This window comes from Enorma timonensis (assembly GCF_000321165.1).
Taxonomy (GTDB): domain Bacteria; phylum Actinomycetota; class Coriobacteriia; order Coriobacteriales; family Coriobacteriaceae; genus Enorma.
Window position 1 is genome coordinate 1 of the sequence record NZ_CAPF01000097.1, and the last position, 56695, is coordinate 56695.

49 protein-coding genes and 4 tRNA genes (1 of these 53 cut by a window edge) are annotated in these 56695 nt (G+C 64.8%); 25 read left to right on the forward strand and 28 right to left on the reverse strand.

What is annotated here, in order from left to right; all coding sequences use genetic code 11:
- Positions 1 to 146: 146 nt before the first annotated feature.
- Positions 147 to 713 (reverse strand): hypoxanthine phosphoribosyltransferase, encoded by a 567-nt coding sequence (gene hpt, locus BN423_RS09880; RefSeq protein WP_019240087.1) that lies wholly within the window; start codon positions 711 to 713, stop codon positions 147 to 149.
- A gap of 34 nt (positions 714 to 747) precedes the next feature.
- On the reverse strand, positions 748 to 2313 hold the full coding sequence (gene tilS, locus BN423_RS09885) for a tRNA lysidine(34) synthetase TilS (protein WP_232385571.1): 1566 nt from the start codon (positions 2311 to 2313) through the stop codon (positions 748 to 750).
- Between the two features lie 148 nt (positions 2314 to 2461).
- On the opposite strand from tilS, the gene BN423_RS09890 reads away from it, so the two are divergent.
- On the forward strand, positions 2462 to 3280 hold the full coding sequence (locus BN423_RS09890; RefSeq protein ID WP_019240089.1) for an MBL fold metallo-hydrolase: 819 nt from the start codon (positions 2462 to 2464) through the stop codon (positions 3278 to 3280).
- A 134-nt stretch (positions 3281 to 3414) separates the two neighbouring features.
- On the opposite strand, the gene BN423_RS09895 is transcribed toward BN423_RS09890, so the two are convergent.
- Positions 3415 to 3843, reverse strand: coding sequence for an Hsp20/alpha crystallin family protein (locus tag BN423_RS09895; RefSeq protein WP_019240090.1), 429 nt, complete (start codon positions 3841 to 3843; stop codon positions 3415 to 3417).
- A gap of 448 nt (positions 3844 to 4291) precedes the next feature.
- Here BN423_RS09895 and BN423_RS09900 point away from each other — a divergent pair, with 448 nt between their 5' ends.
- Positions 4292 to 4597 (forward strand): hypothetical protein, encoded by a 306-nt coding sequence (locus BN423_RS09900; protein WP_232385572.1) that lies wholly within the window; start codon positions 4292 to 4294, stop codon positions 4595 to 4597.
- A gap of 159 nt (positions 4598 to 4756) precedes the next feature.
- Here the strand turns inward: BN423_RS09900 and BN423_RS09905 are convergent, their stop codons facing one another.
- Entirely contained in the window at positions 4757 to 6451 is a 1695-nt protein-coding gene (locus BN423_RS09905; RefSeq protein ID WP_019240092.1) for a phospho-sugar mutase, read from the reverse strand.
- Positions 6452 to 6659: 208 nt separating this feature from the next.
- On the opposite strand from BN423_RS09905, the gene BN423_RS09910 reads away from it, so the two are divergent.
- Positions 6660 to 6735: transfer RNA gene (locus BN423_RS09910), tRNA-Lys, on the forward strand.
- 109 nt (positions 6736 to 6844) lie between these two features.
- Here the strand turns inward: BN423_RS09910 and BN423_RS09915 are convergent.
- From BN423_RS09915 to BN423_RS09940, 6 genes are all read right to left on the reverse strand, one after another.
- On the reverse strand, positions 6845 to 7603 hold the full coding sequence (locus tag BN423_RS09915; RefSeq protein WP_026089082.1) for a transposase: 759 nt from the start codon (positions 7601 to 7603) through the stop codon (positions 6845 to 6847).
- Positions 7604 to 7654: 51 nt separating this feature from the next.
- The gene (locus BN423_RS09920) at positions 7655 to 8935 is read right to left on the reverse strand and encodes an aminopeptidase (protein WP_019240094.1); all 1281 of its coding nucleotides are present in this window, start codon (positions 8933 to 8935) and stop codon (positions 7655 to 7657) included.
- A 129-nt stretch (positions 8936 to 9064) separates the two neighbouring features.
- Positions 9065 to 9736, reverse strand: coding sequence for a hypothetical protein (locus BN423_RS10925; RefSeq protein WP_019240095.1), 672 nt, complete (start codon positions 9734 to 9736; stop codon positions 9065 to 9067).
- On the reverse strand, positions 9737 to 10615 hold the full coding sequence (locus BN423_RS09930) for a phosphoribosylaminoimidazolesuccinocarboxamide synthase (RefSeq protein WP_019240096.1): 879 nt from the start codon (positions 10613 to 10615) through the stop codon (positions 9737 to 9739). It lies immediately after the preceding gene.
- A gap of 105 nt (positions 10616 to 10720) precedes the next feature.
- Positions 10721 to 12259 carry a sensor histidine kinase gene (locus BN423_RS09935; protein WP_019240097.1) on the reverse strand — a complete coding sequence of 513 codons (1539 nt, stop codon included), beginning with the start codon at positions 12257 to 12259 and terminating at the stop codon, positions 10721 to 10723.
- Positions 12260 to 12268: 9 nt separating this feature from the next.
- Positions 12269 to 13000 (reverse strand): response regulator transcription factor, encoded by a 732-nt coding sequence (locus tag BN423_RS09940; RefSeq protein ID WP_019240098.1) that lies wholly within the window; start codon positions 12998 to 13000, stop codon positions 12269 to 12271.
- Between the two features lie 157 nt (positions 13001 to 13157).
- Here BN423_RS09940 and BN423_RS09945 point away from each other — a divergent pair, with 157 nt between their 5' ends.
- A complete protein-coding gene (locus tag BN423_RS09945) occupies positions 13158 to 13751 on the forward strand; it encodes a GNAT family N-acetyltransferase (protein WP_019240099.1) in 594 nt (197 codons plus the stop codon).
- A 3-nt stretch (positions 13752 to 13754) separates the two neighbouring features.
- Here BN423_RS09945 and BN423_RS09950 read toward each other — a convergent pair whose 3' ends face one another.
- The 5 genes from BN423_RS09950 to BN423_RS09970 all read right to left on the reverse strand — a co-directional run bounded on the left by BN423_RS09950 (position 13755) and on the right by BN423_RS09970 (position 18368).
- Positions 13755 to 14966 carry a hypothetical protein gene (locus BN423_RS09950; RefSeq protein WP_019240100.1) on the reverse strand — a complete coding sequence of 404 codons (1212 nt, stop codon included), beginning with the start codon at positions 14964 to 14966 and terminating at the stop codon, positions 13755 to 13757.
- Positions 14963 to 15235 (reverse strand): TIGR03905 family TSCPD domain-containing protein, encoded by a 273-nt coding sequence (locus tag BN423_RS09955; protein WP_019240101.1) that lies wholly within the window; start codon positions 15233 to 15235, stop codon positions 14963 to 14965. The genes BN423_RS09950 and BN423_RS09955 overlap by 4 nt, the downstream gene beginning before the upstream one ends.
- Before the next feature lie 102 nt (positions 15236 to 15337).
- Entirely contained in the window at positions 15338 to 16684 is a 1347-nt protein-coding gene (purB, locus tag BN423_RS09960; RefSeq protein ID WP_019240102.1) for an adenylosuccinate lyase, read from the reverse strand.
- Between the two features lie 179 nt (positions 16685 to 16863).
- Positions 16864 to 18156, reverse strand: coding sequence for a HipA domain-containing protein (locus BN423_RS09965; RefSeq protein WP_019240103.1), 1293 nt, complete (start codon positions 18154 to 18156; stop codon positions 16864 to 16866).
- Positions 18156 to 18368 carry a type II toxin-antitoxin system Y4mF family antitoxin gene (locus BN423_RS09970; RefSeq protein WP_019240104.1) on the reverse strand — a complete coding sequence of 71 codons (213 nt, stop codon included), beginning with the start codon at positions 18366 to 18368 and terminating at the stop codon, positions 18156 to 18158. Before BN423_RS09970 ends, BN423_RS09965 begins: the two co-directional genes overlap by 1 nt.
- 231 nt (positions 18369 to 18599) lie before the next feature.
- Here BN423_RS09970 and BN423_RS09975 point away from each other — a divergent pair.
- A tRNA-Gly gene (locus tag BN423_RS09975) sits at positions 18600 to 18674 on the forward strand.
- Between the two features lie 250 nt (positions 18675 to 18924).
- Here BN423_RS09975 and purE read toward each other — a convergent pair.
- Positions 18925 to 19395 carry a 5-(carboxyamino)imidazole ribonucleotide mutase gene (gene purE, locus BN423_RS09980; RefSeq protein ID WP_019240105.1) on the reverse strand — a complete coding sequence of 157 codons (471 nt, stop codon included), beginning with the start codon at positions 19393 to 19395 and terminating at the stop codon, positions 18925 to 18927.
- Between the two features lie 170 nt (positions 19396 to 19565).
- On the opposite strand from purE, the gene BN423_RS09985 reads away from it, so the two are divergent.
- Together BN423_RS09985 and BN423_RS09990 are read left to right on the forward strand one after the other, a co-directional pair.
- Positions 19566 to 20078, forward strand: coding sequence for a bifunctional nuclease family protein (locus tag BN423_RS09985; RefSeq protein WP_019240106.1), 513 nt, complete (start codon positions 19566 to 19568; stop codon positions 20076 to 20078).
- Positions 20079 to 20157: 79 nt separating this feature from the next.
- Entirely contained in the window at positions 20158 to 21189 is a 1032-nt protein-coding gene (locus tag BN423_RS09990; RefSeq protein WP_019240107.1) for a hypothetical protein, read from the forward strand.
- A 110-nt stretch (positions 21190 to 21299) separates the two neighbouring features.
- Here the strand turns inward: BN423_RS09990 and gyrA are convergent, their stop codons facing one another.
- From gyrA to BN423_RS10025, 7 genes are all read right to left on the reverse strand, one after another.
- Positions 21300 to 24047, reverse strand: a complete 2748-nt coding sequence (gene gyrA / locus BN423_RS09995) for a DNA gyrase subunit A (protein ID WP_019240108.1) — start codon at positions 24045 to 24047, stop codon at positions 21300 to 21302.
- A gap of 162 nt (positions 24048 to 24209) precedes the next feature.
- A complete protein-coding gene (gene gyrB, locus BN423_RS10000; protein WP_019240109.1) occupies positions 24210 to 26231 on the reverse strand; it encodes a DNA topoisomerase (ATP-hydrolyzing) subunit B in 2022 nt (673 codons plus the stop codon).
- A 126-nt stretch (positions 26232 to 26357) separates the two neighbouring features.
- Positions 26358 to 26927, reverse strand: coding sequence for a DciA family protein (locus BN423_RS10005; protein ID WP_019240110.1), 570 nt, complete (start codon positions 26925 to 26927; stop codon positions 26358 to 26360).
- Positions 26914 to 28047, reverse strand: coding sequence for a DNA replication/repair protein RecF (gene recF / locus BN423_RS10010; protein ID WP_019240111.1), 1134 nt, complete (start codon positions 28045 to 28047; stop codon positions 26914 to 26916). Before recF ends, BN423_RS10005 begins: the two co-directional genes overlap by 14 nt.
- A 3-nt stretch (positions 28048 to 28050) precedes the next feature.
- Positions 28051 to 29157: a DNA polymerase III subunit beta gene (gene dnaN / locus BN423_RS10015; protein ID WP_019240112.1), complete on the reverse strand. Its 1107-nt coding sequence runs from the start codon at positions 29155 to 29157 to the stop codon at positions 28051 to 28053.
- A 375-nt stretch (positions 29158 to 29532) separates the two neighbouring features.
- Complete coding sequence (locus BN423_RS10020; RefSeq protein ID WP_019240113.1) at positions 29533 to 31221, reverse strand: DnaA ATPase domain-containing protein; 1689 nt, start codon at positions 31219 to 31221, stop codon at positions 29533 to 29535.
- A gap of 42 nt (positions 31222 to 31263) precedes the next feature.
- Positions 31264 to 32622, reverse strand: a complete 1359-nt coding sequence (locus BN423_RS10025) for an ATP-binding protein (RefSeq protein ID WP_019240114.1) — start codon at positions 32620 to 32622, stop codon at positions 31264 to 31266.
- A 322-nt stretch (positions 32623 to 32944) separates the two neighbouring features.
- Between BN423_RS10025 and rpmH the strand changes: the two genes are divergently transcribed.
- From rpmH to BN423_RS10065, 9 genes are all read left to right on the forward strand, one after another.
- On the forward strand, positions 32945 to 33079 hold the full coding sequence (gene rpmH, locus BN423_RS10030) for a 50S ribosomal protein L34 (protein WP_019240115.1): 135 nt from the start codon (positions 32945 to 32947) through the stop codon (positions 33077 to 33079).
- 20 nt (positions 33080 to 33099) lie between these two features.
- Entirely contained in the window at positions 33100 to 33432 is a 333-nt protein-coding gene (gene rnpA / locus BN423_RS11290; protein WP_071784278.1) for a ribonuclease P protein component, read from the forward strand.
- Complete coding sequence (gene yidD / locus BN423_RS11295; protein ID WP_071784279.1) at positions 33425 to 33655, forward strand: membrane protein insertion efficiency factor YidD; 231 nt, start codon at positions 33425 to 33427, stop codon at positions 33653 to 33655. The genes rnpA and yidD overlap by 8 nt, the downstream gene beginning before the upstream one ends.
- A 26-nt stretch (positions 33656 to 33681) precedes the next feature.
- Positions 33682 to 34452: a YidC/Oxa1 family membrane protein insertase gene (locus tag BN423_RS10040; RefSeq protein ID WP_019240117.1), complete on the forward strand. Its 771-nt coding sequence runs from the start codon at positions 33682 to 33684 to the stop codon at positions 34450 to 34452.
- Positions 34453 to 34518: 66 nt separating this feature from the next.
- A complete protein-coding gene (locus tag BN423_RS10045) occupies positions 34519 to 35115 on the forward strand; it encodes a Jag family protein (RefSeq protein ID WP_019240118.1) in 597 nt (198 codons plus the stop codon).
- A gap of 102 nt (positions 35116 to 35217) precedes the next feature.
- The gene (gene rsmG / locus BN423_RS10050; RefSeq protein ID WP_019240119.1) at positions 35218 to 35952 is read left to right on the forward strand and encodes a 16S rRNA (guanine(527)-N(7))-methyltransferase RsmG; all 735 of its coding nucleotides are present in this window, start codon (positions 35218 to 35220) and stop codon (positions 35950 to 35952) included.
- A gap of 191 nt (positions 35953 to 36143) precedes the next feature.
- Positions 36144 to 36947 carry a ParA family protein gene (locus BN423_RS10055; RefSeq protein ID WP_019240120.1) on the forward strand — a complete coding sequence of 268 codons (804 nt, stop codon included), beginning with the start codon at positions 36144 to 36146 and terminating at the stop codon, positions 36945 to 36947.
- Between the two features lie 37 nt (positions 36948 to 36984).
- The gene (locus tag BN423_RS10060) at positions 36985 to 37800 is read left to right on the forward strand and encodes a ParB/RepB/Spo0J family partition protein (RefSeq protein ID WP_019240121.1); all 816 of its coding nucleotides are present in this window, start codon (positions 36985 to 36987) and stop codon (positions 37798 to 37800) included.
- Positions 37797 to 38060, forward strand: a complete 264-nt coding sequence (locus BN423_RS10065) for a hypothetical protein (RefSeq protein ID WP_019240122.1) — start codon at positions 37797 to 37799, stop codon at positions 38058 to 38060. Before BN423_RS10060 ends, BN423_RS10065 begins: the two co-directional genes overlap by 4 nt.
- Positions 38061 to 38222: 162 nt before the next feature.
- On the opposite strand, the gene rlmN is transcribed toward BN423_RS10065, so the two are convergent.
- A complete protein-coding gene (rlmN, locus tag BN423_RS10070; protein ID WP_019240123.1) occupies positions 38223 to 39275 on the reverse strand; it encodes a 23S rRNA (adenine(2503)-C(2))-methyltransferase RlmN in 1053 nt (350 codons plus the stop codon).
- A gap of 130 nt (positions 39276 to 39405) precedes the next feature.
- Between rlmN and BN423_RS10075 the strand changes: the two genes are divergently transcribed.
- Together BN423_RS10075 and BN423_RS10080 are read left to right on the forward strand one after the other, a co-directional pair.
- The gene (locus BN423_RS10075) at positions 39406 to 40359 is read left to right on the forward strand and encodes a D-alanine--D-alanine ligase family protein (protein ID WP_026089084.1); all 954 of its coding nucleotides are present in this window, start codon (positions 39406 to 39408) and stop codon (positions 40357 to 40359) included.
- Positions 40360 to 43269 (forward strand): helicase C-terminal domain-containing protein, encoded by a 2910-nt coding sequence (locus tag BN423_RS10080; RefSeq protein WP_019240125.1) that lies wholly within the window; start codon positions 40360 to 40362, stop codon positions 43267 to 43269. It abuts the gene before it with no gap.
- A gap of 39 nt (positions 43270 to 43308) precedes the next feature.
- Here BN423_RS10080 and BN423_RS10085 read toward each other — a convergent pair whose 3' ends face one another.
- Both BN423_RS10085 and BN423_RS10090 read right to left on the reverse strand, forming a co-directional pair.
- A complete protein-coding gene (locus BN423_RS10085; RefSeq protein ID WP_019240126.1) occupies positions 43309 to 44226 on the reverse strand; it encodes a helix-turn-helix transcriptional regulator in 918 nt (305 codons plus the stop codon).
- The gene (locus tag BN423_RS10090) at positions 44213 to 45235 is read right to left on the reverse strand and encodes a helix-turn-helix transcriptional regulator (protein WP_019240127.1); all 1023 of its coding nucleotides are present in this window, start codon (positions 45233 to 45235) and stop codon (positions 44213 to 44215) included. Before BN423_RS10090 ends, BN423_RS10085 begins: the two co-directional genes overlap by 14 nt.
- A 206-nt stretch (positions 45236 to 45441) precedes the next feature.
- Between BN423_RS10090 and BN423_RS10095 the strand changes: the two genes are divergently transcribed.
- Both BN423_RS10095 and BN423_RS11725 read left to right on the forward strand, forming a co-directional pair.
- A complete protein-coding gene (locus BN423_RS10095; protein WP_019240128.1) occupies positions 45442 to 48480 on the forward strand; it encodes a DUF4149 domain-containing protein in 3039 nt (1012 codons plus the stop codon).
- Between the two features lie 80 nt (positions 48481 to 48560).
- The gene (locus BN423_RS11725) at positions 48561 to 48713 is read left to right on the forward strand and encodes a hypothetical protein (protein ID WP_019240129.1); all 153 of its coding nucleotides are present in this window, start codon (positions 48561 to 48563) and stop codon (positions 48711 to 48713) included.
- Here the strand turns inward: BN423_RS11725 and BN423_RS10105 are convergent.
- Both BN423_RS10105 and BN423_RS10110 read right to left on the reverse strand, forming a co-directional pair.
- Positions 48690 to 49499, reverse strand: coding sequence for a class B sortase (locus tag BN423_RS10105; protein ID WP_019240130.1), 810 nt, complete (start codon positions 49497 to 49499; stop codon positions 48690 to 48692). The two genes, BN423_RS11725 and BN423_RS10105, sit on opposite strands and share 24 nt — an antisense overlap.
- The gene (locus BN423_RS10110) at positions 49499 to 53512 is read right to left on the reverse strand and encodes an MSCRAMM family protein (RefSeq protein ID WP_019240131.1); all 4014 of its coding nucleotides are present in this window, start codon (positions 53510 to 53512) and stop codon (positions 49499 to 49501) included. Before BN423_RS10110 ends, BN423_RS10105 begins: the two co-directional genes overlap by 1 nt.
- Positions 53513 to 54115: 603 nt before the next feature.
- Here BN423_RS10110 and BN423_RS10115 point away from each other — a divergent pair.
- From BN423_RS10115 to BN423_RS10135, 5 genes are all read left to right on the forward strand, one after another.
- Positions 54116 to 54192: transfer RNA gene (locus tag BN423_RS10115), tRNA-Ile, on the forward strand.
- Positions 54193 to 54254: 62 nt separating this feature from the next.
- Positions 54255 to 54330, forward strand: a tRNA-Ala gene (locus tag BN423_RS10120).
- A gap of 233 nt (positions 54331 to 54563) precedes the next feature.
- Positions 54564 to 55388: a GntR family transcriptional regulator gene (locus BN423_RS10125; RefSeq protein ID WP_019240132.1), complete on the forward strand. Its 825-nt coding sequence runs from the start codon at positions 54564 to 54566 to the stop codon at positions 55386 to 55388.
- Positions 55389 to 55540: 152 nt separating this feature from the next.
- Complete coding sequence (locus tag BN423_RS10130; RefSeq protein ID WP_019247011.1) at positions 55541 to 56245, forward strand: triose-phosphate isomerase; 705 nt, start codon at positions 55541 to 55543, stop codon at positions 56243 to 56245.
- Positions 56246 to 56248: 3 nt separating this feature from the next.
- Positions 56249 to 56695, forward strand: partial view of a YjbQ family protein gene (locus BN423_RS10135; RefSeq protein WP_019240134.1) — the 5' portion only. It continues 75 nt past the right edge of the window; 447 of the gene's 522 nt are visible here — the first part of the coding sequence; the start codon lies at positions 56249 to 56251; its stop codon lies beyond the right edge, outside the window.

Genomic DNA, 56695 nt, shown 5'->3' on the forward strand with positions numbered 1-56695 from the left:
CGCGGGTGCCGGCATCGGCGCCGCCGTCCTCGCGGGCGGCCGCGTCGCCGGCGTCCGGCGGAGCGGGCGCGCGGTTTTCGGCATGCTCGTCGCGACCGCCGGGGTTCACCTCGGGGGTCGTGCGCTCTTCGGTATGATCTGCCATGTTACGAGTAAACCTCCGGTTTAAGAATGCCCACATAGGGGAGGTTGCGGTAGCGCTCGGCGAAGTCGAGACCGTAGCCCACGACGAACTCGTCCGGGCAATGCGCGCCCACGTACTTCGGGTCGATGGCCGCCTGCTTGCCCTCGACGTCCTTCCACAGGAACGCCGCGACCTCGAGCGAGGCGGGCTTGCGGCTGCTCAGGTTCTTCATGAGGTACTTGAGCGTGAGGCCCGAGTCGAGGATGTCCTCGACGATGAGCACGTCGCGCCCCTTGATGTCCATATCGAGGTCCTTCACGATGCGGACGATGCCCGAGCTCTTCGCGTTGCTCCCGTAGCTCGAGACCGCCATGAAGTCGATGGCGAGCGGCAGGTCGATGGCGCGCATGAGGTCGCCCATGAAGACGACGGCGCCGCGCAGGACGGCGATGAGCACCAGGTCCTTGCCCTGGTAGTCCCGGGTGATCTCCGCACCCAGGCGCTGCACGATCTGCGCGATGTCCTCCTCGCTGAAAAGGATGGTCTCGACATCCGGATGCATCGTCGAAAGCTCGCTCTTCTCCTCCATGGCAACCCTCCTGCTCGCCGTCTCTGTACGCAGCTTACCCCACCGAGCGGACAACGACCGCGGAATCGAGGGGGCGAATAGTTAATTGTATCAACACGCGGCTGAGCGCCGTGCATTTGAAGCGGTCGTCGAGGCGAATTCCGCCAACCCACACAACGGAGCCGCCGGGGGCCGTGCGCAGCACCGGCACGAGCTGACGCTCCGCCACGGGAACCTGCTCCTCGCCCAGGATGTCCGAGAGCTTCTTCGACCGCCCGTGCATGCCGAGCGGACACATGAGGTCGCCGGGCGCGGGCGAATCGACCCAGAGCCGCGCCCCGCGCGCCAGGGTGGCCGAGCCGTCGCCCGCTTCCTTCAGCGCCACGAGGTCCCGCTCGGCGTACCCGAGCGCGGCAGCGTCCACAAACGCGACCGCCTCGTCCGCCGCGGCATCGCGCGCCGCGTCGCGGGCGAGCGCCACGGCATCCGTCCCCGCCGGGACGCGCAGGGCGGACGCCTCGAGGACGCGCGAGGCGGCAAGCACCATGCGGCCGGGAACGGTGAGCCAGCCGGCCGCGAGCTCCTCGCGCGCCGCCGCCGTGCGCAGGGCGCAGGCACCGAACTCCATGCGCACGTCGATGCCGTCGGGCAGCGTCGTCGAGCCCGCCCCCGCCGCGACGAGCGCGAGCACCGCCTCCACATGGCGCAGCTCCAGCCGGGCGCCCTCGTCGAGCTGGCGCACGGCGAGCCGCACCATACGCCGCGCTATCGCGACCTCCGCCGAGGCGAGTCGCGCACCGTCGAGCACGATGAGCCCGTCCTGCTGGCGGCGCGTGCAGGCGCGAAGTGCCTGCGCGGCGAGCTTCGAGAGGAGCGCGTCCTCGTCGCCCAGGATGTCGCAGGCCGCGCCGACGTTGCGCACGACGTTCGCGTTGCGCTCGCGCATGAGGGGAATCACGCGGTGGCGCACAAAGTTCCGCAGGTAGGAGGTATCTTGGTTGCTCTCATCCTCGCGCCAGGCGATCCCTTTGACCTCGAGGAAGCGGCAGAGCTCCCCGTGGGTGCTGTCGATGAGGGGGCGCACGATGATGTTGCGACGGCGCGGGATGCTCGAGAGCCCCGCCGCGCCCGCGCCCTTGATGGCGTTCATGATGAACGTCTCCGCCCGGTCGCTCGCCGTGTGCGCCGTCACGATGCGCGCCGACGCACGCGAGCAGCCCGCCTCCGCGCAGAGCTCCCGCACGTAGCGGCGGGCGGCGGCATAGCGCACCTCGCGGGCGGCGGCCTCGAGGTTCTGCCCGCCCAGATCGGTGAACGACGCGTGCTCCACGCAGAGCGGCACGCCGTAGCGCGCGCAGAGCTCCCGCACGAACGCCTCGTCCGCATCGGAGGCCGCGCCGCGCAGGTGGTGGTTCACATGGAGCACGTGCAGCCGCTCGCGGGCGATGCGCGCCGCGCCCCGGCCGTCATCCAGGTCGAGCTGCGACGTGCACGCCATCACGAGCAGCGCGGTGGAGTCCGCACCGCCGGAAACCATGAGCACCACGGGCCCCGCCTGCTGCCGGGAGCGGCTGCCCCCACCGGCGTGATGCCGCGCGAACCGCTGCGCAACTGTTGGCATGTTCCCTCCGAACCATCTTCGCCGCATGTCTCGTACAATATCGCTTGTCGTTCCCAAAGCGCACCGGGCTTGTACCCGTGCGGGCGCCGCGCGATGCGCGCGCCTCCGGGAGCGTCCCAGGATTTCATTCTCTCACGGAAGGTCGCCCATGACGAACGCCCTGCACCTGCACATTCTCGGCAGCGGTTCGAAGGGGAACTGCTCGCTCGTGGAGTCGCCCGAGGGGCTCATCATGATCGACAACGGGTTCTCGCGCCGCGAGACGCTCGCGCGCATGCATGCGCTCGGGCTCGACGAGTCCCGCGTGCGCGCGCTCGTGCTCACCCACGAGCATGGCGACCACACCCGCGGCATCGCCGTGTGGTGCAAGCGGTTCGCGGGCGAGCTCTACGCAAGCGCGGGCACCCCCGCCGCGCGGCGCGGCTTCGAGGAGCTGCCCTTCCACGAGGTCGAGCCCGGGGAGGACGTGCAGATCGGCGACGTGCTCGTGGAAACCTTCCCCACCTCGCACGACGTGGTGAACCCCATGGGGATGCGCTTCATCGCGGGCGGCGACGCCATCGCCTTCGCGACCGACACGGGCGTGCTCACCCCGCCCGCGCTGAGGCTCCTTGCCGACGCGCGCATCCTGGCACTCGAATGCAACCACGACGTGACGATGCTCCGTCACGGCGGCTACCCGCGCTTCCTGCAGGAGCGCATCCTCTCAGACGAGGGGCATCTCTCGAACGCCCAGGCGGCAGAGGCGGTGCGGACGCTCGTCACCACGCGCACCGAGCAGCTCATCGCCATGCACATCTCGCAGGAGAACAACCGCCCGAGCCTCGCCGTCCGGACGCTCGCCGAGGCGCTCGGCGCCACGCTCGACAACAAGATCGGCTCGGCAGCGACGCTCGAGCGCCCGGGCGGGGCGCAGCCCCTCCACATCCGCGCCGCCGGCCAGGACCGCCCCCTCACCATCCTCTAGTGATAAAAACCAGACAGGCTGGTTTTTATCATCCCCCCGATCCCCGGGTGATAAAATCCAGCCTGTCTGGTTTTTATCAAAAAGGAGGCCCCCGAAGGGGCCTCCCTGCCAAGGTTTATGCGCGCGGGCACGTGTTAGTCGATCGAGACCTTGGTGACGTTCTTCTTCTCGACGATCTTCGGGACGGTGACCGTCAGCACGCCATCGGCGAAGCGGGCGGAAAGCCCCTCGTTCGAGGCATCCTTGAGGTAGATGCCGCGCGTCGCGCTGAACGCCGCGAACTCCTTCTGCAGGTAGTTCTTGTTCTTGTCCTCGTCCTTCTCCTCGACCTTCACCGAGATGGAGAGACGGCCCTCGTTGAGCTCGACGTCGATGTCGTCCTTGCTCACGCCCGCGAGGTACGCCTTGACCTCGTAGCCCTCACCGGTGTCCTCGACATCCATGGGGAACGCAGCCGACGAAGCGCCGGACGCCATGTCCATCATGTCATCGAACGCATCGAAGAGCGAGGTGTTGAAGGGACGAATGCCGAACATCGAACGATACGGAACCAAGCTAGCCATAATCAACCACTCCTTCGTGGGTTGCCCGGACGCTGTGTCCGGGACTTCTTTTGACGTTGTTGTTATGCCCGCTGGGCGCGCTTCTAAACATGATTGATTAGATTTTTTAAGCGTCACATTATCATCAAATCTAAGTCTCTTACACTTAGATTTAACCATCCATCACATATGGCGACTCTTTCAAAATGTAACCCCAGGTACGATATGATGCCTTTATGCATGAAGCGTGAACGGTCGCCTCGGGCGGCGGCCCGCGCGGTGGGACGGGTGCCCAGGATTTATCATGTACCTAACGGCGATATGCAATCGAGGGCTTATGGATGACGTGACCTCCAAGCGAAACGAAACAACGTCGGCGCCGCATGCGAACGCTGGCGCGTCGAGGACCCCGTATCGCCGCACCGTACCGCACCTTTCGCAGGCGCCCATCACCGACGAGAGCCTCTCCATGCCTCCGCGGCAAAACGCTGCGGGCGCGGCGCGCACGCCGAGCGGGGGCGGGCGGCGGCATATGGGCACCGCCACATCCGATCCGCAGTACCTTCCCCAGAACGGTCCCGCGCATCCCCGGCGCAGCCAGCCCGGAGACCCGTCGCAACACCTGCACTACGATCGCTACCTGCAGACCCCGACGTCGAAGAAGACCATCTTCACCGCCCGGCAGGAGCGGTCGCGCCGCCGCACGCTGCTTGCCGTGGTGCTCATCCTCATCGTCGCCGTCGTGCTCTTCGTCTGGTTCGTGTTCCTGCAGTAGCGGAACGGCAGCGCACCTCCCGAACCTCGCCACCCGTATCTCCCAAACTATGCAAAGCAAGGAAATAAGCGCCCCGTTTGAGGCGCTTATCTCCCGACTTTGCATATTCTGGAACGAACCGGCCGCCGTGAATCGCACGGCGCCCGTGTACCCGCGCCCCTACGACAGCAGCTCGCGACCGTCGGCCTCGATCTTCTCGATGAGCGCGTCGGCGGAAGCGGCGTCGTCGCCCTTCGCGAAGATGTAGATCTTGATCTTGGGCTCGGTGCCGCTCGGGCGGACGATGGCTTTGTTACCGCCCTCAAGGTCGAACTCGAGGACGTTCGCCTTCGGCAGGCCGTTCACGCCCTCCGCGTAGTCGACGACCTGCTCGACGGCGAGACCGGCCATCTGCGCGGGCGGCTCGGCGCGCAGCCCCGCCATGATGCCCGCCATCTTGCTCGCACCCTCGGCGCCGGGGTAGCTGAGCGACACGGTCTTGTTGTGGTAGTAGCCGTACTTCTCGTACAGGTCGCGCATCGCCTCGACGAGGTTCTTGCCCTTGAGGCGGTAATCCTGCGCCATCTGGCAGATGAGCAGCGACGCGTTCACAGCGTCCTTGTCGCGCACGTGGTCGCCCGAGAGGTAGCCGTAGCTCTCCTCGAAACCGAAGATGAAGCGGTCGGCCTCGTCGGCATCGGCGAGCGAGGTGATGATGTCGCCGATGTACTTGAAGCCCGTGAGGCAGCGGCGCAGCTCGAAGCCGTAGTCCTCGGCGAGCGCGTCAGCCATCGCGGAGGACACGATGGTGGTGACGGCGACCTTGCGGGAGAGGTCCTCGCCGCGCTCGGCGCGCATGCGGCAGATGTAGTCGAGCAGGAGCACGCCCATCTCGTTACCCGTGATGAGCGTGTAATCGTCGCCGTCGGCACAGGCCACGCCCACGCGGTCGGCATCCGGGTCGGTCGCGAGCAGGAGGTCGGGCTGCACCTCGCGGCACAAGTCGATGCCCTTCTGCATGGCCTCGCGGATCTCGGGGTTCGGATACGGGCAGGTGGGGAAATCGCCGTTGGGGTCGCGCTGCTCGGGGACGACGGTGATGTCCGTGATGCCCGCGCGGTTCAGCACGGTCGTGACGGGGATGAGGCCGGTTCCGTTGAGCGGGGTGTACACGAGCTTGAGCGGGGCCTTGGCGGCCTCCTCCGGCGTGAGGTTGCAGACGGACTTCGAGAGCACGGCGTCGTAGTAGCGGTCGAGGCAGTCGTCGTCAATCCACTCGATCATGCCCGCGGCCATGGCCTCGTCGAAGTCCATGGTCTTGATGCCGCCCCACATGTCCACGCGCGCGATGGCGGCGGAGATGGCGTCGGCGACCTCGGATGCGATCTGGCAGCCGTCGGGGCCGTAGGCCTTGTAGCCGTTGTACTGCGCGGGGTTGTGCGACGCGGTGACGCACACGCCGCCGGAGCACTTGAGGTCGCGGACCGCCCACGACAGCGTGGGTACCGGCGAGATCTTCGGGTACACGAGCGCCTTCACGCCGTTCGCCGCGAAGATGGAGGCAGCGGTCTTCACGAACAGCTCGCCGTTGTTGCGGCTGTCGCGGGCGATGGCGACCGTGGGGTGCTCGTAGGTCGCGACCAGGTAATCCGAGAAGCCCTGCGTGGCGCGGCCGACGGTGTAGATGTTCATGCGGTTCGTGCCGGCGCCGAGCGTGCCGCGCAGTCCGGCCGTGCCGAACTCGAGGTCCTGGAAGAAGGCGTCCGTGATGGCGTCCTCGTCCCCCGATTCCTTCAGCGCGACGAGCTCGGCCTTGAGCTCGTCATCCTTGACGTTGGCAAGCCATTCGTCGAGGAGCGCGTATACGTCTGCCATATGAAGCCTTCCTTTCGAGCAAAGCCCTGTCCTTCCCCGTGCGATCGTGGCGGGGCGGCGCCGAAGCGCAGTCTTGGTAAGCATCATACGACAAGCACAAGATGCGGGACGCATCGAGGCGATAGGCGCGCGGATTCATCGGTGACGGGATGGTTCGCGCGGCGCACGGGGTCGAACGAGGCTGCAACCCGTGGTACAATGCTCGCGCGGGCCGTTAGCTCAGCTGGCAGAGCAGGGGACTTTTAATCCCAAGGTCTAGGGTTCGAACCCCTAACGGCCCACCATCGATGCGCGAGGTCGGGCGGTATGCCCGGCCTTTTTGCATATCCGGGCGAATATCACTGCGATGTACACAGACTCCTAGGTGATAAAAAGGTGTCTGACACCATTTTATCAGGCGGAGCGCAGGGCGCGGTAGATGCTCGGCGCACTGATGCCCGTCAGGCGCGCCATCTGCTTCACGGTGATCCCCACATCGCGAAGCGCCTTGAGCGCCTCGGCGCGGCGCGCCAGCGGGAGCGCTTTCACCTTAGCGACATCCGGAGCCCCCGCCTGTGCCAGCGCCGCGCGGGCGACGGTCAGCGCGAGGTCGTCGGGCACGGGTGTGCCCTCGATGCGCCCGTCGAAGCACGGCGTCTCCTCCGCGCAGAAGCGGTCGAGCCCCTCCCGTCCGTCGAACAGCTCGAGCACCCGCGCGACGTCCGTGCAACCCTCGCCGCGCAGCACGTCCTGGTAGCTGCTCCACGGATACTCCTGCCACGAGCCCAACCCGGCGGCCGACGGGTTCTTCAGCACGTAGCGCACCACCTGCATGAGGTAGGCGTCGTCCTCGATGGCGAAGCTCCCGAACCGCTGCTCGAAGAGGTTGCCCGCGCTGCCATGGCGCAGGTTGAAGGCGCGCGCGTACGTGCCGCTCGTGCGCTGCATGGCACGGCTGAGCTGCTGCCTGGGATCGTCGAGCACCAGGTGCACGTGGTTGCTCATGAGGCACCATGCCACGAGGCCGATGCCCGCCGCCTCGGCGGACTCGGCCATGATCGTGCGGAACCGTTCGCGGTCGGCGTCATCCTCGAAGATGAGCTGCTTCGCGTTGCCACGCAGCACGACGTGATAGAAGCCCGATTCCGAAACCATGCGCCGTTGCCTGGACATGCTCAGCTCCGTTACCTCGCGATTGATAAAAAGGTGACTGACACCATTTTATCATTCCCAGCTCCACTGGCCGTTCACGAACACCGGGAGCTCGATGCCGTCGGCCTGGATGCCGGTGATCGTGAGGTCGTCGGAGCCGATCATGAAGTCGACGTGCACCGCCGAGGCGTTCACGCCGCGGTCGCGGAGCTCGTCCATGTCCATCTCGTAGCCGCCGTCGTAGCACTCCGGGAATCCCGTGCCGAGCGCCAGGTGGCAGCTTGCGTTCTCGTCGTAGAGCGTGTCATAGAAGAGGATCTCGCTCTCGCGGATGGGCGTGTTCTTGGAGATGAGCGCCACCTCGCCGAGGCGGCGGGCGCCCTCGTCGGTGTCGAGGATGCTCTTGAGCGTCTCAGCGCCCGTGCGCGCGCCGAAATCCACCACGCGACCGGCCTCGAAGCGCAGCCAGAAATCCTCGACCTTGCTCCCATGGTGGATGAGCGGGAGCGCCGCGTGCACGATGCCGTCGGCACGCAGGCGGTCGGGCGAGGTGAACACCTCCTCGGTGGGGATGTTGGGGAAGAACGGGTGCCCCTCGGGCGTCTCGCTCCTGCCGCCGGCCCAGATATGACGGTCGGTGAGACCCACGGTGAAATCCGTGCCATTCTCGGAGGTGTAGTGCAGGGCGTCGAAGTGCCGGTCGTTCAGGAAGCGCAGGTTCTTCTCGAAGGTCGCGTCGTGGAGCTCCCACGCGCTCTCGGGGTCTTCCCCATCGGCGCGAGCCGCGGCGAGGATGGCGCACCACAGGCGGTACACCGCGACCTCGTCGGGGGCACCGGGGAACACCTTGCGCGCCCAGGCCGTCACGGGCGCGCCGGCAATGCACCACGGGTTGACGTTGAAATCGAGGCCGCGACGGAACGCGGTGCACTGACTGTTCTTGGCCTTCGCCGCGGTCGCGGGCTTGACGGGGTCGATGTCCTTGAGCGCCTCGGGGTCGGATCCCTCGATGAAGATGAAGCACGCGCCCGCTGCGGCGAACCCGTCGAGCTGCACGCGCTGCCATTCCGGCGTCTGCTCGAAATACGCCGTCTCGACGTATTCGTACGTGAGGCGCGACACCTCGTCGTCGTTCCAGATGACCGTCACGTGGCCCGCACCGGCCTCGTAGGCGCTCCGCACGAGCACGCGCGCGAACGCGGCGCATTCCACGGGAGCCATCACCACGACCTCCTGGCCGGGCTCGACGTTCACCCCTTTGCGCACGATGAGCTGCGCGTAGCGCTCGATCTTGGGCGCGATGGCCGTCATGCCCGCGCGGGCGTCCTCCACGGTGAGGGCGACTTTGATCATCTCGGCTCCTTACGGCGAACAGGGGCGCGACGGTCGCATGCATGCGGAAACGAACATGCCGCGCGCCGTCGCTCCACATAATAAGGGCGCACCGCCGAGACCGGCATGGTGCGCCCCCTCAAAACTCGATTAGCGGCGAGAACGATGGTTCTTCTTCGGTCCGCGCTTCTTCGCAGGCTGCTCCTGCTCGGGCTCCTCGGCCGCCTTGGCCTCCTTGGTGCCCTTGCCCTTCTTCTCCGCCTCGCGCTCGGCCTCTTCCTCGAGGACCTCGATCACCTTGCGATCGGTCATGCCGGCCACCTGCGCCTTATAGAAGTTGCGCAGGGGACGGATCTTCACGAGGTCGTAGATGAAGCCGCCGATGACGAAGGCGTACGCGATGCCCAGGCCCACGAGCTGGCCCACGGCGATGGTCTCCGCGGGGATGAACGAGTTGAACACGCCGGTGAGCATGAGCCACACGACGACGATGCCCACGATACCCACAGCCTCGAGCACCCAGAAGAAGCGGCGCTTCGAGCGGTACTCCTCGTCCTGCTTCATGAGGATGTTGGCCGCGGAGTACATGTGGTCTTCCTTGGCGCGGAGCTCCTGCTTGCGCGCCTTCTTCTCGGCCTTCGAAAGTCCCTCGAGCGACTCGCCCTGCTCGTACTCCTTGCGGCGGGTCTTCGCGCTCGCGGAGACGACGCGCACGGAACCCGCGGCGGCGCGGGCGGGCTTGGCGGATGCGGCGGACTTCCTCGTAGCACCCGTGAAATCGCGTTCCTGGGTGCGCTTGTTGGTTGCGCTCCGGATAGTCACTTACTCGTTTCCCTTCATGCTTACGAATTCGGTACCGGTGATGATCTGGTACGCCTCGCGATAGCGCTCGGACGTGCCCTCGATGACCTCGGTGGGCAGGTGCGGCGGCTCGCCGGTCATATCCCAGTTGGCACGGAGCCAATCGCGCACGTACTGCTTGTCGTAGCTCGGCTGGACGGCGCCCTCCTCATAGCTCGCCGCGGGCCAGAAGCGGCTCGAATCCGGCGTGAGGCACTCGTCGATGAGCGTGACCTTGCCGTCGATGATGCCGAACTCGAACTTGGTGTCGGCGATGATGATCCCGCGTGTGGCGGCGTACTCCGCGGCGGCGCTGTAGATCTTGAGCGAGTAGTCGCGAATCTGCTCGGCGATGTCCTCACCGACGATCTCCACGCAGCGGTCGAACGAGATGTTCTCGTCGTGGTCGCCGAGCGCGGCCTTCGTGGACGGGGTGAAGATGGGCTCGGGCAGCTTGGATGCCTCGGTGAGGCCGGCGGGCAGGGCGATGCCGCACACGGTGCCGTCCTCGTCGTAGGTCTTCTTGCCGCTGCCGGTGAGGTACCCGCGCACGATGCACTCGACCGGGATGGTCTCCGCGCGGCGCACGAGCATGGCGCGGCCGGCCAGGTAATCGCGGTACTCGGCGAACTCCGCCGGGAAATCGTTCACATCGATGGACACGAGGTGGTTGGGGACCAGGTCGGCGAACTTGTCGAACCAGAACGCCGAGATGCGGTTGAGCACCTCGCCCTTGAAGGGAATCTCATCCGGCAGGATGTAGTCGAAAGCCGAGATGCGGTCCGTCGCCACCATGAGCAGGTTCTCGCCCGCCTGGTAGATATCGCGCACCTTGCCATGGGAATCCGGACGACGCTCCATGTTTGCCACGTGGAATCAACTCCTCTTGCATGTACACCGGGCACGGCTGACACCGTGATAAAAACCAGCCTGTCTGCTTTTTATCACGGCGCCAGCCGCTATATCCTAGTGTTCCATTGTAGATGAAGCGGGCTCCGTCATGTGCTCGCGCGGCAGATGAATCGTAAATGTCGTGCCTTTTCCAAGTTCGGATTCGACCGAGATGTAGCCGTGGTGGCGCTCGACGATCTGCTTGGTCACGGAGAGCCCCACGCCCAGGCCGCCGGCCTCGCGGGCGCGGCTCGCATCGGCGCGCCAGAAGCGCCCGAAGATGCGCGACAGGTCCTCCTTGGCGATGCCGATGCCCGTGTCGGAGACGATGATCTGCACGGTGCGGCGGTCGGCGCGCACGGAGACGACGACCCAGCCGCCCTCGGGCGTGTAGCGCATCGCGTTGCTCATGAGGTTCACGACGGCCTGGGTGATCATGTCCGCGTCGACATCGATGACCGCGGCACGTCCCTGGGTGTCGTCCGAGAACCGGAGCCTGAGGTCGCGCTTGATGAACAGCTGCTGCTGGCCGTCCACGATGCGCCGCACGAACGGCACGATGTCCACCGGCTCCAGGTTGAGCGGCGTCGTGCGGTTCTCCATGCGCGAGAGGTCGAGCATCTGCTGCACGAGGCGCGCGAGGCGGCGCGTCTCGGAGGCGACCGTCTCGAGGTGCTCGTCGTCGCAGGGCAGGACCCCGTCCTGCATGGCCTCGACCGTCGCGAGCATCGCCATGAGGGGCGTGCGCAGCTCGTGCGCCACGTCCGAGGTGATGCGCCGCTCGTGCTTCAGGTCCTTCTCGAGCGAGGTCGCCATCTCGTCGAAGGTCTCGCCGAGCCGGTCGATCTCGTCGTCGCCGCGCAGGCCGGTGCGTGCGGAAAGGTCCCCGTCGCGGATCTGCTTCGCCGTGCCGGTGATGCGGCGCAAGGGGTTCGTGAGCATGCGCGACACGAAGATGCCGATGATGACCGCGATGGTGACCGCCGCGATCGAGGCGATGAACATGGCGTTGAAGGTGCGGTCGCGGAAGGCGGTGTCGGCCTTGCCCAGCAGGGCATCGGATCCGAAGACCCAGAGGCGCACCTTGCCCACCACGGTCCCGTTGGCGAGGACGATGTCGCGCGTCACCGACGCCGAGGCATCGGTCGGAGCGCTCGAGGTGAGGCCTTGGGTCTCATGTGCGTCGCTGCCCGCCGTGCCCACCGCGGGCGCCGCCGGCCACGAATCGTCGTACACGATGGTGCCGCTCGCATCGATGACCTGCAGGCCGATATCGTCCGAGACGATGCTCGAGTCCGCGATCTCGGAGAGCGTGGCGATGCTCCACTTGCCGCTCGTCTCGTACATCGAGGCGAGGCGCGAGGCCGTGGCCTCGGCGATGTCGGTCATGTTCGTGCGCGTGTAATCGGTGAAGGCGCCGCTCCACACCACGGCGACCACGCCCACGAGCACGAGCACCGTCATGATCGAGGCGAGCGCGAACGAGGCGGCCATGCGCGTGGCATAGCTCATACCCGGATGCGTGTCCGAGCGCGGCGTGTTCCACTGCGCCCGGGAGCTCGGCTCCTCGGTCTGCTTGTGCTTTGTCCCGGTCTCGATGCGTGCGGGCAACATGGCAGCGCGCTACTTCGCGTCCTGGGTGCCATCCTCCGCCGGCTTCGCGGGCGCCTCGAAGCGGTACCCCACGCCATGGACGGTGAAGAGCCACTTCGGGTGCTTGGGGTCGTCGCCGAGCTTGGCGCGGAGATTCTTCACGTGGCTGTCGATGGTGCGCTCGTAGCCCTCGAAGTCATAGCCGAGCACCTTCTCGACGAGCTCCATGCGGTTGTACACGCGGCCCGGGTGACGGGCGAGCGTGGTAAGGAGCTTGAACTCGGAAGCGGTGAGGTCGACTTCCTTGCCCTCGACGAGAATCTTGTGACCCGAGATGTCGATGACCAGGTCGCCGAAGTCGAGCACCTCGACCTGCGGCTCGTCAGTGAGATGCGTGCGGCGGAACAGCGCCCTCACGCGCGCGACGAGTTCGCGCGGGCTGAACGGCTTGATGAGGTAATCGTCCGCGCCGAGCTCGAGGCCGATGATGCGGTCCTCGACCTCGCCCTTCGCGGTGAGCATGATGATCGGCACGTCGGAGGTGTCGCGGATCGCGCGGCACACGCGCTCGCCCGAGAGCTTGGGAAGCATGAGGTCGAGCACGATGAGATCGAACTGATGCTTCTCGAACTCCTCGACCGCGGACTGACCGTCACCGACGCCGACGACCCAATAGCCTTCGCGCTCGAGATACGCTGCGACGGCATCGCGAATAGCCTTCTCATCTTCGACGAGCAGAATCCTTCTTGCGTCCGAAGCCATATCAGGCCTCCTTATCACTTTTCACCGAACCATCACATTGTAGCGTATACCGCGCTGCGAGGTGCAAGCGCGACGCTCGCTGGCGGTCTTTGGCCGTTCGCCGGCAGATTCTGCGCCTATTATTTCCATGTCGGCCGCATTCTTTCCGGAGGAAGCCATGCCATATTATATCCGCACCGCCACACCCGCCGATGCCGCGGGCGCGCTCGCGGTCTACGCCCCGTTCGTCACCGATACCACGGTGAGCTTCGAGCTCGAGCCTCCCACGGTCGCGGAGTACGCCGAACGCATCGCGCACAAGCTCGAGTGCGCGACGTTTCTCGTGGTAACGGATGGTGTCGACGGATCCATCGTCGGCTTCGCCTACAACGGGGAGTTTAGGGAGCGGCCAGCCTACGACTGGGCGTCCGAGATCTCGATCTACCTGGCTCCCGACCACCAGGGGCACGGGCTGGGTTCGGAGCTGCTGCGCGCGCTCGAGGAGCTCATGCGGGCGCAGGGCGTGGTCATGAGCGAGGCGTGCATCACGTCGAGCAACACCGCCTCGATAGCGTTTCACGCGAAACATGGCTATATGCTATGTGGCGAGCACCATGCCTGCGGGTTCAAGCTGGGTTCTTGGCTCGATGTGACGTGGATGGAGAAGATGCTCGAAAACCCGCGCACGCCGCCCGCGCCGCGCCGGCGCGTTCCCGAGGCGGAGGCGGCGCGCATCCTCGCCGCCGCGAACGAGCGGCTGCGTGCCCGGTAACCCCTACAGCTGGAACACGCGGGCGGTAACGCTCTCCGGGATGCCCGTGGTTCCGCGCACCGTGGCGAAGGTGAGGAACTGGCTCGACTGCCCCTCCGTGGCGGGGAAGTCGCCGTACTCGGTGGAGCGGTCGGGCGAGTAGAGCACGCCGTAGGTCTGCGCGTCCGTGTCGACGATGAGGTGCGACGACTGCGTCTTGATGAGGTACGTGCTGCCGTTGCCCGAGATCTGCGACAGCGGCTCGCGGCGCACGTAGAGGTAGGGACCGCCGGAGACGCCCAAGAACGAGCCCATGTTGCCGAGGCTGCCCGCGCCGTCGTACGACGCCTCGACCGAGAACGCGAAGCGATCCCCCAGGTACTCGGCATCGAGCGGCGAGACGGGGCTCGGCATGACGAGCTGGTCGACCTGGTCGTAGTTCTTGCTGGTCAGATCGAGTGCGGTGAGGCCGTAGTAGGTTCCCTCGTCCTCGCGCACGCGCGGGGCGATGGTGAGCACGTCGCCGGAAACGCGCGGGGTCGTCGCGAAGCGGCCATGAGAGGTCCAGATATCGATGCCCTCGTCCGCACCGACGCTCCAGATATAGCAATGCGAATCCTCGCCCGACGATGACCCCGTCGAGAGCGGCATCCGCTGCCAGATCACGCTATCGCCGTGCACCGTGATGCGCGGCGGCTCCCAGTTCTCGTCGCCCTCGTCGAGCTTCACCGGGTCGCCCGCGAGCGAGCCGTCGGAGAACTGCTGGCCGAAGAGCGCCCAGGAGCGATCCGTGTAGTTGATCTCGATCCACGCGAACACACTGTCCGAGCAGCGCACGTCGAAGTACGTGTAGGGCGAGCCCTGCGTCGCGTCCTCCTTGACGGTGACGAGGTTGCCGCTCGAGAGGCTGAGCGCGCCGAGCGTGTTGATGTGCGCGGCGGATTCCGGCGTGAGCATCGCCGCGGACCACGCCGCGTTGCCCGCATGGAAGAGCAGGGTCCCCAGGGGAAGCGTCCAGGTCGCGCTCGGCGTGAGCGTCGCGTCGGTGTACTCGTAGTCGCCGTCGAGCACGCTGATGATGAGCGAGCTATCGGTGACCACCTGCGGCTCGCCGGTCTGGGTGTGGTTCTCGCTGGACGAGCACGAGGTGAGCGCGATCGCCGCCATGCCCGCGCCCGCGGCGGCAGCGCTGCCGATCGCGAACGAGCGCCGGGAGAGGGACCGGTCAAATATCATGCCTGTGCCCTTGCCTGCTCTTGAGCCGCGTCGAGCGCGCAGCACAGCCGGTCGGCGCAGGACGTGGAGCGCGGGCCGCACGTGTTGCCGCGCAGGATCGCGGTGATCTCCGCGACGGGGTGGCCGGCGACGAGCTTGCTGATGGCCTTGAGGTTGCCGTTGCAGCCGCCGGTGAAGGCAACGCCCTCGATGACCTCGCCCGCGTCATCAAGCTCGACGTGGATGTTCTTGGAGCACACGCCGCGCGGCTTGAAATCGATTGCGACCATAGTGATTCCTTTCATCGGATGGGTTGGTTGGGGACGTGTTCCTTTCAACCCCTTTTTGGTTCAGCCCGCAGGGCGGATCGGGGACGCCCCCCCCTCCCCGGGTTAGTCGAAGCTCAGCTGCTGCAGACGGTCGAACACCACGTCGACGCGCGTGAGGAAGCTCCACGGGTCGAAGATGCGGTCGAGCTCCTCGGAGCTCACGGTGCAGCGCGGGTCCGCCTCGAGCTTCTCGCGGAACGTCGTGCCCGCCACGCACTGCTGCACCTCGCGCCACGTGGCCATAGCGTTCTCCTGCACGATCGCATACGCCTCCTCGCGCGTGATGCCCGTCTCCACGAGAGCGAGCAGCACCTTGGAGGAGAAGATGAGGCCGCGCGTCTTGTTGAGGTTCGCCTTCATCTGCTCCGGGTAGAGGATGAGGCCGTCCACCACGCGGATGAGGCACTGGAACATATGGTCGAGCGCGATGAAGCTATCGGCCTGCGCCACGCGCTCGGCGGAGCTGTGGGAGATGTCGCGCTCGTGCCACAGCGCCACGTTGTCGAAGGCGACCTGGGCGTTGGCCTTCACCACGCGGGAGAGGCCGCAGACCTTCTCCATGGTGATGGGGTTGCGCTTGTGCGGCATGGCCGAGCTGCCCTTCTGCCCCTTCTTGAACGGCTCCTCGGCCTCGAGGGTGTCGGTCTTCTGAAGGTTGCGAATCTCGGTGGCGATGCGCTCGCAGGTGGCCGCCGTGGTGGCGAGCACGCCGGCGAGGTAGGCGTGGTGGTCGCGCGAGATGACCTGCGTGGAGAGTGGGTCGTGCACGAGACCCAGGTGCTCGCAGACGTACTCCTCGACAAACGGGTCGATGGAGGAATACGTGCCCACCGCACCGGAGATAGCGCCGAAGGCGACGTTGGCGCGGGCGTCCTTGAGGCGGTCGTAATCGCGCTTGAGCTCCCATGCCCAGCTGCCGAACTTCATGCCGAAGGTCATGGGCTCGGCGTGGATGCCGTGCGTGCGGCCGACGCACAGGGTGTCGCGCTCCTCGAAGGCGCGGCGCAGGCAGATCTCGCCGAGCTTGCGGCAGTCCTCGATGAGGATGTCCGTGGCCTGGACGAGTTGGTAGCACAGGGCGGTGTCGCCGAGGTCGGAGGAGGTCATGCCGAAGTGCACCCAGCGGGACGGCTTGGGCTGGCCCTCGGGGACGTCGCGGTCGATGTACTCGCCCATATTGGTGAGGAAGGCGATCACGTCGTGGTTGGTGACGGCCTCGATGGCGTCCACCTCGTCCTTGTTGAAGGCGGCATGCTCGCGGATCCACGCGGCCTCCTCCTTCGTGATGCCGATCACACCCATCTCCGCGTGCGCCTCGCAGGCGAGCACCTCGATTTCCTGCCAGATGGAGTACTTGTTCTCGAGCGAGAAGATGTGGCCCATCTCGGGACGGGTGTAGCGATCGATCATACGAGCTCCTTCGTTCCCCGCGCGCGGGGCGCGGCCTATGCGCTTCCTACCCGATTCTACCGCATGCGCGCACGCCGCCCATGTCCTCCGCAAGAATGGGGTATTTCAGCTGCGGCGGGCGTTGGCGATACGTCGGTGCCCGTCACCTGGGTGATAAAATGGTGTCAGTCACCTTTTTATCACCGAGCGTCACCGCAGAACGCCGCGAGAACCTCGAGGCGCGGCTCTATGTCCTCGATCAGATCGGCCGCGATATACGAAGTTGATGCAAGCGTCGCTCCGAAAGCACCATTTCCCGCATCACGAATTGTCACCGCGGCGTTCTCGACGATCGCTTTCGCCAGGCGTTTGAGCGCTGCGGAGGAGATACCCAGGTCATCGGCGAGCGTGGCAAATGCCTCCGGTGTCACCCGATCAATATCGCGTACTCCCCCGACCTCCATCGCCATATCCCTGCTGAACCTAGGGAAATACGTGGTTGAAACCAAATCGTATGCGGGCATCAACATGAACGAAGCGGGCCGACCGGGGCGCGCCGGGCTTAGCCGAATCGAATAGTTCTTCAAATGAGCGTCACAGTTGCCGATGACATATGAGTACAGAATGGTAGCGGCAAACTGCCTGATGTCGTGCGCGGGACGTGTGCTCCGACGCCGGATGAGACGAGCGATAGACCGTACGGTACCCCCTGGTAGCTCGGCATACTTCGAGCCAGGAGTGCATCCAAGCGCCTGCGCAAGATCCTCTTGATGGAGCCGAACGACCCTCAACGAACCATCACGGACTTCCGCCAAGCGATCAAAGCGCGAGACGGCAAGCACCGGTTGCGCCAAATCAAGCAGCTGACAATCGGGAACCGTGATGCCGCACGCGCGGGCAGCCTGCATGCAGAGGTACTCGATTTCAGGCAAATCCCGAAGATGGCTGGTTTTGAGGATATGGGTGGTGGCTGCGAATCCTCGAGGACGTAGCCAACCATGCGCCCAGTTCCCCTGCGGGGGAAGAGCGAGGCCGATTTTGTTCTGCGTTCCCGCGAGCGATAGGCGTGATGCCGCGTTCTCGGCAGCCAACTCCGAACGGCTGCGGAACATAGAGCACAGTTCCTCATACGGAATGGGATCATATTCTGAATAGCGCGTGTTTGGTGCGTCGTCGACATGATAGGCCACCACATCCCCGATGCACTCCCGTCCGCAGCTCACCAAAATGCCGAGGTAGTCGTCCTCCGATATCTGAAGCTCTGCCGCAAGCTCTTGGCGCGCCATGCCCTCGGCGAGCAACCCCTCGAAATACGGCCTAAACAAGGGGGCGTCGAAAGCCTCATCGCGAAGAGGAATGGAGAGCGAAAGCGGTATGGCATCTTCTCTCTCCAGATACGCGGAGTCGTATGTAAAGCGTGACCCATCTTGGGAGATGCGCCCAACAGGCACCATCTGGTCAAGCGCGAGGCGGGCGATGCAGATGTCGTTCATCACGCCCTCCGTTCCGCGATGAGGTCGATGCCCAGTGTCAGGAGCACGTCGATGACTTTGCCCGCCTCGGCGCTTTGCTTGCCGTTCTCAAGTTGGGAGATGAACGTGACGCCGACGCCCGCGAGGCCGGCGAGCTCTGTCTGGGTCAGTCCTTGTTCGCGGCGCGCCGTCCTGATGAGTGACCCGAGCTCGGACATATCGGTGATGACCATAGGCGCCTCCCAGATATGCGTTCGCATATATCATTGCAAGTATAGCTCATTTTTATTCGTACGCATAAATTAGTTGATACATGCTTCTAATGTATGCGTTCGCATACAAGATGATAAAAAGGTGTCTGACACCTTTTTATCACCTCGCGCGGGCAACGGGCAACGCGACTTGTCCGCCGAAAACCGACGCGGTATACTGTCCCCTACGCCGGTTTGCCCGGCGCGACATACGCGGGCATCGCCAAGTGGTAAGGCATCAGCTTCCCAAGCTGACATCCGCGGGTTCGAGTCCCGTTGCCCGCTCCAGGTAATGAAAAGGCTCCCAGAGATGGGAGCCTTACTTGTATGAGCGCATTACATGGACTCGAACCGCAAGGTCGCGAGACTGCGGAAACGCCCGAGCGTTTCCCAGCGAGCGTGCAAGGGCGCGGAGCGCCCGCAGCTGCGGATTCGCGAAGCGAATACGCGAGTCCCGTTGCCCGCTCCAGTGAACGAAAAGGCTCCCATCCTTGGGAGCCTTTCTTCATTTCCATCGAGTTTTCCGGGCAACGCGCCCTTACGCCTCGGCCATCTCCTGCTTCATCTTCGCGATGGCCTCGCGGTACTCGGGCATCGTCGCACCGAGGATCTGCGTGGCGTAGATAGCCGCGTTCTTGGCGCCGTTGATGGCCACGCACGCCACGGGCACGCCGGAGGGCATCTGCACCATGGAAAGCAGCGAGTCGAGGCCGCCCAGGTCGCTCGTCTTCATGGGCACGCCGATGACGGGCAGCGGGGTGAACGCCGCGACGACGCCACCCAGGTGCGCCGCCTTGCCCGCAGCCGCGATGATGACGCGAAGCCCCCGGTCGGCAGCGGTCTCCGCCCACTCATGCACCTTGTCGGGCGTGCGGTGCGCGCTCGCGATGACGAGCTCGTACGGAACCCCGAGCGCCTCGAGCTCGGCCGTGCAGCCCTCCATGGTCGGCATGTCCGACTTCGAGCCCATGATGATGCCGACGAGCGGCGTCTCCTGCTTGTCTGCCATTGCGTTCCTCCCTCTCCGCGGTTCAAGATACCCGCATGGTACCCCTTCATGCGATTATGGCATCAAGACGGTTACGCGCGGGCCTTTTGGGTAGTAATACTAGCCGAAGTACGCTAGACTCCAACGTCTGGCCGGCAACCGATACCCATCGACCATCAGGAGGTGCCATCATGATTCGCGCGGACATCGAGACCATCATCATGGCTTCCGGTGGCGGCCCCTCCCTCATCGTGCTGCGCGAGCGCTCGGGCGCAAGCGCCCCGGAGGCGCCGCTCCGCACGCTCTCCATCCAGACGGGCGCCTTCGAGGCGGCGTCGATCAGCCAGGGCATCGACGGCACGGAGCTGCCGCGCCCCATCACGCACGAGCTCTTCCTCAACGTGCTCTCGAAGCTCGACGTCAAGATCGAGCGCGTCGAGATCAACCGCTACGACGCCCCGGTCTTCTTCTCGAACGTCGTGCTCGTGCGCGAGACGGACGGCGACCTGCGCGAGGTGTCCGTGGATGCGCGTCCGAGCGACGCGCTCGCCCTCGCCGTGCGCGCGAACGCCCCCATCTACATCGAGGACGACGTCATGAACCGCGTGGGCACCGTGCCCGCCCGCAAGCGCGCGGAGGCCGACGAGGACGAGCTCGAGCAGTTCGACAAGTTCGTCCAGACGCTCTCTCCCGACGATTTCTAAGCCCGCCGCAATCGCTATGATGATGAGGGTGTCGCGCATCCCGCGGCACCCTCGTTTCATCTCGGGAGCGGAGGAGACCGTGCACGACATCCAACCCATCATCGATCGCGCCCTGCAGGTGCTCGAGACGCATCGCCTCGACCGCACGGGCGCATACGCGCGCTGGATCTGGCAGGATGCGGCGGGCGGGCGCGAACTCGGCCTCAACGAATACGGCTGCGCGGATGCCGCGAACATCCTCTACATGGTGGGCGCGTTCCCGTGCGACCCGGTCGAGCGCCAGGCGTGGATCGACACGCTCCAGGGCTTCCAGAATCCCGCAACCGGCCTCTTCACCGAGGCGACGCACCACCCATACCACACCACGGCGCATTGCATCGCGGCACTCGAGCTCTTCGACGCGCGGCCGCGCCACCCCCTGACCGCGTTGCACCGGTACCTCGACCAGGACGAGCTCTACCGCTTCCTCGACGGTCTGCATTGGCAGGACGACCCGTGGATCGCCTCGCACCAGGGAGCCGGCATCTACGCCGCGCTCGTCCTTGCGGGCGAGGCCCCGCGCGCGTGGCAGGATTGGTACTTCGCATGGCTCTACGAGGAGGCCGACCCCGCGACCGGTTTCTGGCGCAAGGGGCACGTCGTCCCCACGTGCCAGGGAGATTCGTTCTCGGGCACGCTCGCCGAGCCGACGGTCTTCCCGCACCTCGCGGCGTCGTTCCATTACCTGTTCAACCATGAGTACGCCCATCGGCCGCTGCACTACCCCGCGCAGGCGGTCGAGACCTGCCTGGACATCTACGCGAACCGCCGCTGGCCCACCTTGGGGCACGCGGTCACCTTCGCCGAGGTCGATTGGGTCTACACACTGAACCGCGCGCAGCGCCAGGCGGGCACGCGCTTCACGGAGACGAAGGACGCCCTCCGTGCGTTCGCGGACGAGTACGTGGGTTTCCTGCTTGAGCTCGACCCCGAGACGCATGAGAACTTCAACGACCTGCACACGCTGTTCGGCTGCATCTGCGCGCTCGCCGAACTACAGGCGGCGCTGCCGGGCTACCTCGCGAGCGACAAGCCGCTCAAGCTCGTCCTCGACCGCCGGCCGTTCATCTAACGGCTCCCCGCGTGCGGTGATAAAAAGGTGACTGACACCATTTTATCACCGTGCAGCAAAGGGGTTCATACGCAACGAGGGGGCTCGAAAGCCCCCTCGCGTCGTGATGGTTACTCGTCCATCAGGTCCTCGAGCGCCTCATCGGATGCGCCGATGTCCACGCGCTCGTCCTCGTTGCTCGCGATGTCTCCGAGCGGAAGCGTGCCCTGGTGCTCGTCGGCCGGGGTCTTCGGCTTCTTCTTCGCGCTCGTCATGCGCGCCACGGCGGTCACGCGGTCGCCGTCAGCGACATTCATCATCTTCACGCCCTGGGTCGCGCGGCCGGTCTGCGAGATCTCGCTCGTCTTGACGCGGATGACCGTCGCGCCCTCCGTGATGATGAAGAGCTCGTGCTGCGGCCCCACCGTCTTCATAGCGGCGAGCTTGCCCTTGCGCGGCGTCATCTGAATGGTGTAGACGCCCTGGCCGCCGCGGTTCTGCAGCGGGTAGTCCGCCACCGGCGTGCGCTTGCCGTAGCCGCGCTCGGTGATGACGAAGAGGTCGCCCTTGCCGTTCGAGATCTCCATGCCCAGGACCTCGGCGTCGTCCTTGAGGGTGATGCCGCGCACGCCGCTCGTATCGCGGCCGGTCGCGCGCACCTGCTCCTCCTCGAACACGATGGCCTTGCCAGCCGTCGTGGCCATGATGATGCGGTCGCCCTCGCGCACGCGGCGCACGTCGAGCAGGGCGTCGCCGGACTTGAGGTTGATGGCGATGATGCCGTCGCGGCGGCTGCGGTCGTAGGCGCTCATCACGGTCTTCTTCACCATGCCGCTCTTCGTGGCGAACAGCAGGTACTCGTCGTCCGGGAACTCGCGACAGGAGATGACGCTCGCGATCTTCTCGCCCTCCTCGAAGGGCAGCAGGTTCACGATGGCCGTGCCGCGCGCCTGGCGCGTGCCGATGGGCAGCTCGTGCACCTTCAGGCGGTACACCTTGCCGCGGTTCGTGAAGAAGAGCACGTACTCATGGGTGCTCGCGATGAACATCTCGGAGATGACGTCGTCCTCCTTCAGGCTCACGCCCGAGACGCCCTTGCCGCCGCGCTTCTGCGAGCGGTACGCGGCCACGGGGATGCGCTTGACGTAGCCGGTGTGGGTGATGGTGACGACCATGTCCTCGTCGGCGATGAGGTCCTCGACGTCGAGGTCGCGCTCGGCGGCGGCGATCTCGGTGCGGCGCTTGTCGGCGTACTTCTTCGAGATCTCGCGCATCTCGTCCTTGATGACGCCGAGGATCTTCTCCTCGTGCGCGAGCAGGTCCTCGTAGTAGGCGATGGCGCGGCGCAGGCCCGCGAGCTCCTCCTCGATCTTGTCGCGCTCGAGGCCGGTGAGGCGGCGGAGCTTCATCTCGAGGATGGCGTTCGTCTGCTCGGGCGTGAAGCCGAAGCGCTCGATCAGGCGCTGGCTGGCCTCGGCGTCGGTCTGCGAGGAGCGGATGATGTGGATGACCTCGTCGATGTGGTCGAGGGCGAGCAGGTAGCCCTCGAGGATGTGGGCGCGCGCCTGCGCCTTCTTGAGGTCGAAGCGCGTGCGTCGGGTCACGACGTCGACCTGGTGGTCGATGTAGTGGCGGAGCATCTCGGTGAGCGAGAGGCACTTGGGCACGCCGCCCACGAGCGCGAGGTTGTTCACGCCGAAGGTGGTCTGCAGCGAGGTGAACTTGTAGAGGTTGTTGAGGACGACCTGCGGGATGACGCCCTTCTTGAGCTCGATGACGAGGCGGATGCCTTTCTGCGTGGACTCATCGCGCATGTCGGCGATGCCCTCGATGCGCTTCTCGTTCACGAGCTGGGCGATCTTCTCCTGGAGCGTGCCCTTGTTCACCTGGTAGGGGATCTCGGTGAAGACGAGGCGGTTGCGGCCGGTCTTGGTGGACTCCACGTGCGCCTTGGCGCGCACGGTGATGGAGCCGCGGCCGGTCTCATAGGCCTGGCGGATGCCGTCGGAGCCCATGATGACCGCGCCCGTGGGGAAGTCCGGCCCGGGCATGATCTGCATGAGCTCGTCGACCGTCGCGTCGGGGTGGTCGATGAGGTAGCACGTGGCCTCGACGGCCTCGCCGAGGTTGTGCGGCGGGATGTTCGTGGCCATGCCGACGGCGATGCCCGACGAGCCGTTCACGAGCAGGTTGGGGAAGCGCGCGGGCAACACCTGGGGCTCGGCGAGGGACTCGTCGTAGTTGGGCTGCCAGTCCACAGTGTCCTTCTGCAGATCGCGGAGGAGCTCCATGGCCGGGCGCGCGAGGCGGCTCTCAGTGTAGCGCATGGCCGCGGCGCCGTCGCCGTCGATGTTGCCGAAGTTACCGTGGCCGTCGATGAGCGGGGTGCGCATGCTGAACCACTGCGCGAGGCGCACCATGGTGTCGTAGACCGCGAAGTCGCCGTGCGGGTGGTACTTGCCGATGACCTCGCCGACCGTCCAGGCCGACTTCTTGTGCGGACGGTTGGGATAGATGCCGCTCTCGTTCATGGCGTAGAGGATGCGGCGGTGCACCGGCTTCAGGCCGTCGCGGACGTCCGGCAGGGCGCGGGCGGTGATGACGGACATAGAGTACTCGATGAAGCTCTGGCGCATCTCGCGGCCGAACTCCGAGATCTGGAGCGACCCGCCGTTGATGTCCTCGCCGGCGGCCTCGCCGCGGTCGACCTCGCCGAAGCTCTCCTCGAGCTCCTCGTCGTCGACCTCCTCCTCGTCGGCGTCCTCGTCCTCGACGTAGACGTCGGCGCCCTCGTCGTCGGCTTCGGCGCGGGCGAGCAGGCGCTTCAGGTCGTCGGGCAAGCCCTCCGAGCCCTCGCCGGCACCCGGGGTGTTGTTCATATCTTCAGCCACGTACTACCTCCTTGCAGGGGTTGGTTGGGGACGTGTTCCTTTCAACCCATCCCGTGACGGGATGGATCTGGAGGCCAACATGTCGGGGGATGGGTTGAAAGGAACACGTCCCCAACCAACCCCTCCGGCCGGACCGTCAGACCAGGATCGCTATGCGTCGAGGAAGCGGGCGTCGTGCGCGTGCTTCTCGATGTACTCGCGACGGTACTCCACCTGGTTGCCCATGAGCTCGCGCACGGCGCGGTCGGCGGCCACGGCGTCCTCGATGGTCACGCGCTGCAGGATGCGCGTCTTGGGATCCATGGTGGTCGACGCGAGCTGCTTGGGATCCATCTCGCCCAGGCCCTTGTAGCGCTGGACGGTGTAGCCGCGGCGCTTCTTCGTGACCCTGCCGCCCTCGGCCTCGTCGCCGTCGTCGGGGTTGAGCCCAAGGCGCTCGATGGTCTCGCGCAGAATCTCCTCCTCGGGCTGGCGGCCGTTGGGGTAGACGTAGTGGATCTTATTGCGCACCTTCACGCCGAAGATGGGCGGGCACGCCACGTACACGTACCCCGCGTCGATGAGCGGCCGCATGTACTTGTAGAAGAACGTGAGAAGCAGGATGCGGATGTGCGCGCCGTCGACGTCGGCATCCGTCATGATGATGATCTTGTGGTAGCGCGCCTTCGTGATGTCGAAGTCGCCGCCCTCGCCCGAGCTCGACGTCACGCCGGTGCCGATGGCGGTAATGAGCGACTGGATGGTGTCGCTCGAGAACGCGCGGTGGTCGCCCACGCGCTCGACGTTCAGGATCTTGCCGCGCAGGGGCAGAATCGCCTGGATGTCGCGGCGGCGGCCGTCCTTGGCCGAGCCGCCTGCGGAGTCACCCTCGACGATGAAGAGCTCGGTGAGCTCGGCGTCGCGCACGGAGCAGTCGGCGAGCTTGCCGGGCAGGCTGGCGGTCTCGAGCAGGCTCTTGCGGCGCGTGGCCTCGCGCGCCTTGCGGGCGGCGGTGCGCGCCTTGGATGCCTGCTGCGCCTTCTTCACGATCTCGCGCGCGGCCTTGGGGTGCTCCTCGAGGTAGTCCGTGAGGCCGTCGGTCACGACCTTGAGCACGAGCGTGCGCATGAACGAGCTGCCGAGCTTGGCCTTCGTCTGGCCCTCGAACTGCGGGTCGGAAAGCTTGACGGAGATGACCGCAGCGAGGCCCTCGCGCACGTCGTCGCCGGTGAGGTTGGAGTCCTTCTCCTTCAGGATGTTCTGCTTGCGCGCGTAGTCGTTGATGACGCGGGTGAGCGCCGTGCGGAAGCCCTCGAGGTGCATGCCGCCCTCGGGGGTGTAGATGTCGTTCGCGAAGCTCATGACGTTCTCGGAGTACGAGGTGTTCCACTGCAGGGCCACCTCGACCTCGCCCGTCTTCTCGAGCGGCGCGTCGGGCTCGCCCTTGCCCGAGAGGTAGATGGGCCGCTTGAGGCCGTCGGGGATCTCCTTGCCCTCGTTCAGGAACTTCACGAAGTCGATGATGCCGCCCTCGTAGCAGAACTCGTCCACGCGCGGCGTGAGCTCGCGCTCGTCGCGCAGGATGATCTTCAGGTTCTTGTTCAGGAAGGCCGTCTCCTGCAGGCGGTTGCGGAGCGTCTCGTAGTCGAAAACCGTCGTCTCGAAGATCTCGTCGTCCGGCCAGAAGGTCGTGGTGGTACCCGTGCTCTTCGCCGTGCCCACGGTCTTCATCTTCTGCGTGGTCTCGCCGCGGCTGAACTGCATCTCATGAATCTTGCCGTCGCGCTTGACCTGCACGATCATCTTCTTCGAGAGCGCGTTCACCACCGACACGCCCACGCCGTGCAGGCCGCCGGAGACCTTGTAGGCGTTGTTGTCGAACTTGCCGCCCGCGTGAAGGATCGTCATAACGACCTCGAGCGTGGGGATCTTCTTCACGGGATGCTTGTCCACCGGGATGCCGCGGCCGTTGTCGACGACCGTGACCGAGTTGTCCGGATGGACGGTCACCTCGATCTTGGTGCAGAAGCCCGCCATCGCCTCGTCGACGGAGTTGTCCACGATCTCCCACACGAGGTGGTGCAGACCGCTCGAGCTCGTCGAGCCGATGTACATGCCGGGGCGCTTGCGCACCGCCTGGAGGCCTTCGAGAATCTTGATCTCGCTGCCGTCATACTGCTGCTTTTTTGCCACGTGTACTCTTCCTTTCGCATCCGTGCGCCCGCGCACGCAGCCAAGGTTCAATCTTATCTATGATAGCGGAATGTGGGGGCTCTCATACGCCCCAATGAATACCTCTACAAGGCTATCAGATTCGATTTACGCCCCGTTCTTGGCATCCCTACCCTTTTTCCACTCCATAGAGGCCGAAATCGCCGATTTGAGGGCTTTGCGGAGATGGTCGTCGCCGATGGGCGCCACGTCCGCGTCGATCGCGCGCTCCTCGGCGGCCGTGAGGTCCTCGTGCGGGACGGGGGCCGTCTGCCGCGGGGCACCCACGTGCTCGACGCGCTTCTGGGCCTGCTTGGCGCGGTACCCCTCCGGCGAGGTGCGGAACACGAAGCCGTCGATGCGCACGCCCGCGCGCTCCATGCGGGCGCGGATGATCTCGCGCAACATGGTCATCTCCTGCGTCCACGACGCGCCGTCGAGGTAGACGAGGAGCTCGTTCGTGTCGGGGAGGAACTTCAGACCCGTCACGTGCTCGCCCTCGCGGGTGCCGCCGCACACCGTGTTCCACGCATGGTACACCGCGCGCGCCCGCTCGGCCGCGGCCATGCGCTCCCGCTGCTCGGGGGTTGCGCCGGAGACGATGCGCGCGCGCTCGGCACTCACCAGGCTCGCGAATGACGCCGCGCCCACGCGGTCCTGACCTCTACGCTTGGCCATGGCCGATCGTCACCACCTTCGCGCGCGCGAGCGCCTCGTCGTCGAAATACCCCAGGTTCGTCGTCGTGATGACGGTCTGCACGCCGTCCTCGATGCCCGCGATGAAGGCCGCCCGGCGCTCGGCGTCGAGCTCGCTCATCACGTCGTCGAGCAACAGCAGCGGCGGGCGGGACAGGATGTCGCGCGTCACCGCCACCTCGGCGAGCTTCCACGCGAGCACGAGGCTGCGCTGCTGCCCCTGCGAGGCGAAGGTGCGCGCGTCGCGGCCGGCGATGCTGAACCGCACCTCGTCGCGGTGCGGGCCTACGAGGGTGATGCCGCGGCGGAACTCCTCGTCCGCATGCGCCGCGAGCGCGCGGGCCATGCGCTCGCGCACCTCCTCGATCGCGGAGGTGCGGTCGGCAGGTGCGGAGAGCTCGGCGATCACGTCCGCGCCTTCCGTATCCCAGGTGGGCTCGTAGGAGACGTCGGCCTCCTCGCCGCCGGCGAGGGCAGCGTAGAACGCGCGCACGTAGGCGCGGATGCGCGCGAGGAGCGCGAGGCGGTGCACCGTGAGCGCCGCCCCGTTCGCGATGAGCGCCTCGTCCCAGGCGCCGATGAGGTCGCGGGCGAGCGCGCCGTCTTTGAGCAGGGCGTTTCGCTGCTCCACCACGCGCTCGTAGGCGCCCTCGAGCCGCGCGTAGCTCTCGTTGAGCTGCACGCCGAAGCCGTCGAGGGCTGCACGCCGCACGCTCGCCCCGCGCTTCACCATATCGAGGTCGTCCGGGCAGAAGAGCACCGAGGGCACCACGCCGCGCATCCCGGCGGCGCGGCAGCGCTTCCCGTTCCGCATAAACGTGCGCTTGCCCTCGGCCACCCGGCAGGCATGGTCGATGACGCGGCCCTCACCCGTGAGGTTGAGCGCGAGCGAGCACGCGGTCGCGCCCTCGCGCACGAGCTCGGCGGGCGACGGGCGCCGGAACGACCGACCCGCCGTGAGCAGCTGGAGCGCCTCGACGAGGTTCGTCTTCCCCACCGCGTTGCGCCCCACGAGCATGGTGAGGCGCTCGTCGAGCTCAAGCTCGAACGAGGGGAAGTTGCGGTAGTTCTCGACGATGAGGTTCGTCGCGAGGATCGCCATGCGCTAGACCCACATCGGCATGATGAGGTAGAGGTAGTTCACCTTGTCGTACGACTTGAACACGCCCATCTTCGTGTAGCTCTGCAGCTCGAGCGAGATCTCCTTCTCCTGGTGCCCGAGCGCGGAGAGGCAGTCGTGGATGAAGCTGTTCTTGAAGGCGATGGTACCGCTCTCGCCCTCCACCTCGATATCGATGGTCTCGCTCGCGCGGCCCTGGTCGGCCGAGATGACCGCGAGCGTGAGCGTGCCTGCATCGACGTCGATGGTGAAGCGCACCGGGCCGTCGGGCTTCGCGATGACGGCGACGCGCTTGAACGCCGCGGAGAACGCCTCGACGTCGATCTTCGCCCGCACGACGCAGTCCTGGGGGATGAGCTGGCGGACGTTGGGGTACTCGCCCTCGAGGCGGCTCGCCACGTAGCAGGTGTTGCCGGCCTCGAACACGATCTGCTTGCCCGAGACGCCCACGAAGATGGACGGCGAGGACGCCATGATGGAGAGCGCGTCGTTGAGGGCCGTCGCGGGGATGTTGAGCTCGAAGTTGCCCTCGAGCGAGGAGGTCTCGACGTTCGTGTCACACATGGCCAGGCGCATGGAGTCCGTGGCGGCGAGGGTGAGCGTGTTGTTCCCCACCGTGGTGTGCACGCCCTCGAGGATCGGGCGGGCGGTGTCCTTCGTCGTCACGCGCCACACGCGGCCGACCATCTCGGAGAGGATGCCCGTGGGCAGCTCCACGCCGGCCTCGATGGCGTAGGCGGGAAACTCCGGGAAATCGCGCGGGTCGAGCGTGGCGAGCGTGAAGGTGCTCTTCTCGCACGACACGACCGTCTGGCGGTCGACGGATTCGATGTGCACCGGCGCGTCGGGCAGGGTCTTGGCGATGTTCGTGAGGAGCTTGCAGGGCACTACGAGCTCGCCTTCCTCCTCGACGTGCGCGGCGATGCGGTGGCGCACCGAGGTGGTGTAGTTCGACGTCTGGAGCTCGATGAGGCCGTCGCCGGCCTTGATGAGCACGCAGGAGAGGATGGGGAGCGTCGAGGTTCCGGAGACGCCCTTCGACACGACGGCGAGCGCGTTCGACAGCGCGTCCTGGCTTACGGTGAACTTCATGGGCCGCTCCTTATTCTTATATCTTTAGATATATATATCCTTACAGTAATAATAAGGCCGTTGATGGTGTTGAGAGCCACCATTCTATCAGGTCAGGGCGTTCGTATATCTCGACAGCCGCTCGTTGATAACCGGTTGGCGGCGTCGGGGAACCGGGTGTGCACGAAGCTTTCCCCTCGGCGTCCTCGTCGCGCCCACGCCCTTTCCCATACTTTCCCACAGCTTTTCAACGCCCCGCCCCGATGGGTTGGTTGGGGACGTAAAATTACCCCAGGGGTTATTTTACATTGCCTGTCTGTAGGACGAGGAAGCCCTCGAAAAGCATCAATGTAAAATAACCCCTGGGGTAATTTTACGTCCCTCAGCCCGGGCAGCTTATGACGCCAGGATGATCTTGTTGCGGAGCGCTTGGAGCTCCTTGCACAGGGCGTTGTCGTGGGCAAGCTGCTTCTCGATCTTCTTGATCGAGTAGTGCACGGTCGAGTGGTCGCGGCCGTCGAACTCCGCGCCGATGGCGACGTTCGTCATGTCGCACATATCGTAAGCGAGGTAGATCGCGATGTGGCGCGCCTGCGTTATGTCCTTGCGGCGCTTCTGCCCGCACAGATCCTCGTGGCTCACGTGGTAGAACTCCTCGACCACGGCCTGCACCGTGGAGATCTGGATGCGCTTGTGCGCGCGGTCGAAGTACTCGTCGGCGATGCGGTCGATCTCCTCGGCCTCGAGGGTCTCGCCCTTCTGCTCGCACTCGTAGGACGCGCCCGCGCAGCGCTCGCAGAAGCTCTCGAGCTCGCGGATGTTCGTGCCGGACACCTCGGCCATGTGCTTGAGCTGCTCGTCGGTGAGCGTGCCGCCGCCCGTGCGCAGGGCGCTCAGGATGGAACCCGAGGCGTCGAGCCCCGCCGCGGCATCGCGCGCCTCGGCGTCGGGCAGCACCGTGTGCTCGTAGTAGCGCTTCAAGATCTCGTACTTCATCTCGAAGCCGGGCTCCGACACGAGGCAGAGCATGCCGGCGTTGAAGCGGCTCGTGAGGCGCTCGTCCATGCCGAGGTTCTTGGGCGCGCGGTCGCTCGCGATGGCGATCTTCTTGTTGTTGCGGATGAACTCGTCCATGAGCGAGAAGAAGTTCTCGATGCTCTGCGTCTTGCCGATGATGTTCTGGATATCATCGATGATGAGCACGTCGGCGTCGTGGTACTCGCGCAGGATGCGCCCGCCGTTGGCCTTCTGGACCCTGAGCTCGTTGATGTAGTCCTCGACGTAGGTCTGGGAGTTCGCGTACTTCACGCGGATGCCGGGGCTGTGCTCGCTCAGGTAGTTCTCGATGGCGAGCAGCAGGTGCGTCTTGCCCAGGCCGGACTTGCCGTAGATGAAGAGCGACGTGTAGATGCCGGGCTCGTCGGCGAGCAGCGCGAAGCGCACAGCGGACTGGTAGGCGTGCTTGTTCTCGTCGCCGTAGACGAAGTTGTCGAACGTGAATTTCGAGTTGATGGGCACGGCGGGCCCGCTCGCCGCGGGCTCCTTGCGCACGGGCTCGGCCTTCACCTTCCGGGGGACCTCGTGGCCTCCGACGCTTGCGGTGAGCCGCTGGAGCTCGTCGGGCGAGATGATGTTCGTCACCTTCACGCGCTCCTCGCCTCCCGCGGGCGCGCCATCCCAGCTCGGCGCGGGGATGGGGATGGAAGCGGGGCTCGGCGCCGGCTCGGCTGCGGGCTCGTGGGCAGTAGCCGTCGCGTGCGTGGCGCCCGCGGGCGCATGGTCGCTCGCGGCGCGCTCCGTCGAGCGCTGCGGCTCGGTCTCCGTGGGCGCGGTGATGGAGGCCGGCACCGTGATGCTGAGCGTGAGCGGGATGAAGGCGATGTCCTCGAGGTAGCGCTCCACGATGTCGCGCTGCTTGATGAGGTAGGCGTAGGCGAAGCGCGTGGGCGCCTCGATGGAGAGCGATGTGTCGGTGAGTTCAAGCGGGCGGGACTGCTTGAGGATCTGGATCAGGCGCGCGTCGCGGCCATCGCGCTCGCAGAACGAGATGGTGTCGTCCAGGATGATTTTCGCCTCGGTGTCCATGTCACTCCTCTGTGCGTGCTGTCATGCGGCGGATCGGCGGGGTTAGCGGGGGTTGCCGCGATGGTCGGCGACCCAGGCGGCGCCCCGTTCGGAAAGCGTGTACTTCCGGCCGTGCTTCTCGGCAAGGCCGAGCGAGCTCAACTGGGCGAGGACACGCGACCAGGTGGGCGCCGAGCTGCCGAAGGTGTTCACGAGGTCCGTGGGTCCGCCCTGGCCGTTGTCCGCGATGTAGGTGAGCGCCTGCGCGCCGCGCTCGTCGACGAACGGCTGCGCGCTGGCAGGTGCCGCGGACGCGACAGCCTGCTGCGCGCCGGGTACCGCCTGCGGGGTCATGCCCATGGCCGGCCAGCCGGCTGCGGTCGGGGCGCCCTGCATGGCGGGCTGCGCGGGCATGCCGGCGTAGGCCGGGGCGTACCCCGGCACGGCGCCCGTGAAGGCGACACTCGGGTACGCGCCCGCCGCCGCGGCCTGTGCCTCCCCTGCACCCGGGTACCCCTGCCAGGGATACCAGCCGGGAACCTGCTGGTAGGGCATGGTGTTCGGATATGCTCCAGGGACGGCGCCCTCTGCTTGCGCGGGCATGCCGCCCATGGCTGCCCCCGGCACGGCGCCCAAAGCCGCCTGCTGCGGGGTCATCCCCGGCACCGCCGCTCCGACCGGCGCCGCGCCCCCGCGTGCAGCGAGCGCGGCCTCCTCCGATGTGAACGCCGGCCCGCGCACCGCCGCGCCGCGTCGGGCGTGGGATTCGATCTCGCGCACGCGCGCCGCGTCGACGCTCACGGTGACGACCGTCCCGCAGCCGAGGTTGTCCTCGATGGACACCGCGCCGCCCGCGTGCTCGAGGTACTGCTGCACCATGGGCAGGCCGGCGCCCGTCCCGCGGATGTAGCGCTTCATGGAGCGGTCGGCCGAGGTCACGCCGAACTCGAACGCGCGCTCCTTATCGGTGATGCCCGGTCCCAGGTCGGCGAAGCGTATCGTGTTGCCGTCGTCGAGGATGGAGACGATCGGTTCGGTGAAATGGGCATGGATGAAGTTTTCCACAAGCTCGCGGATGATCATGAGGGGAAGCGAGCCGCCCTGCTCCTTCATGCAGCGGTAGACGGTGTTCGTCACCTCTTCGAGATAGGTGCGCGGGTCGCTCGGCTGGATGACGAGGATGCGGGGCGTGGAAAACAGGTCATCATATATAGAGATGCGCGTCGCGTACACGGTGCTCTCGACACCCTCTGCCTGAGCTGCGGCTTCGGCATCTACCGCGCCGCGCACGCCGGGCAGCTCCTCCTCCGCCGCTCCCGTGATGTGCCTGTTGTCGGGCGCGGGGTCGCCCGAGTCGACAAAGGGGTAGAAATCATCCGCCATCAAGAGCCGTCCCTGCTGCGTATAGGTGGTGCGTATCATGTGGGAAAGTTCCACGCGTCGATGGTACCGCAACTCGGCTCCGTTTCGAACTTTCCACAAGGTTTCAAAAGATGTTGAAAACTTGAGAAATCTAACGAAAAGTTATCAACACCCGTGCGTAACGTGTTGAAAAGTCTGGAATGGAATGAAATAAACGGTGAAAACTTGCTCTGCGGCGTTCATAAGCCGTGCGCCCGTTTCCCTCGTGTGGTGAGTTTTCGACTATATCTCACCTGCTTATTGACATAGCTCCCTCCAGTTCCCTACAATTTTGAAGCTCACGAGCCTTATACGTTTGCTTGTTAGCAACAGGAGGATAGAAATGAAGCGTACATACCAGCCCAACAAGCGTAAGCGTGCCAAGACCCACGGTTTCCGCTCCCGCATGGCGACCAAGGGTGGTCGTGCCGTGCTCGCGCGTCGTCGCGCCAAGGGTCGCAAGCGTCTCACCGTCTAGTTGCCGGCGCGCGTCTGCGTATGAGGACCATCAAGTCCCGATTGGATTTTGAGCGCGTATTCAAGCATGGGCGGCGGGTCAACCACCCGTTGGTGCGCATGGTTATATGCGATGGCGAATGCGAAGGCGGCTCCGGGCGGGTCGCCTTCGCTGCTGCTAAGCGCTTGGGTAACGCTGTGGTGCGCAACCGCTCGAAGCGCAAGCTCCGCGAGGCTGCCCGCGCCTGCGCGCTCCCGGTACCCGGGACGGATCTGATCCTCTTCGCTACGCCCAAGACGCGCGATGCGCGACCCGAGGAGCTCGCCGAGGCGCTCGCGGGTCTCCTGAAGCGGGCTGGTCGGCGCGATGGGTAGGTTGGGTTCGTTCGCGCGCCGGTGCGCCATCGCCCCGATCCGCGTGTACCAACGCTTCATCTCCCCGCTGCTCCCACCGGCGTGCATCTATACGCCGACGTGCTCCCAATATGCGGTCGAAGCCATCAGCAAGCACGGCGTCGTTCGTGGCTGCTGGCTCGCCGTGAGGCGCATCGTTCGGTGCAATCCGTTTCACGACGGTGGATACGATCCGGTGCCGTAAGGCTCGATATTCGGAGGAAACCTTACATGTGGGATGCAATCGTTAACATTCTCTTCCAGATCCTGAAGTTCATTCAGAGCTTCGCCACGGACTGGGGTCTCTCGATCATCATCTTGACGATCATCGTGCGCCTCATCCTGACGCCGCTCGTCTTGAAGTCGACGAAGTCGACCGCGCGCATGCAGGTGCTCCAGCCCAAGCTCATGGAGATCCAGGAGCGCTACGCCGACGATCCCCAGCGCCAGGCCGAGGAGATGCAGAAGTTCTACGCCGAGAACAAGTTCAACCCGCTCGGCGGCTGCCTGCCCCTGCTCATCCAGATGCCCATCCTCATCGCGCTCTTCACGCTTCTGCGCGGTCTTGACACGTATTTCGAGGGTCAGACGTTCTCGTTCTACAACATCCTGCCCAACCTCACGACCACCCCGGGCGCGATGTGGTCGCAGGGCTTCATGGCCGCCCTGCCGTACCTCATCTCGCTCGTGCTGTTCGCCCTGCTCACGATCATCCCGACGCTCTACCAGTCGCGCAACCAGACCGGCGCGCAGGCGTCGAGCATGCGCACCATGTCCATCGTGATGTCGCTCATGATGCTCTGGATGGGCTGGAACCTTCCCGCCGGCGTGCTGCTCTACTACGATGTCTCCACGCTGTGGCAGGTCGTCCAGCAGGTGTTCGTGACCCGTCACGTGATGGAGAAGGCGAAGGCCGAGGAAGAGGCCCGTCTGGCGAACGCGCCCATCGAGGTCGACGTCGTGCGTCGCGAGCGCAAGGCTCGTCCGCACAAGAAGAACTAGCGTCCGAGCAATCCTGTTCGCGTCTGATATTTAATTAGGTACCTTATTATTTGTGAGGAGCCTGGTATGAGCGAAGAGTCCCAGATCGATATGGAATCCCAGGATACGGTAGCTGTCGTGGAGACCGAGAACGAGGAGTATGCGGGCGCGTTCCCTGAGCTCGCCGCGAAATACAAGGCTGGCGAGGAGCTCTCGGATGATGAGCTCGACCAGATCGCGGACGTCGCGCTCACCGTGGTGCGCAACATTCTCGCCCAGTTCGATGCCGAGAACGCCCCCATCGATGAGTATGAGGGTGACGAGGGTGAGCTTATCCTTGATGTGACGGCTCCCGACCTTGCTGTGCTCATCGGCCGCCATGGCCGCACGCTCGAGTCGCTGCAGACGATGGTCTCGCTCATCGTGAGCCGCCAGCTCGGCTTCCGCTATCCTGTCGTGGTTGACATTGAGGGCTACAAGAGCCGTCGCAACGAGAAGGTCGCCACGATGGCGCGCTCCGCCGCTGCCCGTGCTATCCGCCAGCACACCTCGGTCAAGCTGCCTCCTATGAGCGCGTACGAGCGCCGTCTTGTGCACATTGCCCTGCGTGATAATGATGCGGTCGATACGCACTCTGAGGGCGTCGATCCTGAGCGTCGTGTTGTGATCACGCTTGTCTCGTAGTGGTTGCTTTGTATAGATTGGTTTGGGGCGCGGCTTTGCTGCGCCCTTCTTTTTGACAAGAGTCCTTGCATAACCCATTCTTGTCAGAACAGGAGGTTTGCCATGGATGAGATGGTGCATGTCGATGAGCTCGTTGCCGAGCTCCGCTCATACTGCGATGCGTACGAACTTGATGTTGATAGGGAGCTTGCGCGCCGATGCGTCGAGCACTTCCTGCTTGTGGTTGAGACGAATAAGACTATGAACCTCACGCGGATCACGAATGAGCACGATGGGTTGATTCTGCACATCCTTGATTCCTTGCTCCTGCTTCCCGAGGTTCGCTCTACGCCGTATGGAACGCTCCTCGATATCGGTACCGGCGCGGGGTATCCGGGGATTCCGCTCTCGCTTGCGACCGGTCGCCCCAGCGTGCTGATTGATTCGGTTGCTAAGAAGGTCAAGGCTGTGGCAGGGTTCATCGATGAGCTTCAGATCGCGGATGCTCAGGTTTCTTCCGAGCGTGTCGAGACGTATGCTCGTGAGCATCGTGCATCCTGCACTTGTGTTGTTGCCCGTGCCGTTGCAGGGCTTCCTGTGCTCATCGAGTATGCGTCCCCGTTGCTCGCCCAGGGCGGCTCGCTTGTGGTGACGAAGGGTGTTCCCTCTGACGAGGAAATATCCGCCGGGTTGCACGCTGCTTCACTTTGTGGTTTTGAATTTGGAACTGTTCGCCACCTTACGCTGCCTGATGATTTGGGTGAGCGGACGATTCTGCGCTTCGATAAGCTACATGAGGCTAAGCTCGGTTTGCCTCGTAAGGTGGGTGTTGCCAAGAAACATCCGTTGGGCGCGTAATTCGGCTTGTACTTATATATTTGTAAGCTTATGTTGAGTCCCATGTTTCACGTGAAACATGGGACTCTTCTTGTTTACATCTTGTCAGAGTGTTTCACGTGAAACATAATAGAGCCAGGTGCTCAAGAACCATAGTTATACACTCTTTGACCTTTTGCACCAATGAAGCTGAAACGAACGAAGGGGGTCAGATGGGTTATACCGAGTATCAGCGGAAAACGGACGGAACACCGCGTGTTATCGCGATAATCAATCAAAAAGGCGGTGTTGGAAAAAGCACCACGGCGGTTAACCTATCTGCTGCACTCAGTGAGCGTGGTATGAAGGTGTTGCTTATCGATTTCGACCCGCAGGGTAACAGCACGAGTGGTCTTGGAATCGAGAAGGAAGAGCTCGAACAATGCATCTATGATGCGCTGATTCGCGATGTGAAGGCTTCAGAGATCATCCATGAGACGGAAACCCCGGGCGTGTATGTGATTCCCGCGACGATTCAGCTTGCAGGAGCTGAAATCGAGCTTGTTTCCGCTATGGCACGTGAGACGCGTCTTAAAGAACTTATCGCGCCCGTGAAGGATGAGTTCGATTTCATCTTCATCGATTGTCCGCCTTCGTTGGGATTGCTTACGATCAATGCGCTCGCAGCAGCTGATAGTGTGCTCATCCCCATTCAATGCGAGTACTACGCGCTCGAGGGCGTTACAAAGCTTCTTGAATCGATGAAGATGGTGAAAGAGCGCATCAACCGAGATCTTGATGTATACGGTGTGCTCATGACAATGTACGATTCGCGTACATCGCTTGCGAATCAAGTTGTGGAAGAGGTTCGAAACTACTTTGGGGATGTCGTATTCGATACGCTCATTCCCCGAACTGTCAAGATTTCGGAGTCTCCCTCCTTTGGAATGCCGGTTACAACATATGCACCGCAAAATAAGGGTGCAGAAGCGTATTTCAGCCTTGCGGATGAGGTGATTGATCGTGCCAGCCGCTAAAAGAAAATCCGGATTAGGAAAAGGTCTGTCCGCACTCGTGAGTGAAGCTCAATACGAGACAGGACATTCTTCAAGCGAAACCAACGTCTCACTGGAGAAGATTCATCCGAATCCCAACCAACCGCGTGTTCATTTCGATGAGAAGGAGCTTCAGGAGCTGGCGGACTCCATTCGCGAGCACGGTGTGCTGCAGCCGCTCCTCGTGCGCAAGGATGGAGACGGATATCAGATCATTGCGGGCGAACGCCGCTATCAGGCTTCGAAGATCGCTGAGATTAAAGAGGTCCCCGTTATCGTCAAGGACGTGGATGAGACTGAGGTGCTCGCGCTCGCCCTTATCGAGAACCTCCAGCGTTCCGACCTGAATCCCATCGAAGAGGCGCGCGGGTACCGCCAGCTCATCGATGCGAGCGGCATGACCCAGGAAGCGCTTTCCAAGGCGGTGTCGAAATCTCGTTCGGCGATTACCAATGCGCTTCGCCTGCTTGATCTTCCGGAGTCGGTTCAGACCATGCTTTTCGAGGGGAAGCTCACTGCGGGCCATGCGCGCGCTATCCTTGCGGTGCCCTATGAGGACGCCCGCATTAAGCTCGCCGAGAAGGTTGTCAAGGATGGATTGTCGGTTCGTGCGACAGAACATCTTGCTCCATTGTTTTCTGTCACAGAGGAGCCTAAGCGGACGAAAGTCATCACCCCGCAATCCTATAAGCGGGCGGCGCGCATCCTGCGTCAGGCGCTCAACACGAACGTTCGCGTGAAGAACACGCGCGGCAAGAATAAGATTGAGATCGAGTTCAAGGATGAGGAAGAGCTTGCGAGCATCCTTGAGCGTATGGTGGGTGATCAGGAATGAAGCTCAATGTGTCTGCGGTCGCGCTCGGCATCATCGGAGGGGCTGCGATCGCCTTAGGCGCAGCTATCGGATATAAGCTTGCGACAGATGATGATCTGCGAAACACTATCGTGCAGAGTGTGCGTGAAGCAGTTGGTGCCGTCTATAAGAATGCTGCGGACATGAGCGAAGATGTCGCGCTCCGCACCGCGCAGCTTACGAAGAACCCGAAGGTCAACCAGGATTGGGTCGAGCATCAGTGGGAAAGCATCGGGTATTAACTACTTAGGTACCTTAGTAAATCTTTTGAGAAGCTTCTTATCTGAAAAGGGCTTCCCTGCCTACAAGTACCAAAAGAGCCTCTCCGCGCGGTTTTGCGGAGAGGCTCTTCATGTGCGTACTGAGTTGATGCAAGTAGTGGCGGTTGTAAAAACCCAATTACCCTACGCTTTGCGCAGACGGATTTGACGCTGTTTGAGCTGGCCGCAGGCGGCATCGATGTCCGCGCCGCGAGAGTTTCGGATCGTCGTCTCCACGCCGCGCGATGCGAGTCGGCGCTGCAGATCCTCGACCTTCTTGAGCGGCGATGGACGGAAGGGGCTGTCCGGGATGTCGTTCAGCTGGATGAGGTTCACATGGCAGAGCGTTCCCTCGCAGAAATCGCAGAGCGCCTGCATCTCAGGGTTCGTGTCGTTCACGCCCTCGATCATCGCGTACTCGTACGTGGGGCGGCGACCGGTGGTCTCCGTATAGAATTGAAGCGCTTCATGTAGGCGAAGAAGCGTGTATTTCTTTACGCCGGGCATGAGCTGGTTGCGCGTGGACTGCACCGCGGAGTGGAGCGACACGGCGAGCGTGAACTGCTCGGGTATGCGCGCGAAGTCGCGGATGCGCGGAATGATTCCGCTGGTAGAGACCGTAAGATGGCGTGCGCCGATATTGAGCCCCTCGGGATCGTTGAGCATGCGGAGCGCGCGGATGGACGCGTCGTAGTTCGCGAACGGCTCGCCCTGCCCCATGAGGACGACGCTCGTCACGCGCTCGCCGAAATCCTGGGCGACATGCGTCACCTGGTCGACCATCTCCTGCGCGGTGAGCGAGCGCGTGAGTCCCGCGAGCCCGGTCGCGCAGAAGGCGCAGCCCATGGCGCAGCCCGCCTGGGTGGAGATGCACACGGCAAGGCGGTTGCGCGACGGCATGCCCACGGTCTCGACCGCGACGCCATCGGCGAACTGCAGGAGGTACTTGCGCGACCCGTCGCGGGAAACCTGCTTCATGACTTCGACGGGCGCCGCGATGCTATAGCGCTCGGCAAGCTCGGCGCGCAAGGCCTTGGGAAGGTTCGTCATCTCCTCGAAGGAGCGCGCGTTCTTCTGCACGAGCCATTCGTGGACTTGCTTGGCGCGAAACGCCGGCTGCCCGAGCTCGCTGAAGGCTTCCTGCAACTCGGCGAGCGAGAGCGAACGGATATCGATGGGATGCTTCGCCTGTTCCATGTTGACCTTTCCTGCCGTGTAAAAGACCCTAGGGTTTTGGATCTGTCCTGATGCGGGTGCATCATTCATATATACAATAAGGGAATCGCGAATCCGCTAGGTTTGGTGGCAAACAATAAAGGAGCAGACCATGGCTACTATCGACCGTGCCGCAATGCGCGTGGCAGTGCTCGAGGGAGGCATTTCCGACGAGCGGGACATCTCGTTCAATTCCGGTCACGCGGTCGCTCGGGCGCTGGGAGATGCCGGTTACGGCGTGATCGACGAGCTCGACCCCAACGAAGATGATTTCCTCGAGCGCCTTGCGGGCGGTGCGTACGATGTCGCCTTCATCGCCCTCCATGGTCGCGGCGGCGAGGACGGCATGATTCAGAGCATCCTCGAGTACCTGGGCATTCCCTACACGGGATCTGGCGTCATCGCGAGCGCGTCCGCTGCGGACAAGACGGTCTCGAAGGCGCTCTACGCCCGCGCGGGCATCCCCATCGCGCGCGACGTGGTCCTGCGCGACGACGATGACGTGTGCATCGCCGACATCGTGGACGCGGTGGGCTCGGAGTGCTTCGTGAAGCCCGCGGTGAACGGCTCGAGCTTCGGCGTGACGCTCGTGCACGACGAGTCCGAGCTGCCCGATGCCCTCGAGCTCGTGTTCGAGCACGATACGAAGGCGCTCATCGAGGAGCGTCTCGTGGGCACCGAGATCACCGTCGGCGTGTTCGGCTTCCCGCCCCAGGCGCTGCCCATCGTCGAGATCCTGCCCCAGAAGAACTCCGAGTTCTACGGCCTCGACGTGAAGTACATCGACCCCTCGCTCGTGCACCGCATCCCTGCGCAGATCTCGAAGGAAGACTACGAGCGTGCCCAGGAGCTCGCGGTGTGGGCGCATGAGGCGCTCGGCTGCATCGGCTTCTCGCGGAGCGACTTCATCGTGACGAAGCACGGCCCGGTGATCCTGGAGACGAACACCATCCCCGGCATGACCGAGACCTCGCTCTTCCCCGACGAGGCGCGCCACGCGGGCATCTCCTTCCCGGAGGTGTGCGATGAGCTCATCCACATCGCCCTAACCGAGGTGGAGGAGTAGGTGGCCGACCAGACGCCGCGCGCGGCGATGGACGAGGCGGTGCTGCCCGGTACGCCCGACTTCGTGGTCGAGGCGTACCGCACGCTCGCCGAGCGCGCCCGCGAGATGCATTTCGGCCTGCTCGAGGAGGACGTGATCATCCTCGACACCGAGACCACGGGGCTTTCTGTCCGCGATAATGAGCTCATCGAGATCTCGGCCGCCGTGCTCTCGCGCCAGGGGATCACGGAGCGCTTCGACACGTTCGTGCACCCCACCGGCCCCATCCCCGAGGAGATCGTCGCGCTCACGGGCATCACGAACACCGATGTGGCCCATGCGCCCAGCGCACGAGAGGCCGTCGCGCAGCTCGCCGACTTCATGGGCGGGCGCCCCGTGGTGGCGCACAACGCGACGTTCGACCGCTCGTTCATCGAGGCGGTGAAGGGCGGCGTGGCCGTGAGCGACCTGTGGATCGACTCACTTGCCCTCTCGCGCATCGCGCTGCCGCGCCTCATCTCCCACAAGCTTTCATCTATGGCGGAGCTCTTCGGCTGCGCGTCGGTCTCGCATCGCGCGACGGACGACGTCGACGCCCTGGCCGGCGTGTGGCACATCCTGCTCGGCGCCCTCTGCGACCTGCCGGCGGGGCTCTTGCGCCTGCTCGCGGACTCCCACCCCGATGTGCCCTGGGCATACCGTCCCATCTTCTCCGCCCTCGCCCAGAACCTCCCCGACGAGCCGTTCTCGCTGCGCACGGCACGTGTCCGTGTGCTCGACGGCGAACCCGGCGAGGAGCGCTTCGATGCGGACGAGCTCGTGGGGCTCTCGATGCCGAGCCGCGAGGACATCGAGCGCGACTTCGCGCCCGGCGGCCTCGTCGACACCATGTACGACGCCTACGAACCGCGTGCAGAGCAGGTCGAGATGGCCTGCGAGGTGCGCGATGCCCTGGCCACGGGGACGCACCGCGCCATCGAGGCGGGCACGGGTGTGGGCAAGTCCGTGGCGTACCTCGTGCCGCTCATCGAGGCGGCGAAGCGCAACCACATCACCGTGGGCGTCGCCACGAAATCGAATAACCTCGCCGACCAGCTCATGTACCACGAGCTGCCCAGGCTCGCCGGGGTCATGGACGGCGGCGTGTCGTTCTGCGCGCTCAAGGGCTTCGACCACTACCCGTGCCTGCGGAAGCTCGAGCGCCTTGCGCGCAGCACGTCGGAGATCAAGACCGATCGCGACCCCGCGGACACCCTCACGGCGATCGCGGTGATCTACGCGTTCGCCTGCCAGAGCCCGAGCGGCGACCTCGATGCGCTGGGGATTCGCTGGAAGAGCGTGAACCGCGCGGACCTGACCACGGGCTCGCGCGAGTGCGCCCGCCGGCTCTGCCCGTTCTTCCCCGACGCCTGCCTGGTGCATGGTGCCCGCCGGCGAGCGGCACGCTCGGACGTGGTGGTGACGAACCACTCGCTGCTGTTCCGCAATGTCGCCGCCGAGGGGAAGATCCTGCCGCCGATCCGCCACTGGGTGGTCGACGAGGCGCATTCCGTGGAGCGGGAGGCGCGCAAGCAATGGGCGATCACCGTCGCGGCTGATGACGTGCGGACGGTGTTCGAGCGCTTGGGCGGAGACGATGCGGGCGTCTTGGGCTCCGTGCGCCGCGAGTTCTCGCACCATGAGGCGGGAACGCTCTACTTGGGGCTTTGCGCGCGGGCATCTGCCTGCGCGAACCGTGCGGCGCGCGCCATGGCGGACATGTTCGACGCCGCGCGCGACCTCTCGCGCACCGTGCGCACGGGCGGGTACGACCAGCTGAACATCTGGATCGGGGAGGAGCTGCGCGCGAGCGATGGGTGGTCGGTCTTCCTGCCGGTCGCCCTCGGCGCGGTGGATGCCCTCGAGGAGGCGGGCAAGGCGCTCCAGGCGCTCGCGGAGACCGTGAGCCAGGATGCGCCGGAGCGCGCCGCCGACATCGCCGACCCTGCGCGCCAGCTGCGCGAGCTCAAGGACGGCCTCGCGCTCATCGCGCGTGGCGAGGACGACCGCTACGTGTACTCCCTGCAGGTCAACCGCCGCATGCGCGCCGGCGGCGAGGTGCTCACGGCCGAGCGGCTCGACATCGGCGCAGCGCTTGCCGAGCAATGGCTTCCGGAGCTGCACACGGCGATCTTCACCTCGGCGACGCTCTCCGTGTCGGGGGATTTCAAGCATTTCGAGCACGCGGTGGGCCTCGACCGGCTGCCCGCGCGCTCGTCGCAGACGCTGCACCTGGACTCGAGCTACGACTTCGATGCGAACATGTCGGTCGTGGTCGCCTCCGACCTGCCCGACCCGCGCAACCGGGACGCGTACATCGATGCGCTTGAAGGGCTCATCTTCGACGTGCACGTGGCGATGGGCGGCTCGGTGCTCACGCTCTTCACGAACCGCCGCGACATGGAGGAGCTCTACGAGCGCTTGCAGCCCCGGCTCGCCGCGCGCGGCCTCGAGCTCGCCTGCCAGCTCAGGATGAGCTCCGCGCGCCGTCTGCGCGACCATTTCATCCAGGAGCGTACCTCGTCGCTCTTCGCCCTCAAGGCGTTCTGGGAGGGGTTCGACGCCTCGGGCGAGACGCTCCGCTGCGTGATCATCCCCAAGCTGCCCTTCGCGAGCCCCACCGACCCGCTCGCCTGTGAGCGCTCCCAGCGCGAGGACCGCGCCTGGGCACGGTACTCGCTGCCGGACGCGGTGCTCGAGGTGAAGCAGGCCGCCGGCCGCCTCATCCGCTCATCGAGCGACACCGGCGTGCTCGTCCTCGCCGATTCGCGGCTCGTGAGCAAGGGGTATGGCAAGAAGTTCCTGTCGTCGCTGCCCACGCAGGCCTACCAGCGCATGGATGCGCGGCAGGTGGGGCGCTACCTCGAGCTCTGGCGCGCCTCGCACGAATAACGGTGTGTTGGGGCTTCGCGCGTGGCTTGATTGCTCCGGCTACGCGCGGAGCCCCTTCGCGTAGGAGACGAACCGGCGCACCATGTCGGCGGGTGCGGTGATGCGCACGGCGCCCGCCGAGGCGAGCACCTCGTCGAAGAGCCAGCGCTCAGACCCCACGTAGACATCCACGAGCGTCGTCTCGGGGTCGTCGGGGGCGGGCCGTGCGCCCGCGATGCCCGCCCAGGTGAGCTGCGCCGCGCAATCGGCGGTGCACGCGACGGTCGCGAGCGTGCCCTGGGCGCCGAGGCTCGAGGCGGGGGAGGCCGCCTGCCACGCATGGGGGACGACCGAATTGTCGGTGAGCTCGACGCGCTCGATGCGGTCGAGGCGGTAGCGACGCTCCGCATCCTTCTCCACGTTCCAGGCGATGAGGTAGACTGCCTCCGGCGTGGCGACGATGCGGTACGGGTCGACGAGGCGCGGCGCGGCCGTGGCCTCGTCGTGCGCGCGGTAGGCGATGCGACAGCGCGCGCCGTCCTCGATGGCCTCTGAAAGCACCTGGTAGCAGGCACCGTAAGATGTCGTGGTGGCGATGAGGGGCTCGGAGGCGGCATCGTCGCCGACGCGGTCGCGGTGCAGGAGCGCCTCTGCGACGCGCGCGGCGACGGCGGAATCGATGTTCAATGTGCCCAGGACGTGCGCGAGCGCGAGGCTTTCGCCTAAGTCGAGCCGCACGGGGCGGAGCGCCGCTGCATCCCCCTGGAGGATGACGTCACGCTCGTCCACCTCCACGATCGCGCGCCCGCCGCCCTCGCGGTCGGCGAGGGTCGAGAGGAGGGCGGCGTAGCTTTCGAGCTCGGCATCGCTGCATCCGAGGAGCGTACGCGCGCGTTCCCGCGGCACGCGCATGACGGGCGCGGCGGCGAGGGCTTCGAGCAGCAAAAGGCCGCTCGCGACGCGGCTATCGTGCGACATGGTCTGCCACCGCCTTCTCGATCAGGGCGTTCCACCGCGCGACGAGTTCCGCGGGTGCTGCCGGGCGCATGCCGTCACGCGCATGGCCGAGCGCGAGCGCGGCCGCGGCATCGAGGTCGCGGACGGTGATCGTCCAGATGAGCGAACCGTCCGCAGCACGCGTGAGCGCGCCCCGCCCGTGGGTGATGGGCGTGAGGTTTTCCGGCAGGAAATCGCCGGGAAAGCGGAACGACGCCTCGACGGCCTCTCCGTCGCCGAAGTCGAAGGGGAGGAAGAGGTAGGCGTGGATGTCGAAGGACGCGGGAATCTCGTAGCGCGCGCCGGGGCGCAGGGCGCGGTCCATGCGGTCGACGCGGAACGTGCGGACCGCCTGCGCGGCATCATCGAGGCCGACGATGTAGGTCGCGCCCTCGTGCGAGAAGATCCCGTAGACCGCGACGGCGCGCCGCGAATGCTCGCCGCGGCCGTTCGTATACGAGAACGTGAGCTTCCGGCGCAGGGAGAAAGCGAGCCAGACGATGTCGAGCATGGTCTGCTGGGTGGTGTCCCGCGGCGCGGACGTGTCGGCGGCTTGCCCGGCCTCGTTGCCCGCGCACACGAGCTCGAGGATCTTCGTCCGGGCACGCGTGAGCGGCACGCGAAGCGGCGTCAGGGACGCGGAGAGGTATTCGTCGATGGCGTCTGCCAGGATGGATGCGTCGTCGCGGGTGATGATGCCTGCTGTGGCGAACGTGCGCCCGCGGTCGAGCACCCACGAGGAGGCCTCGTTCTCCGCGTCGCCGTCGCCGTCCGCGCAGACGATCTCGAAGCCCTGCTCCGCGAGCTTCTGTCGGTCGCGCCGGAACTTCCGAACGTCGGATTCCCGGTTCCCGGAGCCATAGCCCAGGTCGGTATCCAGGATGATCTCGTCCGTGGTGAGCGGGCGGGTTGTGGTGTTGAAGATGAAGGCGAGGTTGAGGAGCCGCTGCGCGGTGGTATCCTCCGCGATGCGGTCGCGTTTCGTCGGCATCCCTCTCACCCCCTCCGTGCACCCATTCTACCCGAGCGCGCGGTTTCGTCCGCGCGGGGACGGAAAGGTGCAATTCGTATGCGGCATGCAGATAACCTGCGGCAACACGACAGAACGTGCCAAGGAGCGGTATACTTTCCTGAATAGAAACCGCACGTTACGCATACGCGGGCGAATGCTCAATACGAACAGGGATAGGATACCCGATGGCTACTACCCGGAAATACCTTGGTCACCTGCTGCAGAACACAGGCATCACGCCTGCATGCAGCGAGGAGGAGCGCGCCGCCGCCGAGGATCTCGCGGCGATCTTCACCGCGCACGGATTCACTCCCGAGGTGCAGGAGTTCAACGCCTCGCCCATGCCGCGCGTCATGCGCGCCGTCCTGGGTATCGGCCTGTTCGTGGGCGCGGTGCTCATGGGCATCGGCGGCGCGGTGGGCATCATCGGCACGCTTATCGCCGTCGCGATGACCGTGCTCTACGTGCTCGAGCGCATGGGCAAGATCGCGCTGCCCGGCTTCGGCGGCGCGGGCGTGTCGCAGAACGTCATCGCTTATCACAAGGCCGAAGGCCCGCTCGCATCCCCGCGCAACCGCCCGGTGGTCGTGGTGGCGCATTACGATTCGCCGCGCGCGGACCTCTTCGCCAACCTGCCGTACGCGACGTACCGCCCCATCATCACGAAGCTCCTGCCGTACGCGATGGTCGTCCCGGCGATCCTCGCGGTGCTTAGGCTCTTCCCGTTCCCGCCTGCTGCGAAGGCGATGCTGTGGATCCTCGCGATCGTCGCCGCCCTCGTGCCGCTCGCGAACGCGGTGGGCGTGATCGCGAACCGCTTCGTGCTCCCGTACACCTCGGGTTCCGTGGACAACAAGTCGTCCGTCGCCGCGCTGCTCGGCGTCATGGACGCGGTCGCCCCGTATGCGGGCGAGAACGAGTTCCCGCGGGACGTTCCCTTCGATGAGTATTTCTCCGAGCAGATCCGTCGTGCCGAGGAGGAAGAGCTCGCCGCCGCGATCGCTTCGGGCGAGCTTACCGAGGATGCTACGGAGGATGCTGAAGCTGCTGCCGATGATGAGGCCGCTGCGGATGCGCAGGGCGAGGAGCTCGGCGGCACGGCTGCGATGCCCGTCGTCGACGAGGAGGCCTCGGTCGACCTCGGCGCCACGGCCGCCATGGATATGGAAACCGTGATCGGTGCCACTTCGGAGATCACAAGCGCGGTGGACGAGGCGGAGGTCGCCGACGCGGGCGCGGGTGATGACGAGGATTCTGCGGTCGAGGTTGAGGTCGCGGAGGCCGAGGGCGAAGACGAGGATGGCGCGGCCGAGACCGTGGAAGAGACCGAGGTCGTCGTCGAGGAGCCCGCTTCGGACGAGCCGCAGCTTGTGAACGCCTACGGCAACTACCGCTTCGGCGCGGACGTCATCCGCGCCATCGGCATGTTGCCGGATTCCTGCGTCATCGAGTACGAGGTCGAGGAGCCCCCGCATGCGGAGGCCGTGGCCGAGGTCGCCATCGTAGACGAGGACGCCCGCACGGGTTCCCGCGACGCGGCGGAGCCCGCGTACGAGGACGAATCGGACGACGTCGAGGTTGAGGAGGATGCCTCCTACCTGGGCGGCGAGCCGATGGACGACGAGACGGACGAGTACGACGACGAGGCGTTCGAATACGAGAGCGACTTCGACGCGCATCCCTCCGCAGCCCAGGCGGGCTTCGCGAGCGCTCTTTCCGCGGTGAGCTCGGGCGCGGCGCGCCTGCTGAGCGATATGAAGCGCCGCGGCAAGGACATGCTCGATTCGTTGAGCAACCATGAGGCTGCCAAGGACGAGGATGCGGACGGCGGTGACGAGGCTGCCGAGGATGTCGAGACCCCGCAGGACACGGCGACGGAGGAGGCTTCCGTCGAGGAGGTCGACGTCGTCACCGAGACGGCGGCTGAGGCTTCCGCCGACGCCGAGCCCGTGGCGGAGGCCGAGCCTGCCGCGGAACCCGCTGCCGCCGCGCAGGATGAGCAGGCCGCCGAGGAGCCCGCCGTGGGCGCGACGCGCGCCTTCGACGCCTCGGAGCTCGCTGCGAACGCGCCGGTGCACGAGGAGCCCGTGGTGGATCTTGGCGCCACGGTCGCCCAGCCTCCCGTGCGTCCGCAGGCCGCAGACGAGCAGATGGAGACGGTCGATTCGCTCATGGCGCAGATCAACCCGCCGCGCCCCGCGACGCCCCCGCGCGCCCCGCAGCGCACCTTCACCTCGGTTCCCGATCCGGCGATCCCGTCAATCAACCAGATGAACGTGTCGAGCCGCGCGTCCCTGTTCGATCTTCCCGATCCCGCTTCGGAGCCGGTCGATCCTTTCGCTTCCATCCCCGCCGCACCGAACCCGGCTGCGGATGCGTCCGTCTCGACGCCGATGGAGCCCGCTCCGTCGCGCGCCGCGGCGAACGGTTTCAGCGTCATCGGCCCCGACGATGCGGTCGAGCCCGTACCGTATGATGCTCCGGCACCTTCCGAGGGCGTGTTCGAGACCATCAGCGCCGATGCGCCGATTGCCCCGGCGCCCGCGGCTCCCGCGCGCAAGCGGGGGCTCGGCAAGCTGTTCGGCGGGCGCAAGAAGCGCCAGGAGGAGAGCATGAGCGACTGGCTCGGCGTCGAGGACGACTTCGATGCCAAGCGCTCTGGCCGCGACATCGGCTCGTGGGACAACTTCGAGGGCGACGATTGGAAGGGCGGCGCCACGGGCGTGGGCGGCGTGTCCGTCGACGAGATGCGCGACGCCGTGACCTCGCTGGGTGACGACGAGCTGCTCGGGCATGACATCTGGTTCGTGGCGACGGGCGCGTCGGAGTTCGACAACGCCGGCATCGACGCGTTCCTCGATACGCATCGCGACAAGCTCCGCGGCGTGTTCCTCATCAACCTCGAGAGCATCGGCGCGGGCGAGCCGTGCATGCTCGCGACTGAGGGCGAGCGCCGCGTGCTCAAGGGCGATAAGCGCATCATGAACCTCGTGCGCCGCGTGTCCGCCTCGTTCCATGACGAGTTCGGCGAGGTCGAGATGGGGTATTTGGCCACCGACGCGTATCGTGCGATGGAGCGGAGCCTGCGTTCCCTCACGATCGCCGGCGTCGAGGACGGCCGCCTCGCGTGCGCCCGCACCGAGGACGATCTGCCGTACCGTGTGAACGCGAAGAACGTCAACATGGTCGCCGATGTGGTGACCGAGGTGATTCGCCGGTCGTAGCAACGCCGCACCCCGTCTTCCCGCGCAGAGCGGGAGGGCGGGGCTTCTTGATTGGACTCGAAGGGTGACCGGAGGGTTTCGTGGGTGACTTTATCTCGTTCGTGAAGCAACACTGGAAGGCGTACCTCGTGGGTGCGATTATCGCGCTTACCATCGGTTTCGCTGCAGCGTACTTCGTGTATTCCGTCGGTACGACCGACGATGCCGCCTCAGCGGCCGTCCGGGTGCTCTAAGCCGGTTTCCCAGAGCGGTAACCCTGCTTCGCGCCGCGTGTTCGCCGGAGTGCTTGCAACGAATACGACCAGGGTGCGCGTGGCACTGTGGCCGTTCGCCTCCGAACAGGTGACGAGCGTGAGCACGCGCTCCGTTTGCGCGACGCGCTTCTCCCAGTCCGCGGTTCGCGCGTCTGCCTGCGCTGCGATGTCTTTGAGCCAGGAGCGCAGGCCATCGGTGTCGGTGAAACCGAAGCGCTGAATGGGCGCGAAGGATGCGGGGACGCAGAGCGCGCAGAGTGGGCGGAATGCCGTAACTGCGCCATCCGCCGATTCCCAGCGCGCCTCGCCGAGCGCATCGAAGCGCTGCTGGTGATAGCAGTCGGCGAGGGGTGTGAATACCTCGTCCGTCCAGCCGATGCGATGTCCGTACACCAGGATGTGCCTGCCGGTTTCGGTGCAGCGTTCGTCGAGGTAGGGGCAACCGAGTACGCTTCGATTGCCCCAAAGGTCGTGTGAGAGGTAGAAGTCGGCGGGCATGCCGTCGGAGACAGCGGCAACGGGGAGGTCGATCGGGGTTCCCTCGACGGTGAGCCATGCGGCGTATGCTGCGGCGGGCTGCCCAGTTCCTGGCATCTCGGATGGTTTCTCCTCATGCATGGCGGCGAGCCCGTCGTATCGATGCGCGCTCAACGCGCGACTCGCCTCGAGCGCACCCGTCGTCCCCAGGCAGATGAGGCCGACGAGCAGCGCGCCGCCCCGGACGAGGGCGGACGCCCATGCGCCCGCCCTGTTCCGCCGCCTCATCACCGCCGCCGCAGGGTGCGCCAAGCCGCGAGGAGCATGAGGGCGAAGGCGCCGGTCGTGAGCGTCGGCGTGGCGATGGCGGCGCCGGTCTGCGCGAGCTGTTCGATGCGCGATCGGGCTTCCTGCATCACCTCGTCCTCATCGTGGTCCTCGAGGCCGGTGGTCTCCCCGGTGTTCCCACCGTTTCTGAAGAGGTCGAGGCGGACACCGTTATGGAGCGGCGTGCCGTCCACGTACTCATCCGTCACCTGCATGTGGAGAACGAGCGGGGAGTAGCTGCCGGCATCCTCGGTGCCATCCTCAGCGGGATGCAGGGGGATGTCGTCGCAATCGTCATGCACGTCCTTCAGGTCGTCGCGGCCCCAGTCGTCGAGTCGGCTCGTGAAGCCCGCCTCGACGCGCCCGTATTCAAGCCGTACTCCGACGACGCGCTCCCCGTCGGCGAGGTCGAGGTCGGATACCGCGAGCTCGGTCGCCGTCGTTGCATCCACATCGCTCGCCCAGAGGCGCCAACCCGTATAGTCGACCGCGCGCCCGTCGCCTCCCAGCATCTCGGCGGTGCTTTCATCGGTGAGCCAGGGGTTGATATGTCCGTCCGACAGCGTGGCATTGGCGCTGGTAGCAGGCTCGGACGCCTCGTCTTGGGTGTCACTGCTGTCTGTATCTCCCGCGACCGTACGGTACCAGACGTTGAGCTTGCCGTCATAGTCGCCGACCACTTGCGGCGTGACGATTGCGACGAGGTTCGCGCGTCCATCCGCGGCCGCGGTGATCTCGTCCGTCACGGTGAATTCGTCAACCCATGTCGTGGATGTCGAGCGGACGTCGATGGAATACATATACGACCCGTCATCGGAGACGCTCACGGCGGCGCGGTTCGCCCCATCGCCATCGGGCTCGATTCCCTCGACGATGGGATCGGCGACCTCCTGGCGCTTGTCCACCTCACCGGAGACCTCGATGGGCTCGTCGTACATGGTCACGGTCTGGATCTCGCCGGTTGCAGCTACGGTGAACTCGACGGCGGTTGCCTGCTCGTAATCGTGCGGGGTCATCTCCTCGACGAGCGTGTAGTCGCCGGGCGCGAGTGCGTCAATGCGATGCGGTGTTTCACGGGAAACCCAGCTGTCGATGATGGTTCCCTCGCTGTCGAGCAGCGTGAGCGTAGCGCCCGGCACCTCGGATTCATCGGTGATGTCGCGCTTCGAGAGCTCTACCTTCGTGTAATCGTCCTCGACGGCGATCGAATAACTCGGCATCCCCTCGGTCATGCCATTCCCGTCGATGGTGAAATACCGGGTCGTGCGGTCGACGAAGTAGCCGTCCGGCGCCGCCGTCTCGGCGATGCGGTACGAGCCCGCGGTGAGGTGCGTGATGCGCAGCATTCCATCGGTATCGGTGACGAGCGAGATGGGCTCGCTGTCGGGGGTGAGTAGGTGATCTACCAGAGAGAATACCCCCTGTTCAAAGATGCTGTAAGAGCAGGAATCCGGCACCGTGACAACGGTTCCCACGCGCTCGCCGTCGATGAGGAGCGCATAGTATCCCACATCGAGATCGCGCGCGGTGAAGGCCTGCGCCGATTCATCGTAAGCAAGCGAAACGGGTTCCGCGGTCTCCGAGGCAGACTCGTCCTCCTCGCTTCCGGTTTCGAGCGCGAGTGCGACGGCATGCTCGGCATCCGTGCGGATGGCGACGGCGGCGCGGCCGTCTTCCGGGTCGATGCGCAGCTCGTCATCGGCACTCCAGAGCTCGAACGTTGCTCCGGCGAGCGGCTCGTCCGTTCCCATGATGCGCTTGTCGAGCAACGTCTCGGTGGGCGTGTTCTCCACGGTCACATCCGTGTATACAAGATTCGTTTCAGCATCCTCGAACGAGAGCGTGAATTCATGCGGCTCGGAGTCGAGCACATGCCCGGCGGGCGACACCGTCTCGACGAACGCATAGGTGGCCGACCCAGTGCCGAGCCAGAGCTCCGGGGTCTCGGCGCAGCCCTCCTCGTCCGTCACGACATGTGCGACGACCTCGCCGTCCACGGCATGCACGGTGCCATCGGGGCTCACGATGTCGCCGACCGCGAGCACATCGAACTCGGCTCCTTCGAGCGAGCAGGAGCCATCATGGTCGCCGCTTTCGCCGACGCAGGCTTTCTCGATCCGCGCGATGCCCATGGCCTGCGCGTCCGCCACCTCGACGACCGCCTGGGGAGTAGCCGTTTGGTGGTCGGCGGATACCGTGAAGGACACATTATCTGCGAGCAGGTAGGGTGCGACGGTGGCAACCTCGTGCACCGCGTACGTGCCAGGAGCGAGGCGCTCGGGGAGCGTGACGGTTCCATCGTCGCCCGTGGTGAAGGTATCGATTGTCTCCTCGTTCGGATACCAGGTGGTCATGCTCACGGGCGAACCGGCTTCATCGAGGATCTGGAACGAGAAGTCAGCAAGCGGCACGCGTTGACCGGTTGCGGCGTCGAGCTTGACGATCTGCAGGCGCGTGGAGAGGCCCTCGTCCGTCATGCTGTAGCGCAGCTGCGCGCCCGCCGCCATCTGCTCGGGCGTGATCTGCCACGAGTCGACCACGTCGAAGCCCTCTGGTATGGTTTCGGGATCCTCGCGCACCGTGTAGCCAGCCGCGTCGTAGGGTATTGCCCCGCCCACGCCCTCCGGTCGCGTGCCCGCACCGAACCAGAGTGTCGCGTCATCGCGGGTGCTCGCGAAGCCATCGGCATCGGTCGTGAGCGTCCCCACAACCTCGCCCGTGGTGTTCGACACGACCTCGAAGCGGACGCCGACGGCAGGCTCAGCGTGACCGTCCGTTTCGTCCCAAGGATCGTCAGTGCCCTTCGTCTTGGCGATCTCTATATCGAAGGCAATGACATCCTCGGGATACGTGTCCGTGAGGGTGATTACGCCGCCATCAATGTTCGGGTTGTTCGCGCTTGCGTAGTACTCGTGCACGGTGGTGTCGAGCATGTAGCCCTCCGGCGTCGCCGTCTCGACGACGCTCAGAGCGCCGAGCGGGATGCCGGTGAAGGAGATGCGTCCGTCCTCGTCCGATGTCGCGATGTGGACATTCCCGTTCGCATCCGTGAGCTTGTATTCTGCCCCTTCCAAGGTCGCGCCCGCCTGCGCCGGGCCGCCTGTGGCTGAGTCCTGTTTCTGCACGGCGAGGCCCACGCTGGCAGGGGTGTCGGGAAGGTCGACCTGCGCACTCGCCGTGCCGCGGTCGACGGTGAAGGTTACCGGCTCAGGACTGACCGTGAACCCCTTCGGGGCAGCCGTTTCCTGCGCGTAATAGCTTCCGTAGGGGAGGGCGCAGGATGCGTGACCGTCGTCGTCCGTCGTGATCGTGGTCACATGCTCGCCCGTCTGCGCGTTGTAGATCGCGTACGTCGCGCCGCCATAGGCGTATTCGGCATTACCACTGGTCATGGACGCATCGGCCGAGGTCTTGGTGAACTGGACGTCGATGGCTTTGTTCGCCGTGACGAGACCCTGGCGGAACACCCCGTCCACGAGCCGCTCGTCCGGCGCCCAGTAGACCGCGCAGCCTGCCTCGAGGCCGCCCGCGCCCGCCTGCTTGTAGGCAAGCGCATCCTGGTACAGCTGCCACGCGGCGGCCTTCGTCTCCGCGTCATAGATGAGCTCGTAGCGCCCTTCGGCATACTGGTTGCCGTGGAAATAGGTGCCGGTACTCGTGGTGATCCCCAGCACGTCCGACCGCTGCTCACCGATCGCGAGCCATACGGCGGCAGTGGTCGCGACCTGCGACTTGAGCGCGTCGAGGCCGTAGATCGAGGTGACCACCTCGCCGTCGTAACCGTGGTACATGACGTAATCGAGCTCAGGGATGCCAAGCGATCCGTAGCGGGTGAAGGTGGCCCCCGCCTGCGATATACGCAGGTAGCCCTGGGCGCAATAGGCGATATTACCGGTGCCCGTGTTCACCGCGATGCGGCTTCCGTGCTCGAACGCGAGGTCGGCCGGTATGGGCTCCACCGAGGTGATGGTCATCCTGTTTGGCTCCGCCGTGTACGCTGCGGTAGGTGCGAGCAGGCCGAACGGTATGAGCGCGGCTACCAGGAGCAGGAGCCAGGCCGCCGGTGGGATCCGGCGGCGGAGGGAGGACACCATGCGTCTGCGCGAGCGCTTCTGCTGGGGCGCAGCTGTATCGCGTCGGGTGTTTCGTGATGGTTGCCGTGTCGTTCGATGCGTGTTGCGTTTCGCGCCAAACATGGTTGCCTCCCTCGCGTCGCCGGGAGCCGAGCATAGCGCGCGCTTCTGACATCTATCTGGCATGAACCTTGCAGGAATCTGGCAGGGTTCTGGCAGCTGGCTGGCATGTGCGCCGTCGCACCAGATGGCGAGACTCCATGCGTGCCCTGTTCAGGGAACCAGTGGTTCTTTTGCCTCGTCGAACTCCACAAACATCCCACGGAGCCATTGAGTCATTGGGGACGGGTTCAATTGACTCAATGAGACAAACGAACCCGACCCCAATGACTCACGACCCCAATGACTCACCGAGTCAATTGAACCCGTCCCCAATGACTCAAAGTCGTTTGAAAAAAGTGGTTGACGCGCCGACATGGCCGGGTTATTATCTCCTAGTGCGATGGACCTGTAGCTCAGTTGGTTAGAGCGTCCGGCTGATAACCGGGAGGTCACAAGTTCGAATCTTGTCAGGTCCACCATCTCTTTCGCAATAAACACCCCAGCGAGAGCCGAGTCGCCGCTGGGGTGTTTATTCCTAAAAGGGGGTATAGCTCAGCTGGGAGAGCGCGGGCTTTGCAAGCCTGAGGCCAGGGGTTCGAACCCCCTTACCTCCACCAGAACCGACAGCCTCGCAGGTGCGGGGCTTTTTCATCTCAGGAAAACATATCTCGTCACGAATCTCCGACGAAGCGCAAAGCAAGAGCCGTGCCGGGTTTTCACTCGTTGTCCTCGCCGTATGCGGCATGACCCCGACCGAACAACGGTCCCCCTGTTTGTCCACGCTTGTTATTGCAGATAGAATTGATGAAGGCAGGACGCCGAAATAAGGTTCGAGGTCGAAAGAGTCGACATGGCAAGCAGACAGTTATGCGCTCCTGGTGCTATCTTGCGCGATGAGGAGACGGAGGCGGAAGGCACGTCATCTCGGGAAACCGGGGCGGTGGCTCGAGAAAACGAAACGCCTGCCGCGCTATATGTTCAGCTTGCCGATATCATCAGAGAAAAAATCTATTCACGCGAATGGGCGGTGAAAAGCAAGATCCCCTCAGAGCATGAGCTCATGGCCCAGTTTCACCTGGCGCGGGGAACCGTGCGCCGTGCCATCAGTGCTCTCGTGGACGAGGGTTTGCTGGTTCGGGAGCATGGCCGTGGTACCTTTGTGGCCGAACCGGGACTTTCGCATGCGGTGGAATCACGCCCGTTCTCATTTGCCGAAGCCCTCCACAAGCAAGGAAGGGATTTCAAGACCGCAGTTGTAGACGCATGGGTGACGCCCGCGCCCATCGACGTTGCAACCGAGCTCGATGTTCCCGAGCACAGTGATGTCATGTTCCTTCGCCGGTTGCGTTATGTCGACGGCGTTCCCATCATGTGCCAAGAAAGCTGGCTGAGCCTCGACGAGTGTCCCGGGCTGTGCGATGTTGATTTCGAAGGAGAATCGCTGTTCAACGCGGTCGAGCGATGCGCAGGTCGCAAGATCAAGTATTCAAGAATGCGCTATTCTGCGCGCATTGCCGGCAAGGATCACGGAGAGTTGCTCGATTGTGAGGAAGGGGCGGCGATCTTGCTGCTCGAACAGACCATCAGCCTCGCCGACTATCGTCCCATCGAGTGGAGCACCACATGGTTTCGCCCGGGGCAGTCGATTGTGAATGACGCCGTCCAGCCCGATTAACGGAGACAACCTACCGCTTGCGGAGAAACGCGAATCGTGTCTTGAAAACTTGTCTATAAAACTATATACATGTGAAGTAACTTGTATATAGATTAGTGTACAAGTTAATCAAGCAAGGTGTGGTCTAAACCAGAGCGGAAAGGATGTCGATTATGGATAAGGTCAAGTTGAGGAAACCGTTTTTTGTGGTAAATCCCAAGTCGTACCTGTATGGCGAGGACATCTATGCCCTCGCCCGCAAAGCGGATGAGCTTGCTGAGCGCTATGACGTCGACTGCTTGTTCACGGCGCAGCTCGTCGACCTTCCGCACATCATCGAAACGTGCCCGCACCTTGTTCCCTGCGCGCAGATGATGGAGAGCCTGAAGCCGGGTCGCGGCATGGGCCACGTGCTTCCCGAGGCGCTGGCCGCCGCCGGCGTCAAGGCGACCTTCCTGAACCATGCCGAGAACCCGTGCACGGTTCACGAGCTTGCTGCAACGATTTCTCGCGCCAACGAGGTCGGCATCCTTACCGTCGTGTGCGCCGACTCCGTGGAAGAGGGCGCCATGATCGCCTCGCTCAAGCCGGACGTCATGGTGTGCGAGCTCACGAGCCTTATCGGCACCGGCCAGGTTGCCGGTGAGGACTACATGCGCGGTTCCACCGAGGCCGTCAAGGCGGTTTCTCCCGAGACCCTTGTGCTCCAGGCAGCTGGCATCTCAAGTGGTCAGAACGTGTACGACGCTATCAAATATGGCGCGGATGGAACGGGCGGCACGTCCGGTATCGTTGCTGCACCCGATCCCTTCGCCATGCTTGACGAGATGTTCGCCGCGCTCGACCAGGCGCGCACCGATTTTTGCAAGGAGGCGTAAGCCATGACGGTATACAAAGACCTCATCAAGATGGAGACGCTCGCCGGTAAGCCCACGTATGTGGACATCACGGATGGCGTGCGCGACGCGGTGAAGGCGTCTGGCGTGCAGGAAGGCATCGTCGTCGTCATCTCGTGCCATACGACATGCGCGGTGTTCTCGGAAGAGTACGACCACGATCACACGCCGGACGGAGACACCTTCCTTCAGGCGGATCTTTCGGACGGCTTGAATAAGATCTTCCCGGAGCAGCACGACTGGAGCACGTATCGGTATCCTGGCGTACAGCATTTCGAGGAAGTTGAGAGCTGGCCGAATCCCGAGTCATGGCTCCCGAACCTTGATCGGCGCATGCTGTGGAACGGCGATGCGCACCTGCGCTCCACGCTCGTGGGTAGCAACCAGACATTTGAGGTGGAGGCTGGCGAGCTTCAGATGAACGGCCTCGCG

Excerpts from the sequence above, each read along its gene's own strand:
- BN423_RS10055 (WP_019240120.1), top strand. The coding sequence starts at position 36,144 with ATGGGTTATACCGAGTATCAGCGGAAAACGGACGGAACACCGCGTGTT.
- rpmH (WP_019240115.1), top strand. The coding sequence starts at position 32,945 with ATGAAGCGTACATACCAGCCCAACAAGCGTAAGCGTGCCAAGACCCAC.
- BN423_RS10110 (WP_019240131.1), bottom strand. The coding sequence starts at position 53,512 with ATGACCATCACCTCGGTGGAGCCCATACCGGCCGACCTCGCGTTCGAG.
- BN423_RS10130 (WP_019247011.1), top strand. The coding sequence starts at position 55,541 with ATGGATAAGGTCAAGTTGAGGAAACCGTTTTTTGTGGTAAATCCCAAG.
- BN423_RS09970 (WP_019240104.1), bottom strand. The coding sequence starts at position 18,368 with ATGGTCATCACCGATATGTCCGAGCTCGGGTCACTCATCAGGACGGCG.
- BN423_RS10045 (WP_019240118.1), top strand. The coding sequence starts at position 34,519 with ATGAGCGAAGAGTCCCAGATCGATATGGAATCCCAGGATACGGTAGCT.
- BN423_RS10125 (WP_019240132.1), top strand. The coding sequence starts at position 54,564 with ATGGCAAGCAGACAGTTATGCGCTCCTGGTGCTATCTTGCGCGATGAG.
- rsmG (WP_019240119.1), top strand. The coding sequence starts at position 35,218 with ATGGATGAGATGGTGCATGTCGATGAGCTCGTTGCCGAGCTCCGCTCA.
- BN423_RS10020 (WP_019240113.1), bottom strand. The coding sequence starts at position 31,221 with ATGGACACCGAGGCGAAAATCATCCTGGACGACACCATCTCGTTCTGC.
- gyrA (WP_019240108.1), bottom strand. The coding sequence starts at position 24,047 with ATGAACAACACCCCGGGTGCCGGCGAGGGCTCGGAGGGCTTGCCCGAC.
- recF (WP_019240111.1), bottom strand. The coding sequence starts at position 28,047 with ATGGCGATCCTCGCGACGAACCTCATCGTCGAGAACTACCGCAACTTC.
- BN423_RS09940 (WP_019240098.1), bottom strand. The coding sequence starts at position 13,000 with ATGGCTTCGGACGCAAGAAGGATTCTGCTCGTCGAAGATGAGAAGGCT.
- BN423_RS09930 (WP_019240096.1), bottom strand. The coding sequence starts at position 10,615 with ATGGAGCGTCGTCCGGATTCCCATGGCAAGGTGCGCGATATCTACCAG.
- dnaN (WP_019240112.1), bottom strand. The coding sequence starts at position 29,157 with ATGAAGTTCACCGTAAGCCAGGACGCGCTGTCGAACGCGCTCGCCGTC.
- BN423_RS10040 (WP_019240117.1), top strand. The coding sequence starts at position 33,682 with ATGTGGGATGCAATCGTTAACATTCTCTTCCAGATCCTGAAGTTCATT.
- BN423_RS10025 (WP_019240114.1), bottom strand. The coding sequence starts at position 32,622 with ATGATACGCACCACCTATACGCAGCAGGGACGGCTCTTGATGGCGGAT.
- BN423_RS10085 (WP_019240126.1), bottom strand. The coding sequence starts at position 44,226 with ATGTCGCACGATAGCCGCGTCGCGAGCGGCCTTTTGCTGCTCGAAGCC.
- tilS (WP_232385571.1), bottom strand. The coding sequence starts at position 2,313 with ATGCCAACAGTTGCGCAGCGGTTCGCGCGGCATCACGCCGGTGGGGGC.
- rnpA (WP_071784278.1), top strand. The coding sequence starts at position 33,100 with ATGAGGACCATCAAGTCCCGATTGGATTTTGAGCGCGTATTCAAGCAT.
- hpt (WP_019240087.1), bottom strand. The coding sequence starts at position 713 with ATGGAGGAGAAGAGCGAGCTTTCGACGATGCATCCGGATGTCGAGACC.
- BN423_RS09965 (WP_019240103.1), bottom strand. The coding sequence starts at position 18,156 with ATGAACGACATCTGCATCGCCCGCCTCGCGCTTGACCAGATGGTGCCT.
- BN423_RS09985 (WP_019240106.1), top strand. The coding sequence starts at position 19,566 with ATGATTCGCGCGGACATCGAGACCATCATCATGGCTTCCGGTGGCGGC.
- BN423_RS09945 (WP_019240099.1), top strand. The coding sequence starts at position 13,158 with ATGCCATATTATATCCGCACCGCCACACCCGCCGATGCCGCGGGCGCG.
- BN423_RS09895 (WP_019240090.1), bottom strand. The coding sequence starts at position 3,843 with ATGGCTAGCTTGGTTCCGTATCGTTCGATGTTCGGCATTCGTCCCTTC.
- rlmN (WP_019240123.1), bottom strand. The coding sequence starts at position 39,275 with ATGGAACAGGCGAAGCATCCCATCGATATCCGTTCGCTCTCGCTCGCC.
- purB (WP_019240102.1), bottom strand. The coding sequence starts at position 16,684 with ATGATCGATCGCTACACCCGTCCCGAGATGGGCCACATCTTCTCGCTC.
- BN423_RS09900 (WP_232385572.1), top strand. The coding sequence starts at position 4,292 with ATGCCTCCGCGGCAAAACGCTGCGGGCGCGGCGCGCACGCCGAGCGGG.
- BN423_RS10095 (WP_019240128.1), top strand. The coding sequence starts at position 45,442 with ATGGCTACTACCCGGAAATACCTTGGTCACCTGCTGCAGAACACAGGC.
- BN423_RS09950 (WP_019240100.1), bottom strand. The coding sequence starts at position 14,966 with ATGATATTTGACCGGTCCCTCTCCCGGCGCTCGTTCGCGATCGGCAGC.
- BN423_RS09955 (WP_019240101.1), bottom strand. The coding sequence starts at position 15,235 with ATGGTCGCAATCGATTTCAAGCCGCGCGGCGTGTGCTCCAAGAACATC.
- BN423_RS09935 (WP_019240097.1), bottom strand. The coding sequence starts at position 12,259 with ATGTTGCCCGCACGCATCGAGACCGGGACAAAGCACAAGCAGACCGAG.
- BN423_RS10075 (WP_026089084.1), top strand. The coding sequence starts at position 39,406 with ATGGCTACTATCGACCGTGCCGCAATGCGCGTGGCAGTGCTCGAGGGA.
- BN423_RS09905 (WP_019240092.1), bottom strand. The coding sequence starts at position 6,451 with ATGGCAGACGTATACGCGCTCCTCGACGAATGGCTTGCCAACGTCAAG.
- BN423_RS10090 (WP_019240127.1), bottom strand. The coding sequence starts at position 45,235 with ATGCCGACGAAACGCGACCGCATCGCGGAGGATACCACCGCGCAGCGG.
- BN423_RS10105 (WP_019240130.1), bottom strand. The coding sequence starts at position 49,499 with ATGAGGCGGCGGAACAGGGCGGGCGCATGGGCGTCCGCCCTCGTCCGG.
- yidD (WP_071784279.1), top strand. The coding sequence starts at position 33,425 with ATGGGTAGGTTGGGTTCGTTCGCGCGCCGGTGCGCCATCGCCCCGATC.
- BN423_RS10005 (WP_019240110.1), bottom strand. The coding sequence starts at position 26,927 with ATGGCCAAGCGTAGAGGTCAGGACCGCGTGGGCGCGGCGTCATTCGCG.
- BN423_RS09915 (WP_026089082.1), bottom strand. The coding sequence starts at position 7,603 with ATGTCCAGGCAACGGCGCATGGTTTCGGAATCGGGCTTCTATCACGTC.
- BN423_RS09890 (WP_019240089.1), top strand. The coding sequence starts at position 2,462 with ATGACGAACGCCCTGCACCTGCACATTCTCGGCAGCGGTTCGAAGGGG.
- BN423_RS09920 (WP_019240094.1), bottom strand. The coding sequence starts at position 8,935 with ATGATCAAAGTCGCCCTCACCGTGGAGGACGCCCGCGCGGGCATGACG.
- BN423_RS10065 (WP_019240122.1), top strand. The coding sequence starts at position 37,797 with ATGAAGCTCAATGTGTCTGCGGTCGCGCTCGGCATCATCGGAGGGGCT.
- purE (WP_019240105.1), bottom strand. The coding sequence starts at position 19,395 with ATGGCAGACAAGCAGGAGACGCCGCTCGTCGGCATCATCATGGGCTCG.